The following is a 57,671-nucleotide window of genomic DNA, read 5'->3' on the forward strand; positions in this document are numbered from 1 at the left end:
ACCAACCGCGATACACTCATAGTCCGTACGGGATTCGAACCCGTGTTACCGCCGTGAAAAGGCGGTGTCTTAACCCCTTGACCAACGGACCTGAGCTTTTTCAACTCTTTCTATTATACCTACTTTTTCTGCCTTGTCAACTAGTTTTTTTAAAAATTAGTTGACAGGATTCTAGATTCACAAGTAGGTGAGTTACTGAGATTACAATTCAGCAATTTGATTCAAGTTTACTTCTGCTACTGTATCATTACCAAACATTGAAATAATCATTTTCACTTTGTTATTATCAATTTCAGTAATTTTTCCTGTGTAATCAGCAAAGGCACCATCAATGATTCGAACTGTTTGACCAACTTCAACATTGATATCGAATTCTTGAACCGTTTGTCCCATTGATACCAAGATATCTCTGATTTCTTGTTCCAAAAGTGGAGTTGGTTTGGATCTGTTCCCGTGTGAGCCTACAAATCCCGTAACGTTTGGTGTATTACGAACTACAAACCAAGCTTCATCGGTCATAACCATTTCTACAAGGACATATCCTGGGAAGCGATTTTCTTCAACTTCTTTTTTCTTCCCATTTTTTTCAACTTGCACAGTTTGAGTTGGAATTTCCACACGTAGGATATTATCCAACATATTGTATGTTTGTGCACGTTGCAAGAGATTTTCTTTTACTTTATTTTCATAACCAGAATATGTTTGTAGGACAAACCATCCTTTATCAAAACTATCCATCTTTTTTCCTTTCTTAATGGTAAACTTCTTTCAGCCTATTTATACTATCTTAAAAAATGTTAATGAATCGGATTAATCCGCTAACGATTAACTGGTCAAAAATATAAATGATGACAACAAAGAAGGCAGTATATTCCATGATAGATTTGAAATCTACCCAACTTTGTTTTCGAGTTGGCCAAGTTGTATCTTTAAGAAGTGTAAAGATATCCTTAATAAAACCCATTCTTATCTCCTATCTCGTTTCTCGATGTGTTGTGTATTTACCACAATGTTTACAAAATTTATTTACTTCTAAGCGAGTCGGTTTTTGATTCCCACTAATTTTAATTGAGTAGTTTCTTGAACCACAAACCGCACAGGCTAAACTTGCTTTTTTAAGTGCCATAGCGCCTCCATCCTATCTATTATAACAAGAATCCTTGTCTTTGACAAGTTAAATTACACTCTACATTTTCCTATTTTCAAAATAAAAAAGCCTAGGAATAATCCTAGACTCTATTTTACATTATTTACCAAGGTAGTATTCAGAAACTACGTTCAATTTTTCGTCAAATTCGAATACCAATGGTGGGAAGTTAGGGATTTCCACATCCATGATTTCGTCGTCTGACAATTGTTTGATGTGTTTTACTAGGGCACGGATTGAGTTACCATGTGCACCTACGAATACGTTTTTACCATCTTTAAGTGCTGGAGCGATTTTATCTTCCCAGAATGGAAGAGCACGTTCCAAAGTCACTTTCAAGTTTTCAGCATCTGGAATTACTGAGTCATCAAGTGAAGCGTAACGACGGTCAGTGTGTGCTGAGTGCTCATCATCACGATCCATTGCTGGAGGCAATACATCGTATGAACGACGCCAGATGTGAACTTGCTCATCACCAAATTGCTCAGCAGCTTCTGCTTTGTTTTTACCAGTCAAACCACCGTAGTGACGTTCGTTCAAGCGCCATGATTTTTCAACTGGAACCCAAAGTTGGTCAGATGCTTCAAGTGCAAGGTTAGTTGTTTTGATTGCACGTTTCAATACTGAAGTGTAAGCTTGGTCAAATTCAATACCAGCTTCTTTGATCAATTTACCAGCATCGATAGCTTGTTGAGTACCTTTTTCAGAAAGATCTACGTCAGCCCATCCTGTGAAAAGGTTAGCTTTGTTCCATTCAGACTCACCGTGGCGAGCGAAAACCAATTTTACCATTAGTTGGATTCTCCTTTTATTTTTCGAGGTTGCCCTCGTTTATCTATTCTATTTTACACAATTTTTCACAAAAAAGCTAGTTAAAATCAACGAAAAAGAGAAGAGCTCTTGGACTCTCCCCTAAAAAATAATTTATTCTTCAATTCTAAATTGTTTCAAGCTTGCTAGGTACAAAGCCCCACCAATGACAAGGACAATTCCACCAATCCACCCAAGGAAAGGAATCAAGGCGACTACAGATCCAACGATAAATAGAATCGATGGTGCTAGTGAAATACGATTGTCATCCTTATAGTAGACAAGTGAGAGGATTCCAAGAATGAGGGTTGCAATTTTCACTAAAGAGAATACAACGAAAATAATTCCCAAAATTAGCCCTGCAGCATCTTCGTCTTCAGAAATGGCTGCAAGAAATACCATAAAAATTGGTAAGAAAGCTAAAATTGCCCCTGCAATAATACCAATAAAGCCATCTACTTGTGCTAGTGTTTTTGTCTTCATAAATATCTCCTTTTATTTTAATAAGGTATATTATACCATATTTTTATTAAAGTTTTATTTTTTAAAAAAAATACAGGAATTTCTCCTGTATTTTTGTTAGACTATTTAGCTTCAAATCCTTCTGCTACTGCATCCGCAAAGTTTTCTTCGACGATGCTTGCACAGTGATCGCAGATAGTTGCATGGTAGCTACGTTCTGCTGTACTTGGATCGATACGACGGCAACGATCACAAACTTCACCAGCTGCACGCTCAACCGTGAAGGCTACATCTTCAAAGTTAACAGCATCTTCTGGAGCTGGACCTTCTGCAATGGTCAACTCAGAAACAATCAATAGTTGAGCGACATTGCTATCAACAGCTCCAAGAAGAGTTTTCACCACTTCATTTGGATAAACTGTCAAGTGAGCTTCAAGTGATTTACCAATCACTTTTTCATTACGAGCTTCTTCCAAGGCTTTTTGAGCTTGTCCACGGAAGTCCATGAAGGCTGCCCATGTATCCAAGATTTCCTCTTGATTAGCAAATGTTTGAGCTTCAGGTAATTCTGACAATTGAACAAAGTCTTCTGTTTCAAACTCGAGATATGACCAGATTTCTTCTGCAGTGTGAGGAAGAATTGGCGTCAAGAGTTTAGTGATTTTCACCAAAATATCATAGAAGACAGTTTGCATTTGACGGCGTTCAAGTGATTTAGCTCCTTCAATGTAGACAACATCTTTGGCAAAGTCAAGATAGAAAGCAGACAAATCAACATTGATAAAGTTCACTAGGGCTTTATAGATTGTCAAGAATTCAAAGTTTGCATAAGCGTCACGAATAGTCTTAACAAGTTGGTTAAAGCGGATGGTCATGTACTTATCAACAGAACGAAGCTCTTCGTAAGCTACCGCATCCTCAGCTGGATTAAAGTCAGATGTATTGGCAATCAAGAAACGAAGGGTGTTACGGATCTTACGGTACGTTTCAGAGACTTGGCTCAAGATATCCATAGAGATACGTACGTCGTTACTTGAGTCTACACTGGTTACCCAGAGACGCAAGATTTCTGCACCAAATTGTTTTTCAACATCGCTTGGAGCAATCGTATTTCCAAGAGATTTAGACATCTTCTCACCTTTACCATCAAGGGCAAAACCTTGTGACAAAATTTGTTTGTAAGGTGCTACGCCATGGTTAGCGACAGATGTGATAAGAGATGAGTTGAACCAACCACGGTACTGATCAGAACCTTCTAGGTAAAGGTCTGCTGGATATTTAAGTTCAGGGCGATTAACCACGACACCATTCCATGATGAACCTGAGTCAAACCAAACGTCCATGATGTCCGTTTCTTTCTTGAACTCACCATTTGGTGAACCTGGATGTGTAAATCCTTCTGGCAAGAGGTCTTTGGCATCACGTTGCCACCAAACGATTGATCCGTGCTCTTCAAAGAGTTGAGCTACATGCTCAATAGTTTCAGCTGTCATGATTGGTGTGCCATCTTCTGCGTAGAAGATTGGAAGTGGAACACCCCAAGCCCGTTGACGAGAGATAACCCAGTCACCACGATCACGGATCATGTTGTAAAGACGGACTTTACCCCATTCTGAATGGAACTTGACTTTTTCAATTTCGTCCAAAATTTCTTGCCGGAATTTAGATACAGAAGCAAACCATTGTGGCACGGCACGCCAGATGATTGGTTTTTTTGTACGCCAGTCAAATGGGTAGGAGTGGGAGATTTCTTCTTGAGCAAGAAGTAAATCACCAAGTTTTTCAATAACCGTTGGCACAACCTTGTCGTAGAATTGACCTTCGAACTCTGCACCAGCATTGGCCATCATGATCCCGCGTTCGTTAACGGTCACAGCAACTTCAAGCCCATTGACAACACCGACATTGTAGTCATCCTCACCAAAACCAGGTGCTGTATGGACGATACCAGTACCAGAATCAGTTGTAACATGGTCACCAAGTATAACGAGTTCATCTACTGCTGTATCCCATGGGTGCTCTGTCACAATTTGGTTCAATTCTGAACCACGGTAAGTAGCCAAAACTTGAACATCTGCCCAACCAAATTTCTCAGACAAACTGTTCAACAATTCTGAAGCAACCACAAACTTACGAGTTTCGCCAGCTGGTTGCACCAAGACGTAATCAATATCCGCACCAACAGTCAAACCACGAGAAGCCGTGATGGTGAATGGAGTTGTTGTCCAAACGACGATGAAAGTATCTGTATCAAGGACACCTTTACCATCTTTTACCTTGTTGGCATAGTAAAGGGATGTTGAAACCAAGTCGTGGTATTCAATTTCCGCCTCAGCAAGGGCTGACTCTGATGACCATGACCAGTAAACAGGCTTCGCTCCACGGTAGATATAGCCTTTATTAGCCATTTCACCGAAGACACGGATTTGCGCTGCTTCATAGTCCGGCGTCAAGGTTACATATGGATTTGCCCAGTCACCAGAAACACCCAAACGTTTAAAGTCTTCGCGTTGTTTATCTACTTGAGACAGAGCGTATTCACGGCAAAGTTTCAAGTACTCAACCAAGTCCATTTCTTTGCGTTTAACGCCTTGTTTTGCCAAAACTTGCTCGATTGGCAGACCATGAGTGTCCCAACCTGGAATATATGGTGCGTAAAATCCTGACATAGACTTAGAACGAACAATGATATCTTTAGAAATCTTGTTCATGGCATGTCCTACGTGGATGTTCCCGTTGGCATACGGAGGGCCATCATGAAGCGTGAAATGCGGTTTTCCTTCATTTAATTCTTGACGACGTTGATAAAGTTTAGCTTCATCCCATTCCTTTTGCCAAACTGGCTCTTTGGTCGGAAGACCGGCACGCATTGGAAATTCTGTTTTCCCAAGATTGAGGGTTTCTTTAAGTTTCATGTTTACTCCTTTAATGTAAATTGACAATATAAAAACCACGACTCGCAAAAAGGACGAAAATCGTGGTACCACCTTTGTTCGGAAAAAGACCTAGTCTCTTTCCCTCTTTTCCCGTAACGTGGGCAACGTCAAATCTTACTATTTTCAGATTTGATACTAAGAGAGGATAAACTTACCAACAGGGATTGTAGGACTTCCACCATCTCCTACTCGCTAGAAATTTGATTGATAAATTCTTGTTCTCTAATGAGATTCTTATAAAATTAGAACTGATTCTTGTTGAGTGTCAGCATCATCTTGAGGTCCTTCCTCATGTGCTGGCTCAACAGGAGTTTCAGCAACTGGCTGAACTTCAACTTCAGTTGACTCTTCAGTAGCTTGTTCAGCCTCTAACAATTCTTTGTTAGCAGCTTCAATACGCGCTTGAAGTTCTGCAACTTCTTCTGGAGAAAATTGACGAGTCATGTCAATTGGTTCTTCATCATGATATGAAGATACATCTTCACCTAGAACCTCTTGGACGACTTCCTTGAATGCTTCGTCGCTAGTTTGAAGATAAGTTGCAGTCGGACGCAAAATTTCTTCCCAATCTGATGAATCAACAATAGCCAACTGGCTTTCGATAGTTGATTTCAAACGTTGGTGGAAGACGCGACTCTTGTTCTTCAACTCTTCAGTTTCTACAGCAACTTTTTTAGCATTATCTGTTGCTTGTCGCAAAATTTCATTGGCTTTGTATTTTGCTTCATCAAGCAAGCGTTGAGCATCTTGCTCAGCCTGCTTAATGATGTTATTAGAACGGTCATTCGCAGCTTGTTTCACACGTTCAGCTGTGTCTTGAGCAATCAATACTGACTGACTCAATGAATCTTTGATTTCATCAAAATAAGATAGACGGTCTTCTAAATTTTTAATGTGCTGATCTTTTTCATGATTACTACGAACTAAGTCTTCATAGTCACGAACAACAATATCTAAAAATTCATCAACTTCTTCACGGTTAAAACCTCTAAACTGAACACCAAAGGTTTTATCCTTAATTTCTAACGATGTAATTGGCATATTTTTCCTCACTTATTTAATAAAAAATAGAATCATTAATTGCTTCTGGTTCTTGCTCATTTGTTACTGTTCTTTTAGGAATATCAGTCGTATAGTCGGAAAGACGTTCTTCTAGTTTTTTGATGTAGAGTTCAGTTTCCTCTTTGTTTCGGATTAATTCCTCTAATTCAAAATAAATCTTATCTAGAAATAGGTCAACTTCTTCCTGATTGTAGCCTCTGAATGATCTTGAGAAAGCTTTATCACTAATTTCTTGTGGTGTAATTGACATATTTTTCTCACTTGCTTAATAGTAGCTGGACTGTTAATTTTTTCTTATCCTTTTTGGTTTGACCGTTTTCTTTGAGTAAGATAATTCGACCAAAGCGTCTGACGCTGATTAAATCACCAATTTTTATCGGATAGTCCGATTTTTCAACTATATGATAGTTGACTTGAACCAACTTTTTTTCAACCAGAGCCGAAGTTTGGGAACGAGATAATTTCAATATGCTAGATAAGAAGGCATCCAGACGAAGACTTGAAACCAAGACTTCTTTTTCTTGATACTCGTCTTTAGATTCTATCATATCTGAAAAAGGACGTTCTACTAAACTTACAGGCAACTTGGAAATCTTTTGAATTCCATCTTGGAAAAGAGTGGTAAATCTTCGATCGACAATAATTTGGGCTTTCTCTTCTGTCACCAGAATGTCTCCGAATAACTTACGGTCAATACCTAGTCGATTGAGAACTGTACCCAATATCTTTGAATGGGTCAGTTGCTGAAACTTGCTGGGATACACGATCTCAAGCAAGGTCATTTCAAAATCTTCCAAACTTGGCGTGAAGTAATCGGGTGCTAAAATAACCCTAGCGTACTCCGAAGAGATATAACTCGTACTAGAGAAGACTTTTATCCCTCTATTATTTCCCAAAGTTTCCAAGATAAATACTTGGTGAGGATTTATAAAAGGAGATAAAATCGGTGCATAGTGCTCCTCGACTTGACTCAACCATTCCAACCCCTTATCGATGAATGGAATATCCTCCGTTGCGAAATGTTGGTAAAGTTCCTTGCTCATAATACGACCAGCAAATTGATGAGATAGCGGCTAATCATGCGTAAGAGAATTAGGGCAATCCAAACAGAGAAATCCAAACCTGCGATTTGAAGAGGTAGACGTTTTAGAGGTTCAAGAATTGGTTTACACAGAGTCTCTAAAAATTTCCCCAACTGTGTGTCATAGGCATTTGGAAACCATGATAATAGAGCAAAAGCTACAAGTATCAGTGAATAGATATCTGTAGCATTTTGGATAAAACGAATTATTAGAAACATTAACGTACTCTATTTCTCTTCATGTCAAAGTCGTATTCTTCGCTTTGAGCTTCTTCAGGTAAACGAATATCTTCAATGTTTACCACAACACCAACTGGTGTCAAAAGATACATTGTGTTCGCTACTTTTCTTAACTCACCAGCAAGGACATGACGTGCTCCATCCAAGTAATCCAAACAACGACGAGCTTGAACTTCTGTCATATATTGGAAGTCAATCAAGATACTTTCATTTCCAGCCAACAAATCAACAATATCTGTTGCATCTTCGTAACGGCGTGGGTAACGAACATCGATGGTTACTTTTTCAGTAGAGCGATGGCTTTCAATTGCTAGTTGTTGCTGACGGGCATGAAGTTTTGTAATATTTTTCTCTTTTGCTTCGGCTGAAGAAGATTCTTGAGCAGCAGCCTGCTGTGGCAATTCTCTTTTTTGAGGAACCGAAGCTAGTGAACGTTCAGGTTGTGCAGCTACAACTTCTGAAGCAACTTCATCTCCATCTTCTGTAAAGTAATCTATAAATTTATCAAATTTATCTTTTAATGACATGATTATTTCCTATTTAAAAAATGCTGTACCAATTCGAACAAAAGTTGATCCACATTGAATCGCTTCTTTGTAGTCACGACTCATTCCCATACTTAGTTCTGTCATTGGCATATTGGGGAATTGTTGTTCACGGATGTATTGTTGCAACTCTTGCGTTTCTTTAAAGATTTTTTGCAACTCTTCTGTTTGGGCCTCAAAGGGAGCCATGGTCATGAGACCAACATACTCGATTTGATCCAAGCTAGACAAGTCTGGCAAGACTGTCAATAGTTCCTCTTTTGAGAAACCATGCTTGCTTTCCTCTCCAGAAATATTGACCTGCAAAAAACATTTAACGGTTCGATCGGCACGTTTTTGAATCTCTTGGGCCAATTTCAAAGAATCTAAAGCGTGAAAATAATCAACATAAGGAATGATATCCTTGACTTTTCTACTTTGTAAGCTACCAATCAAGTGCCAAGTGACATCTTTATCACTTAAAGCATGATACTTTTCAAGAAATTTGTCGACACGGTTTTCACCAATGTGTTTGACTCCTTGGTCAATCAAATTTGCTGCAGTTGCAATATCAACATATTTTGTTACGGCAATTACAGAAACCGAACCGTCTTCACGGCCGGTTTCTTGAATTGCTTTTGTAACCTGTTGAAATACCTGATTTGTATTTTCTTTTAAATCCATCTCTATTAACGGTTTTTAAAGAATGGTGGTGTTTCCAACTCATCTTCGTCAGAAGCTGGTGCTTCGAAACGTTCAACTGGAGATACGACTGATTCACCTTGACGAACAATTGAATCACGTCTCAAGTCCCAGTCACCAAAAGCTGATGCTTTAGGCGCTTCAGTGTGACGTTGTGAAGGAGTTGGAAGTTCAGCTGTTTCTGCCAAATCAAAATGACGGTCATAAGTGTGTGTATGTCCAGATTTTACTGGTTCACGGAATGACGCTTGTCTTGGTTGTGGCGCTACAACTTTTTCGACTGCATCTTGACGAACTCCAGTTGCAACAACAGTTACACGGATTTCATCTTTCATTGATTCATCAATAGAAGTACCGAGCCAGATATTTACGCCATGTCCAGCAGCTTGATTGACGATTTCAGAAGCTTCTTCTGCTTCAATCAAAGTCATATCCAAACCACCAGTTACGTTAACGATAACATCTTCTGCTCCATCAATAGTTGTTTCAAGAAGTGGTGAGTAGATAGCTTTACGAGCCGCTTCGATAACACGCTCTTCTCCGCTACCGATACCGATACCCATAAGGGCATTTCCTTTGTTTGCCATTACTGTCTTCACGTCTGCGAAGTCCAAGTTGATTAAACCAGGATTTGTAATCAAATCTGTAATCCCTTGAACACCCTGACGAAGAACGTTATCTGCTTCAGACAAAGCTTCAAGAAGTGGAGTTTTCTTGTCAACAATTTCTAATAAGTTGTTGTTTGAGATAATCAAGAGAGTATCAACATGTTCACGAAGTTCGTTGATCCCTTGGACTGCGAATTGACCACGTTTGCTTCCTTCGAAACCGAATGGACGTGTCACAACACCGACAGTCAAAGCACCTAAACCTTTAGCGATACGAGCGATAACTGGTGCAGCACCTGTACCAGAACCACCACCCATACCAGCAGTGATGAAGACCATATCTGCACCACTGATAGCTTCAGTAATTGCTTCTTCGCTTTCTTCAGCAGCCTTACGACCAACTTCAGGCTGTCCTCCAGCACCAAGTCCGCGAGTTAATTTTGGACCAAGTTGGATAACTGTTTCAGCTTTTGTACTGCTCAAGGCTTGTACATCTGTGTTGGCTGCAATGAACTCAACACCTGAAACACCTTCGTCAACCATGCGGTTAATGGCGTTTCCACCGCCACCACCGACACCAATTACTTTAATTACTGCACCTTGTGCTGCTGCTGTATCAAATGAAAATGTCATATTTTATTCCTCTATCCTATTCATCAAACATGCTTCCGATTAAGCTACGGAATCGGTCAGTCAATTTTGGTTTTTCTTCTGATTGATTTGGAGTTGCTGATTCAGCAGTATAAGTTGGTTCTGCTGATTCAGTTGAAGTTGTACCAAACACTGAACGTTGAGAAGCTGCAGGTTTTTCCTGACTTGAAGTTCTGAAATCAATTGGTTGTTGACGTAGAACTTGATCTCCTCTGATAGCTCTTTGAGCCAAAACATTCACTTCTGTAAGACTTCCAGCAAATTCTGACAAACTAATCACATGAGCAAATGCAGGATTGCGGATACCTACTTGGTTTGGAACATAAAGTTTCACACGAACTCCAAGTACTTCTTGTGCAAGCTCAACGATACCTGGTAGAATAGCATTTCCACCGATCAGAGCAATACCTCCCGGCAAGTCCAACAAATGTCTTCTTTCCAAATCTTGTTTGATTTGTTCAAAGATGTGTTTCAATCTAGCTGAAATAATTTGAGCCAAGTATTCTTCTGTAACTTCAACAGGTTCTACTTCACCAATCACTTCAACTTGGAAAGTTTCTTTGCTTGCAAGTTGCGGATAAGCTTCACCGTAGTTAAGTTTCAAACCTTCTGCAATCTTTTTAGAAGTTTTAAGAACTTTTGAAATGTCTTTAGTGACGTAATCGCCACCTTCTTGGTAAACATTTGTGTATTGAAGTTCTTGATTACGGATAGTAGCAACACTTGTTTGGCCACCACCCATATCAATAACAGTCGCTCCAAACTCACGTTCACCTTCGTTAAGAACAGAGTTTACAATTGCAAGTGGTGAAATAATCACATTATCAACTTGAACTCCAACACGTTCTACAGTTTTACGAAGGTTGTGAAGAATGGTTCTTGGACCTGTATAGAGAAGCCCACGCATTTCCAAACGAACACCCATCATACCACGTGGGTCACGAATACCTTGGAAACCGTCTACTACAAATTCTTCTGGCACAAACGTAATCACTTCACGATCAGGTGTCATGCTCTTAGTCAAAGCGGATTTGACAACATTCTCAACATCTTGATCTGTAATTTCTTTTGTATCTGATGTTACAGGAATCATTCCTTGAGTTGGTTCCACTTGCAATAAGTTTGCTGGAAGTCCAACGTTTACTGATTTGATTGAAATTCCTGCTTTTTCTTCTGCTTGAGAAATAGCAGATTTAATAGCCGTTGCTGCTGCTTCGATGTCAACGATAATCCCATCTTTGACACCTTTACTTTTGGCGTTACTAACACCGATTACATTTACTTCACCATCTACAAGCTCAGCAACTAACACTTTAATTGAGCTTGTTCCAATATCTAAGCCTGTAAAGAAACCATTTCTAGTCATTACATTGCGTCCTCTCTATCTTCCAAGTTTCACACTTTGATTTTTTAATAGCTACAAGAAGGCATAGCTATTCACAGAATATTATATCACAAAAATCCGATTCGTGCCTAATTTTTTGTGATTTTATCGAAGGTTTTTCATTAAATTTATTTTAATATTCCATTACAAGTCCCTCTTTTTTATTTTTACTATGAAAAACAGTGTAAAAATGTCAGAAAAACTGAAAAATGCGGTGTAATTTATTGTATTTTTTCAAGTATTTTTATGCCAAGTTCATTTCAATTTTGCGTTAAGATTAGATACTTAATTTTCCCCTAAAAAATCGTTCTCTGCTGGTCTAATTTTTATACACAAATGATTAGTTGTAACAAAAAAAGAAGTCCAAATAGACTTCTTATTTTGTTAATTGTTTAAGAGCACTGGTTAGATAAAAACCATCTCGTATTTTTTTACCAATTCTTTTTGCATTTGCAACCAATTCTTGATAATCTGCATCTGATAGATTTTCGATCGTGTTTTTCAAATCATGAAGCGATTCTACTGCAATCCCACAGTCATTCTCAAGCACAAAACGTGACAAGGCAGACTGTTTCCACACTACAAGTGGGAACCCAGATGCCAAATAAAGGGATGCCTTGTGAGAATTGTTATAACGGAGGTACTCTCCGAACACACCACTACAGGTTTCAGCACTATCCCCATCCCATACGAGTCCAAATCCACCCTCAAGGGCTACAGGAAGCTCGTCAGGCAAGAAAGAACCAAAGTAAGTTTCATTCTCTAAAGCTCTACTCTCATCAAAACCTACACCATAGAGGTTATAGACTGGCGCTTCTGGAAGAGTATAAAGATAACCGGCTTTTTCCTGGGCCAAATTACCTGCCACAATCATCGGCTGGTCTTTTGTTTGACCGCTCTTCTCTTGGAAATCTGGAATCAGATAGTCGAAAATGCCAAGGCTGACAATCTTATCTGCCACAATTCCTTTATCCACCAAAACAGACTTCATAATTGGATTATGGGCGATAATACCATCAGCTGTTTTGAGAAAACTTGCTTCTTGAAGGTACATCCGAATTCTGTGTTTTAAAGGAAGTGAGGTCATGTTGGCATGGCGGAGGACTTCTAGGTCATGAATCAAAAGATAGACTTTAATCCCTCTTTTTTGCACTTTTTTGACCAAATGGGTGGAAAAAAAGCTATGGTGAAGCATTGGAAACTGGATCAACAACTCATCTCCTTGCTTTAGTTGATCCAAGGCTTGTCCAAAAGCCTTTGCCTTATGGCGTTGAGCCGCAAGGGTACTCATTTGATACCAATTGACGACGGACAAGACCAAAGGGTGATAGCCTTCTTCTTTCACAATACTTTCTACGTCATTGCGCGCTTTATTTCCCGCATTCTTTGCGTTGACATCATGCAGGAATTCTTCTTTTAAGTAGTATTTCATAGATTATTGTTTCTTTCAGTCAAACTCATTTGCTACGACTTCTAAGGCACGCTCAATGACCACATGCATGTCGTAGTATTTATAATCTGCTAGACGGCCACAGAAGATGACCTTATCATTTTTGGCTGCTTCTTCTTGATACTTAGCAAACATAGCGTTGTTCTTTTCATCGTTGATCGGATAATATGGTTCATCCCCACGTTTCCAATCAGCAGGGTACTCACGAGTGATAACCGTCTTCGGTTGAGTACCATACTCGAAGTGCTTATGCTCAATAATACGAGTATAAGGAATCTCACGCTCTGTGTAGTTGACCACGGCATTACCCTGATGATTTTCCTCATCCAAAACTTCGTGTTCGAACCGAAGGCTGCGGTATTCCAACTCCCCGTGCTTATAGTCAAAGTACTGGTCAATCATTCCTGTAAAGACAACTTTATCAGCTGATTTTTCCAACTCTTCACGATTGGCAAAAAAGTCAACCCCAAGTTCTACTTCTACATCGCCCAGCATGTTTTCGATGATGACGTTATAGCCACCGATCGGAATTCCTTGGTAACGGTCATTAAAGTAGTTATTATTAAAGGTCAAACGCACTGGAAGACGCTTGATAATGAAGGGCGGAAGGCCTGTCGCAGAACGTCCCCATTGTTTTTCAGTGTATCCCTTGATCAATTTTTCATAGATATCTGGACCAATCAACTTGATGGCTTGTTCTTCCAAGTTCTTTGGCTCAACATTCTTCATATCAGCCGTTTGCTCCGCAATCTTGTCCTTGACTTCTTGTGGAGTCTTGGTTCCCCACATAGCATAAAATGTATTCATGTTAAAAGGAAGGTTGTAAAGACTGCCCTTGTAGTTAGCTACTGGTGAATTGATATAGTTGTTAAATTCAGCGAACTGGTTGACATAGTCCCATACTTTTTTGTTTGAAGTATGGAAAATGTGGGCACCATACTTGTGAACATTGATACCTTCAACCTCTTCACAATAGATATTCCCACCAATGTGATCACGTTTGTCAATCACTTTTACTTTTTTGCCACGTTTTGTAGCTTCGTGTGCAAAGATTGCTCCAGACAAACCTGCACCTACAATTAAATAGTCATACATATTAAATTAAAACTCCGTTAATGAACTCTACAATGTCTTATTAATGCCGACTCTAGGCCAGCAAACGTTATTTTTTCTTTCCTAGAAAGGACTCCTATCATCTATTAGCTCCTCCTGAAATCTAGTACTATAGCTAGGCCGCATTTAATGCAATAATATTATTCGATTCTTTTTTGCTAAAAGTATTTGTTGTAAATAGTACAAACATGAATATATTATACGTAGGAACAAACCAGAAGGCTTCAATCATACAGTTAAAAGCAATCAATGATAAAATCACAACTAATAAATATTGACCATCCTTATACTGTTTCCTTGAGGCGATAACATAAATTATTATCAATAGAACTACAGGCACTATTCCATATGTAAATAACATCTGCACATAAGAGGAGTCTACATAGTTATACCCTATTACAGATTCTGTTTTTCCACCTGATCCTATAAATTGAACGTTTCTCGTCCCAAATAGATGGACTCCAAATGTATCAAATGCATTCCTACCTAGAGCTAGCCTTCCCGTGATTAATTTGTTTATCGATACCAAAAATGGATTAGACCAAGAAAACTTGTATGACAAATAGGTAACAGTTGATGCAAATACAACAGCCGAATAAGGCAACAAGGCAAATATTTTTAGTTTTTTCCCATTGCTGTAATAAAAATAAATGAAAATAACTGTCGCTAACAAAATTGACAAAGCATTTAAACGTGCATCGCAGTATTTTATAATAAAAGCTGATAGCAAGACACCAAACAGAGATCTGGTCCATATAAATTTATCTTTTAAAAGATAAGAAATTGCTAAAAATAGATAGAAGCAATGTGATGCAAAATCCGTAGGATAAATAAACCCAAACGAATTTCGAATAACTCCCGCACGATTATATTGCAGGTTAGGAACCATGCCAACCAGCGATAAAAGAAAAACACCAACTACGAGAATACCAGCTACAACTACATAGTTCCTCAAAACTACTTTCATATCTACATTAACCAAGAGGACTAGTAGCATCGAATAGACTAGAAAATTAAGTCTGTTCGTTTGAAAATACACTAAAACCCCCGAAAGCAACAATAGAATAGAAAGTATTAGATATTTGTATGAGACCCGCATTTTATACAAAAAACGAAGCCCTAAAAGCAATACAATCAAAAATAGGAAATTTACTTTGACTTGAAAAAAAGTCCTATCCAGCATCGTAGTTGATATGGTATTAAAAAATACCACTACAGATACAACAATGCTGACTAGTAGGTTTTCAAATTTAATTTTTATCATATTTTTTGAAAAAGAATCATACAGAGTGAATGATAAGAAAAAGAAATATGGAATTGAATGAGAAAAAATAATATTTCTTTAATCTTCTAGTTCACTTATACTCTTCTATCCTCCCTTTCCTAACTATTTTATCAACCAAAGCGAATTTAATCTATACAAGAGTTCATTTTACAATAAGACTATAAGCTACTGAAATTTCTATTTATTCCATTCAATTTCACTTATTCAATAACTGCTGTTTCAACTCTTTTGGACTAATTACTTTTAAGAATAGTATTTGAAAAATGTAAAGTATCGCTCCTATTGTAGCAAATACCATAACATTTATAACAGGCGTAAAATTCACTGTAGTTTTTACAACGAATAGTACACCGTACATAAGAGCTGATGCTCCTATAATTTTAACTGTCGAAGCTAGAAGAGGCACTTCCTTTAAATAGTTTCTTGTAAAATACAGTTGAATAGCCCATACTAAGGCTTCTGTTAATACAGAAACAATGGCTGCTCCGATATAACCTAATTTAGGTAGTAATAATAAATTTAAACCGACACTCAAAACAGCTGGAATAGTAGTCGAAATCATAAATTCTTTATTTTTATTATGTGGAATCAAGATTTGAATACCCATAATATTTGTCCAGCCAATAAAGAACATTCTAAAAATCATAATTGCTATCGCATATTTAGCATCTTGGAAATCCTGTCCTAAGAAAAATTGCACGAAATCATCATTAACAATTAACATTCCTGCTATTATAGGAAAAATGACTAAATTGTATATTAAGAAAGACATCTGATGCATTTTGTTTACAGCTTTGTGATCTCCAGTTGATAGGAGATTGGCAACATGAGGAAGCATTACGCTTCCTAACGAAGTCACTAGTGTAAGCAAAATATTGACCAATTTTAAGGCTTGGTCATAAATTCCGACGTCTTTAGTTGAGGCTAATGCCCCTAGCATAGTACGATCCAAAGTAACATATAGCGAAATAGCTATTTGCGGCAAAAACAAGAGAACAACTGGTTTCAAGTGTTGTTTAGCATAGGACCAATCAAAATGTGGTTTCCCGATAAATTCTCTAGCTGGCAACCACATACTAAACTGCCCCAATAATTCAAATATTGTTAGCAAAAACACATAAAGATATAAATCATTTGCTGATTTTACAAATAAGAAGATTGAAATGACACCGACCAGTTTAACAGTAATATTTCTAACTGTTATCTTGCGAAAATCCTCTAACCCTTGAAATAACCAGGAGATATCCATCCCTTTAGATACCAGACTCAAGCCCAAAATATATGCAACGGGATTTTGCATAAATGACAAGGACAGACATAAGAGAATGTATAAGCATATCGACAGAATGGTCGCACCAAACTGCAAGGTGTATATTCCCCAAAAGTTTTTTCTGATATCTTTACGATGGCCTGAAATTTCTTTTGTACCATAATTGGCCACGCCCAATGTCGCCAATAAAATAAAGTAGGTTACAATTGAATTGAAATAACCATAAGTACCTAAATCAGTTGAACTAAATACCCTAGTTACATAAGGTGTTGTTATAATAGGAAGAATTATCACTAAAAGCTGGTAAGAAAGATTATATGCATAATTTTTTAAAACCTTCATTCTTACCTAACCCATCTTCTCTCTGATTTTTTCATACATTTTTGGTGAAACCAAGAGCATCACGTACTTCAATTTATTTTTCCCTGTTATATTTGGATTAGGAATAATATCGTTGAAGTAACTAGTGTATTCTTTTCTGATTTTATTGACATCCGAATACATCTTTGAACTAAGCATAGCATGTACTACATGTAACCCCTTAAAGACATAACGTACAGTAAGTGCTTTCTTCATTTCCTTATCATTAGGATAATCTCTCTGAACAAATTCTCTATTCATCTCTATAGCCTTATAGAAGTCTAAAAATTTATCACTATAAGAAGAATTGACAATACTTCCAGGTCTTCTATAATATTTGTATAAATTGATGCATCCTACGGCAATTTCATTGCATGCTCCGATATGCTCAAAAGAGACAGCCAAATCTTCATAGATCATACCCTCTGGAAAAGGAAACTTCATCAAAATTTCTTTTTTGTATAGTTTTCCCCCTGGATGAGTTCCAACTATATTTCCATAAAACATCTCCTTCAAAGCTGTATAGCGATCTAATTTCAAAGAATCTATGTTAGTTAATGAACCTAAAAAATCCTCACTTTGGAAGTCCCTAACTTCGATGACGGAAGTTGCAACAAGATCAACATCATACTTCTTTTGAAGTTGCACTAAATACTCAACAGTTCTACGATCATAGTAATCATCAGAATCAATGAAAATTATCCACTCAGCAGAAGCAAACTTTACACCCGTATTTCGAGCATTAGAAAGGCCTCCATTCTCAATATGCAAGACTCTAATACGGTCATCTTCTTGGGCATACTTATCACATATTTTTCCAGAATCATCAGTAGAGCCATCATCTACCAAAATAATCTCAATATCCTTGTACGATTGATTAATTAAGCTATCAACACAATATTTCAAATAATCTTCAACGTTGTATACTGGAACAACAATCGAAACTTTCCCCATTATACTAATCCCTTCATGATAACTTCTACAATCTGTTGACAAGCTGTTCCATTCCCATAAGGATTGCTTGCCTTACTCATCTTGTTGTATTCCTCTTCATTTTCCAAAAGAAGCTTAAAATTCCTATAAATATTTTCTTCTTCTGTTCCTACCAATTTCAAAGTTCCTGCCGCAATCCCTTCGGGACGTTCTGTGGTATCACGCATGACTAAAACTGGTTTCCCTAAGGATGGAGCTTCTTCTTGAACTCCACCAGAATCTGTTAAAATCATGTAGCTTTGATTCATAAAATTATGGAAATCAATGACCTCTAAAGGTTCAATAATTTTCATACGTTCATTATCGCCAAATACTTTACTTGCCAACTCTCGAACCTTAGGGTTTTTATGAATTGGGTAAACAACCTTAACATCTTCAAATTCATTTAAAATACGGTTAACGGCATTAAACATATGCTCCATTGGTTGCCCAAGATTTTCACGTCTGTGAGCTGTCAGCATAATTAACTTACTGTCCTTAGCCCACTCTAAAATTGGGTGGTTGTAATCATCCTGAACAGTTGTCTTTAAGGCATCAATAACAGTATTCCCTGTTACAAAGATATTTTCTCTTCCCTCTTTTAGAAGATTCTCCTTTGCAACTTCTGTCGGGGCGAAATTATAATCTGCAATAATGGAAGTGGTTTGGCGGTTGAACTCTTCAGGAAACGGACTTTGAAGATTATAAGTTCGCAAACCTGCTTCTACATGCCCAACCTTGATACCCAAATAAAACGCAGCTAAAGCCGTAGCAAAAGTCGTAGTTGTATCACCGTGAACAAGAACGATATCTGGTTTTTCTTGCTCTAAAACTGTTTGAATCTTATCAAGAATACTAGTCGTGATTGTAAATAGAGTTTGGTTCGCTTTCATAATTCCTAAATCATAATCAGGAACTACTTCAAAAACATCCAAAACTTGTTCAAGCATTTCTTTGTGTTGGCCAGTTACACAGACAATAGTCTTAATTGAATCATTTTTCTTCAACTCATTTACTAATGGACACATTTTTATTGCTTCTGGACGTGTCCCAAAAACCAACATTACTTTTTTCATTTTGGTTCTCCCTGTATCTCTCTATACAACGCTCGATAATTTTCTAAAAACATAGGATAACTAAATTTTTCGTCATAGGTTTTTTTGGCTTGTAAAGCTAGACTATTTCTTAATGCTACATCTGTTGCTAATTTGTCTATTGCACCAGCTAGGGCAATCGGATCTTTTACTGGGACTAAGATTCCATTTTCATTTGTAACAACTTCGTTTAATCCCGGTATATCCGTGGCAACTAAGGTTTTGCTATTCATAAATGCCTCAATGGCAACTAAGCCAAATCCTTCAAATACTGAAGGCAAAACACAAAAATCAAAACTGTTGATACATTCCACGATATCCTTACGATATCCTAAAAATGTTACTGAATCTTGAAGATGTAGCTCTTTAACCTTATTCTCAAGTTCATTTCTAAGCTCACCATCACCAACGATAAACAATCGAATATCCTTTACCGTAAGTAAAGACATAGCTTCAATAAGATATATCAAGCCCTTCTGTTCAGATAATCTTGCAATACACCCTAGCTTTATTCCGTCGGAATTCACAATTTCATCAACCTTGTTATCTGTCTCTTTAAAGATAACTCCATTATAGATAACACTGCTGTCGGTAATTCCTACGTCTTCTTTTAGGTTTTTATTTACCGCCTCTCCTACTGCTACACTTTTAGCATTTTTTAAAGCAAATCTATATAGAGGTAATTTATCCTTAAAGACATTGTGAGCTGTATAAATGTGTTTTAATTTTGAATTAAAAAGCTTTAATAATCGGATATAAAAAGCAGCCATCCGGTGATGAGTGTGGACTATAGTAATCTCATTGTTTTTGATAATCTGGTGAATAGAATATAGAAGCTTTAATACTGTCAGTGGATTTTTACTATCAATATCTAAAATTTTATGATGTTGAATACCTTTAGCAGCAAGATTGCTCTCCCAAATTCCACCTGTAGATGCGACATGAACACTGTCAAACTCATCTTTCAAATCTGAGCTCAACTGGTAAACAATACGCTCTGCACCACCGATATCCATGGTACGTGAAATATGTAAAATATTATTTTTTCGACTTCCGTTTTTCATCTAAAACTCGCTTAATAAAAGTGACATTTCCTACGAAATACCGTTTAAAGAGGCGTTTAGGTTCATTTGCCACGCGGAACAACCACTCAAGATGTGCATTTTGCATCCATAGAGGAGCTCGTTTAATATGGCCAGATAAAACGTCAAAACTACCTCCAACTCCCATAAATACCGAATTTACACCATGATCCATGAACTTTTGGATAATGTATTCTTTCTTAGGAGAGGTAATCCCGACAAAAACAAAATCCGGATTTTTTGCTCGAATATCTTCTTGAATGCCATATTCATCTTCTTCAGAAAAATAACCATTACGATGCCCAAGGACTCGTAAATTTGGATAATCTTTCTTAAAGATTTCCAACATATCTATTAAAACTTCTTCCTTGGCACCAAAAAAATAAACCGAATAAGACTTTTCATTAGCTAAATGGAGTAATTTTTGCATCAAATCAATCCCAGCAACTCTCTCAGGAACTTGATAACCCAAAAAGCGAGAAGCTAGAACAACTGAAGCTCCATCTGCATTAATGATCTCAGAATCGTTCACTATCTTTTTAATCGATTCATCTGTCTGACATTGATTAATTTTGTCTGCGTTCACCCCCATTAGATGGAGTGGGCGTTGCTCAAGAACAAATTTTTCAACAGCTTGGACAGTTTCGTCCATTGTTAAGGGGTCAATTCTGACCCCCATTAAATCAAAACTATTCAATTTAATCTCCCCACGTAGACTCAAAATGACCCTTCCGTTCAGCTTCTTTTGGTAGTTGCATGTAATCACCATATATTTTTGTCAAATATTCATCAGGATTTGCATGACAACTAATTTGTAAGTTTTCAAACTCTAGTAATTGCGGTTCCCCGAACACTTCTTTTCTTGCGAGTTCTCGCTCGCGGTAAGAACCTAAGACATTTCCAACCATGGTACTAGTCTCGTAATCATATTGTTTAATGATATTTTGTAATTTTTTATTAATTTTTGAAGTGTTTAAGAGCTTATTTAATTTTAAGGCTTTGGAAACTTTCACAATTGCATTTTCGAACGAGCCTCTATCTCTTTCATGCAAACGATCGATGACAGAAATTTTAGACAAGGCACGATACAATTTTATTTTATTCGTATGCAACCAGTAGTGAAAACCATCTTCTGGATAACCATCTAAGGGAAAGATATCAATAAAGGGACTACACCATTCATTACCAAATTGAATTTGGACTGAAGTATCCATAATCGAAGTATTACCTAGATTATCATCGTGAAGTCTTAAAATAACACTTTCAGGAAGTTCTTTCTCACAGATTGACAAGAATTTTTCATAATCTTTTCTAGGCATTCCTAAATCCATATCATCATCCCATGGGATAAATCCTTTATGACGAATGGCACCTAGTAATGTACCACCTAAGGCGTAATAACGCAAATTATGTCTTTTACAAAGATCAATATAACTTTCTAAAAGAGTTAACTCTCCTAATTGAATCTCTCTCACTTTATCCATAGAATCACTTTGCTCCATCTCTCATCAACACTACTTTTATTGTTTTTAATAAAATTTCGAAATCTTTCCAAATTGTCCAATCATCGATATAAGCTACATCTAGTTTGACAACATCGTCAAAATTGGTAATTCCACTTCGACCACTAATTTGCCATAGCCCAGTAATGCCTGGTTTAAAACTCAATCGACGTTTCTGCTCAGGAGTATACTTTTCATACTCATCCACTGTTGGAGGACGAGTTCCAACTAGGCTCATGTCCCCAATCAGTACATTCCAAAACTGGGGTAACTCGTCAATACTAGTTTTACGTATAAAGCGACCAATTTCTGTAACTCGAGGGTCATTGTCCATCTTAAACATCCCACCCTGCATGGTATTCTGATCCATCAATTGCTGCTTGATTTCTTCTGCATCTACCCTCATGGAACGGAATTTATAAAATGTGAAATAGCGACCATTTTTACCAACTCGGGTTTGAGAGAAGATTGCTGGTCCACCATCTTTTCGAATCATTGGCACAAGGACTATACTTACAAGACCAAATATAATTAGTCCTACAATAGCACCAAGAATATCAATGATTCTCTTAGCAATGATATGACTAGGTTTATATAAATTTGTAGAGAAAGTTACTACATTCAAACCAGCCATCTCATGGATTTGTTTGTTTCTACCTAAATTCTTATCAAAGGCATTTAGATTAACAGTAACATCAATTCCCATCGTTTCAAATTGAGAAATAATGCTACCAATGTCATAATCCTCACTTGGCAAATTCACGAAAACCTCATCCACTACTTCGTGAGTTGCATAATGAATGAGATGTTCATGTGGAACAATCGTAACTTTATCATGTTTAAAATTTGGATCATCTAAGACACTCACTGCTACAAGCTTTCCAAAAACATCATTAGCAGTCAAGAGACGATCAATTACTTTCTCAGTACGTGTTGCCGCAGTTATCAAAAGAATTTTACGACTTCCTTTTAAATTATGGTTAAATTGTACCCAATATTTTTTTATAACAAAGCTGAGAATGTAGTTGGAAATCCCATATAATGAAAGGAAGTAAATCATTCCTCTTCTCGAAATCACAAATTGGTCTTTTAAAAAGAAACTAGAGAAACTAATTAACAAAGCAAAAAAGATAATGTATTTTATTGTCTCTATCAATTCGACCGATTGGCTTCGTTTGAAAAAATCCTTCCCATAACTACTGATGTAGAAGGCAGCAAAGTGAAGAAAATAAAGGACAAAAACAGTTTTTGCAACAATCTTTGTTTCTGTTACAGAAATTAGTATATAAGCTAATACACTAACCAGTATACTCTGCAAAAACGCTAGAGTTACGTTATAGAAACCCCTTCCTTCCATATATTTACTCCCTAAACTTATTTTTGACCGTAAGCACCATAGCTCCCGTAACCACCATATGTGCCATACTTTTCAAGATGAATATCGAACTTATTCAGAATAACACCAAGGAATGGTGTCCCAGTTTGTTCTAATTGGGTCTTAGCTTTTTGAACTTCTCTCCGTTTTGTTGCGGAAGCTTCAGTCACCAGGATAGAGGCGTCGCATTTTTGTACAATAATCGCTGCATCAATGACAACTCCGATAGGGGCCGTATCCACAATGATATAGTCAAAGTATTTGCGTAAAGTCTCAATCATTGCTTCAAATTTGTCACTTTGAAGCAGGGCAGTCGGGTTTGGTGAAACAGCCCCTGATTGAATGACAAACAAGTTTTCTACGCTTGTTTCACACAACCCATGAGATAGATCTTTGGTTCCTGATAAGTAGTCTGTCAAACCTGTAATTCTTTCTCGAGACTTAAAGACACCTGACATTACCGAATTTCGAATATCGGCATCAATAAGGAGCGTCTTATAGCCTGCACGCGCGAAAGCCCAAGCTATATTGGTTGAAGTGGTTGATTTCCCTTCTCCAGGTCGAACTGAAGAAATAGCAATCACTTTGAGACCATCTCCACTCAACTGGATATTGGTCCGTAATGCGTTATAATACTCCTCAGCTTTTTTTACAGAGTTTAATCGTTGTTCTGATAATTCTAACTTTGCCATGTTTACTCCCTTACTTTAATTTCTCTAGATTTGGAATAACTCCCAAAAGTGAGAGATGCATTACTTCTTCAATATCCTCTGGACGTTTTACACGGTCATCCAATAGTTCAACCAATAGAGCTAATAGAATGACAATACTTGCTCCTATACCAACACCAAAGATTGTATTGCGACGAATGTTTGGAGAGGATGGTGATAGAGCAGGGCGAGCTTCTTCTAAAGTAGTTACGTCAGATACTTTCGTAACAGAGATAATTTTTTGAGCGGCCACTTCTCTAAGAGCATTTGCTATTCGACTAGCTTCTTCAGGATTCCCATCTCTTACTGAAATTGACACTATACGAGTATCTGCTGGAACCGTTACTTGAACTTTTTTAGCGAGGGATTTTGCATCAAAACTCAACCCTTGATCAGCTACTACTTTTTCTAAAACATCTTGAGAAAGAATAATTTCACGGTAGTCTTTTACCAAGTAAGAACCAGCTTGCAAATCTTGATTAGTCAGACCAGGTTTATCTCCTTGGTTACGATTGACCACATAGATACGTGTGGTACTTGTAAATTGAGGTTTAACTACAAATGAACTATATCCAAAAGCAAGCGCACCTGTGACAATTGCTGCCAACGCTATTATCAATTTGCGTTTCCATAAAACTTTTAGCATTTGCACTACATCAATTTCGATTTTGTCTTGTTCTTTCATCGTTTCTCCTATATAATTTCATCTTTTATAATTTTTGAAGGATTTGTTTCAAAAAGCTCTTGAGCTTTTTCTTTGCCATATTTTCTACTTATCAAATCATAAGCTTCTCTCATATGAGGTCGTCTATCATCCAAATTATGCATATCACTCGCAACAACATGAACTAAATCTCTATCTAAAAAATAGCGAGCACGTTTCTTCATAAACTTATAAGTATCCCCAAATAGTTTCGGTTTTAGAACACTTGAACTGTTTATTTGCGTATAGCATCCCATATTGATGAGCTCTCTCACTCTTTTTTCATCATTTTCCAAAGCATGATAACGTTCAATATGAGCAATCACAGGTGTTACACCTAACATGAGAACTTTTGACAAGGCACTATGAATCTCTCGATAAGGTGTATTCATACTAAATTCAATTAAAGCATAGCGTGTGTCATTTAGTTTCGGGATAATATGATTTTCTAATTTATCTAGAATGTCGCTAGTAAAATATATCTCAGCACCATATAAAACTGTTAAGTCAGGAGCTATCTCCTTGGCTAGTTCCTGAACGATCTTAAAATTAGTAGCAATTTTATCTTCTGGTGTCTCAAACATTCCCTTTCGTCGATGAGAAGTTGAAACGATAGTCCGAGCACCTTGTGCGTAAGCTTCCTCAAGGAGGGCCTTGCTCTCAGCTTTATTTTTAGGTCCATCGTCAACATCGAAAACAATATGTGAATGAATATCAATCATCTTAGTTTCCTTCCATGGTATCTTTAATGGCCGCCTTAACAGTCTCCAAGTTTGTTGGATCGATTTCCAACATGTAAAGATTGCTATCTGGCATAGCGTAAGATGGAAGATCCATACGTCCAGTCCCTTTCAAATCTTGATTGGTAACGGTATATTTCCCACCACTTGCCAACTGAGTATTGACAAGACTAACCATTGTTTCTGGCGGCATATTGGTTTGAATCGAATCCTGCAAACTTTGAATAATACTGTCATAGTTTTTCAAAGATTCTGCCGAGGTTAATTTCTGGATAATCGCCGCAATAACTTTTTGTTGGTTACGACCACGATCCCCGTCACCATTAGCAAGCGAATAGCGTTCACGAACAAATCCCAAAGCTTGCTCAGAATCCAAATGAACATTTCCGACTGGAAAATGGTATTGTCCATGACGCGATGTAAATTCTTGGTCGTTATAAACATCAACACCGCCGAGAAGATCAATCAACTTCAAGAAAGAGGTGAAATTGAGACGAGCATAGTAGTTTAAGTCGATACCATAAAGATTTTCTAAGGTATGGATAGAAGCATCTACACCATAGATACCCGCATGTGTCAACTTATCGTTTTGGTTATTCCCGCCATCTGCGATAGGAACGTAGGCATCTCGAGGAGTTGTCGTCAAAAGAATCTTCTTAGTATCTTGATTCACTGTCATGATGATATTGACATCTGAGCGTGAAACAGAACTGATAGGACCATAGGTATCAATCCCGCTGATGTAGACATTGAAAGAATTTCCTGTAGCTACCTTAGGCGCTTCCACTTTCTTGGTCAAGTCCTTGGTATAGATTTTCTTAATCTTTTTAGCATGGTCAGGATATTCCTGTTCAATTAGATTTTCAAAAACACTATTCAAGACAATCGCTTTGGTTTCTCCATTTATCAAACTCTTATAGGATGCTAGATAAGAAGAAGCTTCCTCAACTGTCAATTCCTTGCTTTGAGTTGTTTTAATGTCATCTATCAATTTTTGAATATTCTCAGCATCTGTTCCTGTTGGAGCAGTTACACTAGAAAGTTGAGAAACGTTATTAATCTCACTGTCTGCTAGCACTGCCACACTCATAGAGTAGCTTGAATAATTTGAAGTTGCATTAAATTGATTGGCGAGCCCTACAAATCGATTGACAGCTACTAATGCTACCGAACTAAATAAGACTGAGACTAGCAGTATTATCAAGGTAAAAATTTTAGCTTTTCGATTTACTATCAGCAACAGAGACAATAACGCGATAAGAACTAAAACCACTGCCAAGATAATATTAAAATAGCTGACCGCTAAAATCTGATATTTAAAAATCAAAAACAATAAAAAAGAAGCTAGAACAGCATAGATTAGCAACAAACCTATGTTTAAGCTCTGCTGAAATTTACTAGATTTACTTTTTTTTATGCGTCTATTTTTCATGGAATACCTCTTCAAAACATTTTAGTTTAATTATATCATAAATCGCCTCTCAAGACCATCAACACCAATCAAGAAAGCGCTCGCTTTTGGGAAGTGTTTTCGTTTTTTATATTTACTATAGTTTTTATTGCTTTTTGTGTTTCCAAAATACAAATATAATAAAAAATAGAGCTATTTAAAAGCTCTATTTTTTTATTATTTAACGTGACTTTCGAATTCTTTTTGACTCTTTTCGACTGAGTTTTTACGTTCTTGTTCCCATTTGGCTTTAGCTTCGTCAAATTGAGCAGTTGTTACCACTTCTGTTTGCAATTTCATGTACTTATAGTTACTTCCAGTACCTTTGATTCCGACAAGTGAGTAAGCTCGTGTAAATGGTGTCACACGTGTTACTGAAGCTCCACCACCGTTTGAATTTACAGGGAGCAACAGCGAACTATCAATCAGCCAAGCTTGTGCATCTGCATAATTTTCATAACGTTTGGCTACGTTTGTATTTTCTGCATCTGCCGCTTTCAATTTTTTAGTATATTGGTCCAATCCGATATTTGTAATCTTAGCTGTGTCCTTACTTGGATCAAGTCCTAAAATCTTGAGATAGAATCCATCCTCAGCATTGAAAGGATTGAGGTAAGTTGAAGGATCTTGGTAGTCAGCTGACCATCCATCCAAGTTCAAATCATAGTCATGATCTGCAGGAGTTGGTGCTTGAACTGTTGCATTTGTATAATCATCTGTTGACAATTGGATAACATCAACCACTACATTTTCAGAACCGAGCGTTGATTCGATTGATTGTTTGATTGAGTTTGTTCCAGAAAGCAAGGTCTTGTTAACCTGGTCTACAGGCAAGTCCAAATGAATTGGGAAGCTCACACCTTGTGCTTCCAATTCTTTTTTAGCTTCTGCAAACTTCGCTTGTGCTTTTTCTTTATTGAAATAACCGTCTTGAGCATCTTCAAGATTCATATTTGACCATTGTGTACCATAGTTTACCAACTTAGATGAAACTGTCTCACCAAAAGTCTTGTCACCTACTTGCACGAAAGTTGGTGGTACAAGCGAGTTACGAAGAGTGTTTTTAGCTGCTTCTTCTCCATTAGACTGAGCCGAATAAGCTGTACGGTCAATGGCAAAGTTGATCGCTTGACGGAAATTTTTATTCAAAACTGCAGCTTGAGTTGCTTGTTTTTGCTCATCACTTGTTTTTGCAGTATGGTTATAAGCACCGCGGTTGACGTTAAAGTTATAGTACCAAGATGTCGCATCCTGCAGGCTATAGACGATGTTGTCCTTGTACTTTTCCTTTGTCTTAGCAAAGTTTGAACTATTTGGGTAGACACCGGCAGATGAGTAGGCTCCGCTTTCGAAATTGCGGATAGTCATATCTTGGTCAGAACCATCAACATAAGCCAATTTAACTTTTTCAATCGTTACTTTTTCTTGGTCGTAGTAATGTGGGTTCTTCATGTACTCAAGAGATGATTTTGATGTAAATTCTTTTAACAGATATGGACCGCTATAAAGAATACCATCTGGTTTTAATTCCCCAAATTCTTTACCTTTAGAAGTTAAGAACTCTTCATTGACTGGGAACAAGATACTATTGGTAGTCTTAGAGTTCCAGAATGGTTCTGGACGTGTCAAAGTATATTGGACAGTGTAATCATCTAGAGCCTTAACTCCAACATTTGAAAAGTCAGTATTTGCGCCTGTCACATAATCATCTAATCCCTTGATTGAGTTCTGAATCAAATCGAGAGCTTGACTCTTGTTATCAGCTGCATACTTGATACCTGTAACGAAATCTTGTGCTTTAATTTGGGCATACTCTTCCCCGTCAGCAGTGAACCATTTTGCATCTTGACGAAGTTTATAAGTGTAAGTCAAGTCATCCTTTGAAACACTCCAATCTTCTGCAAGAGCAGGAATGAGATTTCCATAATTGTCATTTTCAAGCAAACCATCTACCAAGTTGGTTACAACAGCGGTATTATCACCAGAGTAGTCCAACAGGTAGTTGAAGGTTGTCGGGTCGGCACCAAATGTTGACGAGTAGGTTTTAACATCTGATGCTGACTTCCCACACGCTGTCAATAAGACCGCCGCGGCAAGCGTCAACCCCGCTCCAATCAGTCGTTTTTTGAGTTTCATGATTCATTTTCTCCTTAAATGTTAGGTTTTATGACATATGTCTATTTTATCAAATTTCACCCCAAAAGTAAAGTTATTTAATTTTTTGCACCTCGTCACTAAGACGAAAAAAAGAAAGAAATCCCGCATAAAATCAAGATTTCTTTCATCATTGTTTAAGATTATTTAACGTGGTTCGCTAACTCTTTTTGATATTTAGCGTTTGTTTCAAGTTTCTCTTTTTGCCATTTCTTAAGAGCTTCTTCGTATTCTTTAGTGGTTACAATATCATTTTGCAACTCTAAACCTTTAAATACAAACGGATCTCCCTTGATACCAACTTGAGAGTAGGCTTTCGAAAATGGTACTGTACGACTAACTGTAGGAGAACCTCCTGAAGATGCTACAGGGATGAGGAGTGAGCTATCAGATACCCAAGCCTGTGCTTTAGCATATTTTTCATAGCGTTTGTTAAGGTCGGTTGTTTCTGATGCTGCGTCATCCAAGAGTTTCTTGTACTCATCAAGTCCAACTTGAGCCATGACTTCTGGATCTTTACCTTTTGTGATACCCAAGTGTTTAAGGGCAGAACCCTTCTTAGCATCCAAGATATTTAGATAGGTAGCTGGATCTTGATAGTCTGGTCCCCAACCAGTTCCATTCAAGTCATAGTCTTTTTGAGAAGGAACCTTAGCTTGAGAAGTAATACTCATTTTCTCATTATCTGTCATTTGAAGCACATCGATGACAACATTTTCAGTCCCAAGCGCTGCTTCGACAGATTGTTTGAGGGAGTTGGTTTGTTGAACAGCAATGACATCTGTCTGTTCAACTGGAATATCCAAATGGATTGGGAAGGTTACACCTTTAGCTTGCAATTCTGATTTTGCTTTTTCAAAGGCAGCTTTTGCTTTTGTTGGATTGTAAATAGTGTCTTTACCATCTGTCAAAGCTACATCTTTCCACTGGTCTCCGTATGTTACCAGTTGCTCTTGAGCCAATTCACCAAAGGTCTTTTCACCGACCTGAACATAGTCATAAGGTACAAGACTGGTACGGATAATCTTGTCCGCTCCTTCTTCACCATTCATCTGAGCAGAGTAAGAATGACGGTCAAGAGCAAAGTTGATTGCCTGGCGGAAGTTTTTATTGAGAAGAGCTTCTTTTGTAGAAGTCTTTTGTGCTTCATCTGTCTTTGCTGTTTTATTGTAAGACTGACGATTCACGTTGAAAGTAAAGTAATAGCTGGTCGCTTCTTGTGGACTATAGACAATCTTATCCCCGTATTCTTGCTTAGTTGAATCAAAGTTTGAACTTGTTGGGAAGAGACGAGCTGTTGTATAAGCTCCTGATGAGAAACTACGAATCAATGATTCTTGGTCAGATCCATCGTAGAAAGTAAGTTTGACGTGGTCAATCTTAACATTGTCTTTATCCCAATAATTTGGATTTTTTTCGTACTCGATTACTGATTTTGAAGTGAAGTTCTTCAAAATATATGGTCCATTATAGAGAATCCCTGAAGGTGTTGCTGCACCATAATCTTTACCTTGAGAATTCAGGAATTCTTCATTAACTGGAAGCATAGTCGCTGTTGTTACCTTAGAATTCCAGAAGCTTTCTGGCTGGTTCAAGGTGTATTGAACAGTGTAGTCGTCAATTGCTTTAACTCCAACTGTTGAAAAGTCATTGCTTTCCCCACTGACATATTCTGCTAAACCTTTGATAGAATCTTGGATCAGACTTAAGCCATCTGACTTACCATCAGCAGCATGCTTCAAACCAGTCACAAAGTCTTGAGCCTTGACCTCGGCGTACTCCTCACCTTCAGAAGTATACCATTTGACACCTTTACGTAGTTTGTAGGTATAGGTCAAACCGTCTTTTGAAACCGACCAGTCTTCAGCAAGAGATGGAATCAAGTTTCCGTATTTGTCATTTTCCAAGAGTCCGTCGACCAAGTTAGCAATGACGTCCGATGTTGAACTTTTACTAGTAACGCTATAGTCCAATGTTGATGGATCGATGGCATATACGTATGAAAATGTTGTAGGAGCATCTGCTTTTTTCTCTGTCTTTCCACAAGCCGCTAAAAGAAGAGCTGCACTCATCGTTATCCCTGCTACTGCGAGCAACTTTTTCGATTTCATCGGTATTCTCCTTTAAAATACTATTTTTCACCATTATACCCTATTTTTTTATAAAAGCAAGGGTTTTAAGGGTATTTTTTAGAAAATTCAAAATTATATTTTTTTAAGAAATTTATACACTTATTTTAGAAAAAACTCAAGCATCTTGGATACTTGAGTTTTTTAGGTTTAATTGGCCAATTCGACACAGAATGCATCCCAAGGAGCTAGTGTTAGTTGCTTGAGATTTTCTTGAACCTCGGTGTTAGCAACCAAGATTGATTTGAGAACCCCATTAAAGTGAAATTCTTGTTCTTGATTTGAGAGGTTAGCTACTACTAGGAAACGGCGTTCCCCATCCTTGCGAATATAGGCAAAGACTTTCTCAGCCGTTTCTAATAATTCAAAGTCAGCTTGAACTAGCCAGCTGTTTTCTTTGCGAATCTGAACTAATTTTTGATAAGTATAGAAGATAGAATTTGGATTTGCTAAAGCCTCTTCTACATTAATCTTCGCATAGTTTGGATTGACTCCTAACCATGGTTTCGAGCTTGAAAAGCCAGCGTAGTCTGTAGTATCCCACTGCATTGGGGTACGCGCATTGTCACGCCCAATCACACGAATGCTATCCATGATTTGCTCTAGCGGTACACCTTGTTCTAGCGCTTCTTTGGCATAGTTGATAGATTCAATATCTTCTACTTGGTCCAAGCTTTCAAATGGGAAATTGGTCATGCCAATTTCTTCGCCTTGATAAATGTAAGGTGTTCCTCTCATGAGATGAAGCAAGATTGCATACGCTTTAGCAGATTTTTCGCGGTATTCTCGGTCATTTCCCCAGATAGAGACGATTCGTGGAAGGTCATGGTTATTCCAGAAAAGGGAATTCCAGCCATCCTCAACTCCTAACTCTGTCTGCCACTTGTTGAAAATCTCTTTTAATTTCCCTACATTTAGCTCTTTTTGGTAGTGCCACTTAGGTTGTCCTTCCTGATACTGAAGACAGATATGTTCAAATTGGAAGACCATAGACAACTCTTGACCTTCTGGATTCGAATATTTCTTGGCCTCTTCTGGATTTGCTCCCCAAGTTTCCCCTACTGTCAAAAGGTCTTTGCCACCGAAAGTAGCCTGATTCATTTCCTTGAGGTAGGGATGAAGCATGGGACCATTGTTGACAACCTTCTGGTCAGGTATCTTCCCAATCATGTCAATAACGTCCATACGGAATCCACCAATCCCTTTATCAATCCAGAAATTCATCATCTCATAGATTTTATGGCGGAGCTCTTCGTTTTCCCAATTGAGGTCTGGTTGTTTCTTACTGAAAAAGTGTAGATAGTATTGACCAGATTTTTCATCATGTTCCCATGCAGAACCACTAAAAGTAGAGGTTAAATCATTGGGTTTATCTCGCCAAATATAGTAGTCACGTTCGGGACTTTGAGGATTTTCACGCGCTTCAATAAACCAAGCATGCTCATCGGATGTATGATTGACAACCAAGTCCATGATGATTCGAATATCTCGTTTTTTGGCTTCAGCAATCAACTGGTCCATGTCTTCCATAGTTCCAAAGATAGAAGCGATGTCTTGATAATTGGCAATATCATAACCATTGTCATCCATAGGGCTATCATAAACTGGAGAAAGCCAAATTGCCGTAATTCCTAGCTTAGCTAGGTAGTCTAACTTGCTAGTAATTCCTGGTAAATCACCAATCCCATCTCCATTACTATCCTTGAAGCTTTTAGGGTAGACTTGATAGACAACTGCATTATGCCACCATTTTTCTTGCATATTTTCACCTCTTTTAAATTCACTTTACTCCATCATAGACTTTTTTCCTCGTTTATGCAAGCGTTTGCTTTATCTTTTTTTCTTACTTTTGTGACTCTCTAGTTTCTTATCTTCTATTTTTTTTATATAATAGAAGTCAGAGGTAAAAAAATGAAAAAACAAGCTTTTAGTTCTGAACAATATTTGAATCTGCAACGCGACCATATCTTGGAACGCATCAACCAATTTGACGGCAAACTCTACTTGGAGTTTGGTGGCAAAATGCTAGAAGATTTCCACGCTGCCCGTGTACTTCCTGGATATGAACCAGATAATAAAATCAAACTCTTACAAGAATTGAAGGAGCAAGTTGAGGTTGTTATCGCTATTAACGCTAGCAATATCGAGCACTCAAAAGCTCGTGGAGACTTGGGCATTTCTTATGACCAAGAAGTGCTTCGTTTGATCGATAAATTCAATGAACTCGGTATCTTTGTTGGTTCAGTTGTCATTACTCAATATGCTGGTCAACCCGCTGCTGATGCCTTCCGTAATCAATTAGCTAAAAATGGGATTGACTCTTATCTCCACTACCCAATCAAGGGATATCCGACAGATATGGATCACATCATCTCTCCTGAAGGTATGGGGAAAAACGACTATATCAAAACTAGTCGTAACTTGATTGTTGTGACTGCTCCTGGGCCTGGTTCAGGTAAGTTGGCAACTTGTATGTCTAACATGTACCACGACCAAATCAACGGTATCAAGTCTGGCTATGCCAAATTTGAAACCTTCCCAGTTTGGAATCTTCCACTTCATCATCCTGTCAACTTGGCTTATGAAGCTGCTACAGCAGACCTTGACGATGTCAATATGATTGACCCATTCCATCTCCAAACTTACGGAGAAACTACCGTCAACTATAATCGTGATATCGAGATTTTCCCTGTCCTCAAGCGTATGCTCGAACGTATCTTGGGCGAATCTCCTTATGCATCTCCAACTGACATGGGTGTAAATATGGTTGGTTTTGCAATCACTGATAACGATGCTGCAATTGAAGCATCGAAACAAGAGATTATCCGTCGCTACTACCAAACAGTTCTCGACTTCAAGGCTGAAAAAGTTGCTGAGTCTGCTGTCAAGAAAATCGAACTTCTTATGAATGATCTCGGCATCACGCCAGCCGACCGTAAGGTTGCTGTTGCCGCTCGACAAAAAGCTGAAGAAACAGACGGGCCTGCTCTAGCACTTGAGTTACCTTCTGGTGAAATTGTCACTGGTAAGAACTCGGAACTCTTCGGTCCAACAGCAGCTGCCGTGATCAATGCTATCAAGAAGTCAGCGAACATCGATACCGAAACAAAATTAATTGAACCAGAAGTGGTGAAACCAATCCAAGGTTTGAAAATCAATCACTTAGGTAGTCGCAATCCACGTCTTCATTCTAACGAGATTCTTATCGCTCTTGCAATCACAGCTATGCAGAATCCTGATGCAGACCGCGCTATGAAAGAACTCGGAAACCTCAAGGGAAGCGAAGCTCATTCTACGATTATCTTAACAGATGAAGACAAGAATGTTCTCCGTAAATTGGGAATTAACGTAACCTTTGATCCCTACTACCAATACGACCGTTTATATCGTAAGTAGATTGAAGACTAGTAAGAACTTCTTATCAAGTATCACCCCTCTTCGATAGACTTCGAATCTCTCTTAAGGGGTGACTTTCTTTTATGCTAGAATTCTGACAATCTCCAATTATCTTCTTTTCTAATTATTCTAACATTACTTCGGGAGTTTATTAAAAATGAGAGAATTACTCAGTCAAAAAGGGCAAAGGCAATTAAAGATTTTAGAATATTTGTTTGAAAATCCTGATTGGATTTACCTAGATGATTTATCTAAAACCATTGGACACAATGCTCGCATCATTAAAAGTGATATCAAAGAATTACGTGAAATCTTTCCTGATTTTGATATTCGACACTCAACTGCGGGGATTATGATGGTGAATACGAAAAATAATGGCATCGAGCGAATTTACCAATATTTTTTACAGACGTCTGAATATTTTCAAATTTTAAAAGCATTTTTCCTTTTGGACAGCCCCTTTACCTATGAGCATCTTGCCGAATCTCTGGATATTTCCCTTCCTTCTTTGAGAAAGAAAATTGCGGATATCAATAAGACACTTGATGGAACTTACCGCTTTAAGCTCAAGGTAACCCCAATCTCTATTATTGGAAATGAAAAAGATATTCGATTTTTCTTCTCCCAATTTTTCCACGAAGCTTATAATTTTCTGGACTGGCCCTTTGAGGAGGTTAAGGAAGAAAATATAAATGATTTTGTCTCTTTCTTCATCAATTTGGCGAAATTCCCTGCAAAATATCAAAATCTTTACCAAATCAGAACGCAGGCTACAGTCGATTTGCACCGAATGAAGAGAGGATATTTCGTTCAGTTATCAAAACAAAACATTTCCTGGTTAAATCCTATTTTCGACCAACTACCCGATTTTCAGCATCAGTTACAAGAATTGGCCCAAGGACTTAACATTGATATCAATCCGGAAAATCTCTATCAAATCTTCAGTCCATTTGCTGAACCTAGCCTCTTCTTCACAGTCGAAGACTTTCTAGCTGCTCGTCAATCTGACGAAAAAGTTAATTTGTCCTATCATGCTGCACGAGATATTCTGGACAACTTAACTCGAAGATTTAGTGTTCAATTTTCAAATACGGATACTTTAATTTGGAACTTGCACAATACTGCCTTACTCGAGCGAAGAGAAATCAACTCCGAATCGATCATTTCACAAAATAAAGACTATACACTTGGAAAGATTAAAAAATTCTTCCCTAATTTTTATGAAGCAACAGTCTTTGAAATGATGCGCTATAAGAATATTATGGGACAAAAGGAGAAGATACCTGCTCTTTCTCACCTGATCTACACCCTGTTTACTCACGCAGAGGGGCTTACAGATCAATTATTTGAACATAAAAAGAAAGTCAAAGTCTTAGTTCTTAGTGAGTATGACTTTGCTCATCCAGAATTCTTGATATCTCTCTACGAATTCCATACTTCAAATAACATCCAGTATGAAACTTGGGATAAAGAAACCCTAAATATCGAAGAAATTAGGCAAAGTGACTATGACGCTATTATCACTAATTTTGATATTAAAGAAATCGATAATAAGCGAATCATGAACATTAGTCGACTATCTATCCTGCAAGTTGTTAACGAACTCAATAAGATTTCCATGCAAGATTTATAATTTTAAAAACCTCCTAGAAAAATCTAGGAGGTTTTTATGAATCTCTGTTTTTCTAAAAAATCATGAGCCAATCACATCATTCAAAATCAAGTGTTTGATTCTTAACCACAAGCTTGGTATGGGCTGTTATATATTGTCGGTCAAGGGTTTTCGTAATTTCCCCTTCTTCGTTTATAATATGCCAAGCTCCATCTTTATGAACAACCATAGCAACTTCTTGTTTGTTTTTATCTTCATTCTTAACAGACAAGGCATAGGCATCGTCGACCCCCTCTAGCAAGACTTCTTTGTTGCTACTGAGTGTCAGTAGATAATAAGCTCCGTCTCGAACACCAATATCGTATTGTTGATTCACAAATATGGTTTTGTCATAGCTAGGTCCTGGTTCAGAAGTTCCTGATCCATTTCTAAGGATATCCGTATAAAAACCTTTTTGTTTTTCTGATTCTGCCTGTTCTTGAGATTTGATAAATTTCTGAACTGCAGCAATCTTTTCACTCTCTTGTTTCTTTGAAGCTCTCATTTGATGAATCACTACAGTCCGAATCAAAAACGAGCTTGCAAACAAGAGTCCTATGATAGATGAAATTTTCCCCTTTTTCATTTCCGCTCCAATCTCCTTATACTTCACTATTAACTACTTTTCTATAGTATAACAAGATTTTTATAGGTTGACAAGAAATGTTGGAATTCAGTAACAGGACTTCCTTATTCTACCGTTACAGACTTAGCAAGGTTCCGTGGTTTGTCCACATCGAATCCACGGTGAAGGGTTGCAAAGTAAGCGACTAGTTGCGTTGGTACGACCATTGAGATTGGTGAGAGGTAAGGGTGGACCGTTGTAAGGACGATATCGTCTGTATCTTTAGCAACATTTTCTTCTGCAATGGTAAGGACCTTAGCGCCACGCGCTGCCACTTCCTGGATATTTCCACGAGTGTGGTTGGCAAGAACTGGGTCTGACAAGAGAGCTAAAACTGGTGTTCCTTCTTCAATCAAGGCGATCGTTCCGTGCTTGAGTTCTCCAGCCGCAAAACCTTCACACTGGATATAAGAAATCTCTTTGAGTTTGAGACTGGCTTCCATGGCTACATAGTAATCTTGCCCACGCCCGATGTAAAAGGCATTGCGTGTTGTTTCAAGAAGGTCACGAACCTTGGCATCAATCAATTCTTTTTCTGAAAGGGTTGACTCGATAGACTGAGCCACGATAGACAACTCATGAACCAAATCGAAAGCTTGGGCTTTTTCATTGCCATTTGCTTCACCAACCGCTTTTGCAAGGAAGGCAAGGGCTGCGATTTGCGCAGTATATGCCTTGGTTGAAGCTACAGCAATTTCAGGACCTGCATGAAGTAACATAGTATGGTTGGCTTCACGTGACAGAGTTGATCCTGGAACATTTGTCACTGTCAAGCTTGGGATTCCCATTTCATTAGCCTTAACCAAAACCTGACGGCTATCAGCTGTTTCACCAGACTGACTGATAAAGATGAAAAGCGGTTTCTTGCTGAGAAGTGGCATCCCATAGCCCCACTCAGAAGAGATTCCAAGTTCAACTGGCGTATCTGTCAATTCTTCTAGCATCTTTTTAGAAGCAAATCCTGCGTGGTAAGAAGTTCCAGCTGCAAGGATGTAGATACGGTCTGCATCTTGAACAGCCTTGATGATAGCTGGGTCTACCACTACTTGACCAGCCTCATCTGTATAAGCTTGGATCAACTTACGCATCACCGTTGGTTGCTCATCGATTTCCTTAAGCATGTAGTAAGGGTAAGTTCCCTTACCGATATCAGACAAATCAAGTTCAGCAGTGTAGCTAGCACGCTCACGGCGATTTCCATCATAGTCTTGTACTTCGACGCTATCAGCTTTCACGATGACCAACTCTTGGTCATGGATTTCCATGTATTGGTTAGTCTCACGAATCATGGCCATGGCGTCTGAGCAGACCATGTTATAGCCTTCTCCAAGACCAATCAAGAGTGGTGATTTGTTTTTCGCTACATAGATGACATCTGGATTTTCAGAGTCAATCAAGGCAAAAGCATAAGAACCACGGATGATGTGAAGAGCTTTTTTGAAGGCTTCAAGTACTGACAAGCCGTCTTCTTCTGCAAATTTCCCAATCAAGTGAACAGCGATTTCTGTATCTGTTTGTCCCTTGAAATGATGTCCTGCAAGGTATTCTTCCTTAATTTCAAGATAGTTTTCGATCACCCCATTGTGGACCAAGACAAAACGTCCTGTCTCAGAGCGATGTGGGTGAGCGTTATCTTCTGTTGGTTTTCCGTGAGTGGCCCAACGAGTATGTCCGATACCAGTTGTCCCCTCAACCCCAGCTGTCTTAGCAGACAATTCTGCGATACGACCAACAGCCTTAACCAAATGGCTTTCAGCACCACCTAGAACAAAAATTCCAGCCGAATCGTAACCACGGTATTCGAGTTTTTCAAGTCCTTGAATCAAAATATCAGTTGCATTTGTGTTTCCAACAACACCAACAATTCCACACATAGTATATACGACACAGGCAAGCTGCGCTTTCTCCTTATCGAAATTGGTATAGTCTGATTTTCTGTTTTTAGAATCAGTGAAAACAGTATATACTTGTTTCTTTTACTTGTCAAGAATAAAAATTGGTATAGCTCAATTGTTTTTAAACTCCAAACAAAAAACCATTCAAGAAATAGCTCTTGAACGGCTGGAAATTATAATTATTTGCAGTGTTATTATTGCAACAAATATATCTAAGATAAGAATTTTTACTAATGATTTCGCCCCAGCCCAAGATAGGCATAGGTTCGAGTGTGTGGACAATCTTTTTCCATCTTCACCCTAAAATAAAACCGATGCTCCCTACCATCCTTGGCATTTTCCTTGTTTAAGACAAAGTAGTCCTTTTGGTTAATAGCCATGGTTCGTAGGATGTCGTCAACCAAAAAAGTCAAGGGTACATTCATGGCAGAGTATTTTTGAAAATCTTCCTCAAAGCGGATATAGTCATCCGAGAAATAGTCCATCTGCAATTTATTTTCATACAACTCTTTTCTAGTCATCAACTTCCTCCTGACAAAGTTGGATTGCGAGAATATCATCTACCCTTATCAATCTATAACCCTCATCCGTTTTAACAGAGATTTCTTGAGGAGATAATTCTCTTACTTCACCCAATATCGTGCTTTTATGATTTTTCTCCTTGACCATAAAAGAGCCTTTTAGTCGCCCAACGTAGAGCTGGGAAAGTAGCAACAACTTCTCGACTGGATTCAAATCTGTCGATAAATCGACACGATTTTTTTCTGCACTGAGTGAACTGGTATGCTCCGATAGAAAAAAGCCCATCCACTTCTGCATGCCTGGATCCTGATAATCCCTCGCGGATTGGAAGGGCAAATAAGAGCGATCAATCATTTTAGTCCATCTAATCCTCCAGCAGAGTGCCCTCCGATCAGCTTACTTCTGGCAATACTTCTCGATGCATCCTCTAAGGCAGTCGCCTTCAAAAGGGAAGTAAAGCCGAATTGCTCTCGAATCGAATCAATGGCAGTCTGGAGCCTTTCTTCTTTTTCTACATTATCAACATCATCAAAAAGGGAAATCATCGCAAAGGATTCATCCACAAATCCTGAATAACTAACGGCAACACTTCTGACGGCTCCAGAAGTATATTTGCTATGGAATAATCTCAGTACATAACTGACTAAAAGACCGGTATTATTGGTCGGCTCCACCTTCATCTGGGTATGGATGGAGCGTTTTTGTTCCTGCTTAGAAAAACCAAGATGAATAGACACAACTGTCGTCTTCTTTCTGGCCCGTCGAAGCCTGATAGCCACCTGTTCAGCCATCTCTCGAAGGATAATTTCGATATCTCGCTGCTTAACGTAGTCTCTCGGTAAAATTTGTGAATTGCCCAAGCCATGAGATTTGGCTTTATAGGGTGTATGAACATTACTCTCATCAATTCCATTGGCATGGAACCACAAGCGAAGTCCAGCTTGGCCAAGCTCCTTCTTCAGGACATCAGGATTGCTATTGGCTAATTCCTTAATCGAATAGATTTCCAAACTATTCAAGCGCTTCTCCATCCGATGCCCAATCCCCCAAAAGTCGGTCATATTTGGAATGGACCATACCTTGTCTTCCACATCCTGGTAAGACCAATTGGCTCGCATAGTCGGTGTGTGCTTGGCTTCATTATCCAAGGACAACTTAGCAAGCAGAGGATTGGCATTCGACATACCGACTGTTGAGTAAATCCCGGTCTGCCGCCAGATATCTCTCTGGATACGAGCCGAAAGCATGTCCAGCTTATCTTTACGAGAAATCTGCTGGTCCGGGACAAAATAATTGAGCGAACTGGTTAGGTCAATAAAGCCTTCATCAATTGAATAAGGATAAATATCATCTGGACTGCCATAATTCTGGAAAATGCGCTGAATTTCCATGTTGACTGCGATATACTTATCCATCCGAGGAGGGACAATGACGGTCACCCGAGCCCAATCTTCGATAAATTTCACATAGTCCGGGTCTGTCCGTAAGCCTTGTTTCTTGGCATTGTAGTAGGAAAATTTACGTGTCTTGATATCAAAGGGGAGGTCATAGGCACGACCGACATTTGCTTTGCCAAAGACCTTTTTGAACATAGGTGAGGAGGCAAGAATAAGCCCAACAGAATTATCCGCACGACTCATGACACAAAGGGAGGTTTTAAGGGGATGGAGTCCTCTTTCTACACACTCAACACTGGCATAAAAGGACTTCATATCAACAAAGGCAATATCACTTTTGGGCTCTCTGGAATAATCAAAGTAGCCCATAGCCTATCCCTCCATGGGTACAAAATTGCCCACAATAATACCCACAATCCGCGGATCTTCCTCATAAGAAATGTGAATATCCTTATATTTAGGATTGATGGAGACCAAACGCAGACCATCTTCTTCTCGATAGACCCGTTTGATATAGGTCTGGTTATTGCAAACCACTGCATAGACAGCACCGTCATAATCAAATCCGGTCTCTCGAATCAGAGCTACTGAACCATTTTGATATTTGGGTTCCATGGAATCTCCAGACACCCATGAAGCAAAATCGTGAGCTAGTTCTTCATTGAAATAAACCGTATCAAAGTTTCGATCATCATAAACTGAAGCACCGATACCAGCCGACATGCGTTCATAGACATGATACTCGAGAAGTTTTTCTGAAATAGCTGTAACTTTCTTGGCTTGTTCTTCTTGAGCCAAGTTGCGAGCATAGACTACCACCTGTTCTTTTCCTTTATTGGAAAGGCTATTATAGAGACGGACAATTTCGATTTGAGTAAAATAGCCTTTTGGTACTTTTAAAATCTCTTCTAGCTGTTTAACTTTTTCTTTAGAAGGCTCCTTGACTCCACGCTCCCAAGCTGAATAAGCCTGAAAACTAATTCCAAGTCGCTCTGCAATCTCTTTCTGTGTTAGCTTTAACTCTTTTCTCCGAGCTTTGAGTTTTTCTGGTTGGTACATGTTTTACCTCCTAGCGTGATGTTTTAATCGTAAGTTGACTTTATTTTAAAAATTCAACCATTTTGGTTTAGTTTTATTATATAAAAAAAGTAGACGAATGTCTAGTAGGAAAATCTAACTTTAAAGTACGCTTGCTTCATCATCATAAAATGAGCATGACTCACAAATAAATAAGAAAACCATCTCAAATTTGATGAGATGGTTCATCATTTAGTCTACTTTATAAAAAACTTGTTCTGAACTAGTTGGAGCTGCTTGACCAGCAATAAGCCTATTTTTAGTTAAATCAGTATCTAACCCATCCATAATAAGTCCAGCAGGATAAATACTCATTCCATAGCCTGAGATACCATCTCTAATGCTGAATTCAATCGTTCCATGGCTACCCATTCTCTTTTTTTCAATGTTTCCACTGTTTACTAGTCCATTTTTATCGAATGTAAACTCTTGCCCAAGTCCATTTCTCCATGTTCCAACTAGAGTCGAGAAATCTCCATTTAGAATGGCTTGCTCATCTATTTTTTGTGATTTAGCATTCGTTTGCTCTTCTTGTGTCGAGAGTTTTTCCTCAGTAGTCGTAACACTATCTTGGGTAGTCGTTAAACTAGTGGTTGTTGTACTAGTCGCTGTCGTACTAGTAGTAGAAACCTGTTCCGTTGTGGGAGCATTTACTGCTTCTGCATCTTGCTTCTTATGATTAAAGAAGAACATAAAACTTATCAGTACTATAGCAATTAAGCAACTTAACAGAATCAAAAGCCAATTTATGCCTTTTCCTATTTTCATTTATAACTCCTTTATACTATTCTCATTTAATTATATCATACTACACTCATACAAGTAACAAAATATTGGACTTAAATATATTATTTGGGTGAATTTTGTACTTTTGAAACAAAAAGACATCCAAAAGAAAATTCTTGAACGTCTGTAAATGTTGATAGTATCGTATTGATTAACGTTTTGAGGCAACTGACTTTGTCAGGTTGCAGCCACATTTGTAAGCGACTAAAGTCGCAACAACTGTGTCAATTGCACCAATTTAGTAAGAAAGTATAAAAAAGAACACCCCGAAAGGTGCTCTTTGTAAGTATCGTAATTCTTTCGAATTAACGTTTACTAAATTGTGATGCTTTACGAGCTTTCTTAAGACCTGGTTTGGAAAGTATGGATTTCAGTTGGACTAAAAACAGCGTAATATAACGGCTTTTCAGAACTATATCTACTAATTAATTTCATAAAATATGAATCATTATTTTTTAAATAGGGGAATAGTTTAGGTCTGTAAGAATTAACTTATACACTTACAAGGTTTATTCTGATCGACTTTATAACTGTCTACGAAAAAAAGACAGAAATGAGAGATTGAGTGTGGGGAAAAAACTATTAGGTGTAGTTTCAATACTTCTACTAATGCTTTTGCTTATATTTAATGCAAGTAAATAGTCAATTCGTCCGAGCATTTCCTTCTCCATCTCCGTAGCAGAAAGTTGAGTTTATTTAACAAACTGATAAAATAATAGAGAAACTAGTTATTTCGAGGCCAAATCATGAACCTATCAAACGTATTTCAAAAATTATCCCCAAATACTCCCATCTTACAAGCTACCTTTGGTCTGGAGCGCGAATCTCTACGAATCAATACTGAAGGCCGTGTCGCTCAAACGCCACACCCTGAAAAATTGGGTTCTCGCAGTTTCCATCCCTATATCCAGACAGATTATAGCGAACCTCAACTAGAGCTCATTACACCGGTAGCACAGTCGACCACGGAAGCTCGTCGCTTCCTCGGGGCCATCACCGATGTGGCTATTCGCTCAATGGATAAGTCAGAATATCTTTGGCCTTTATCCATGCCACCTGTGATTGTAGAAGAAGAGATTCAGATTGCCCAGTTGGAAAGTGACTACGAGTATCAATACCGAGTTGGTTTGGCAGAACGCTACGGCAAATTGCTCCAGTCCATATCTGGAATTCACTATAATTTTGAACTCGGCAAAGATCTGACCCAGCAGCTCTTTGAAGTCAGTGACTATGACGATTTACTGACCTTCAAGAATGCCCTCTATCTCAAGTTAGCTCAGAACTTCTTGTGTTATCGCTGGCTCTTGACCTACCTTTACGGAGCAAGCCCGCTAGCAGAAAAAGGGTTTTTGACAGATGAAATTGGTTGCGTGCGGTCGATTCGTAACTCCAACTACGGCTATGTCAATGCCCCCGATGTTCACATTTCCTTCTCTTCACTGGAGCAATACGTGACCGACATCGAAAACGCTGTTGGATCTGGGCAACTGTCCGCCGAAAAAGAATTTTACTCTGCTATCCGTTTACGCGGTGCTAAGACTAGCCGGGACTTTTTGACTAAGGGCATCTCCTATCTAGAGTTCCGCAACTTTGACCTCAACCCCTTTGAGCCACTGGCAATCAGCCAAGAAACACTAGACACCACCCACCTCTTTGCACTCGCACTCTTGTGGCTAGACGACATGGAGCAAGTCGACGAAGAATTGGCAGTAGCTGCTACTCTCAACAACCAAATCGCTCTCAGCCATCCCCACACACCACTTCCTAAAGAGGCTGACCCTAAACCTATCGTGACAGCCATGAAGGACATCGTCGCTCACTTTGGACTGGATGACTATTATAGCCAGCTTATCACTAAGGTGGAGGCCTCTCTTCTTGATCCACGTTTGACCCTTTCTGGAAAAATAGCAGAGCAGGTTGAAGAAGGGTCCCTTGAAAAATTTGGCCAACAACAAGGACAAGCCTTTCATGACTACGCTTGGACAGCACCTTATGCCCTCAAAGGCTATGAAAACATGGAACTCTCCACCCAAATGATTCTCTTTGACGCCATTCAGCTGGGCTTGAACGTAGAAATTTTAGATGAGGAAGACCAATTTCTCAAACTCTGGCATGGTGACCATGTGGAGTACATTAAAAATGGCAACATGACATCCAAAGATAACTACGTAATTCCACTGGCCATGGCTAATAAGGTTGTGACCAAAAAGATTTTGGACAAGGCTGGTTTTCCAGTACCTGCGGGAGCAGAATTTGCTAACAAGGACGATGCCTTGCGGTACTACGGACAAATAGCCAACTCTGCTATTGTTGTCAAACCCAAATCCACCAACTTCGGTCTGGGCATTTCCATCTTCCAAGAGCCAACAAGCATTTCTGGCTATGAAAAAGCCCTAGACATCGCCTTTTCGGAAGATAGCCATGTGCTAGTCGAGGAGTTTGTGGCAGGGACCGAGTACCGTTTCTTTATCTTGGATGGAAAATGCGAGGCTGTCCTGCTCCGCGTCGCGGCCAATGTCGTAGGCGACGGAAGCTCAAGCATCCGAGAATTAGTCGAAAAGAAAAACCAAGACCCTCTGCGTGGTCGCGACCATCGCTCACCTCTTGAAATCATCAATCTGGGTGATATTGAATTACTCATGTTGGAACAGCAGGGTTACACACCTGATACAGTCTTGCCTAAAGGTAGCCAAACCTTTCTGCGTGGTAATTCTAATATCTCAACTGGAGGCGACTCCATTGACATGACTGACCAGATGGGCGAGAGTTACAAACAACTAGCTGCCGATATGGCGACTGCTATGGGGGCTTGGGCCTGTGGAGTCGATTTGATTATCCCAGACTACACCAAGCCTGCTAGTAAGGAGCTACCAAATTGCACCTGTATCGAACTCAACTTCAATCCTGCCATGTACCTGCACGCCTATACTTACGTAGGGCCAGGACAACGTATCACACCGAAAATTTTACGGAAGTTGTTTGGAGAGATATGAGAATAAGCTCAGAGATTTTCTGAGCTTACTTTTTTATATTTGATAAATGGTAAAATATAGTGCAACAAAAAACTCATAGAGCCCAATCTCGTGTAAACTGTAAGTAACCACACTAAACAGAACACGGGAGAAATCTATAAGCTACCATCATATTACCATAATTGAGCGAATTAAGATAGAGACTTACCTAGAATTAGGTCTCAAACCCTGCCAAATAGCTAGAAAATTAGGCGTTCACAAATCAACCTTCTCAAGAGAATTAAGTGTGGTAATGACACTTACTCTGCACAAGCAGCACAAACACACAATGAACAATTGGCGAAGCAGAAGGGAAGAAAATCGAGTTAGACTCCTGTGAATTGAAGTAGGAAATTAAAGAGCGATTACAATCTTCATGGTCTCCAGAACAAATTTGTAGTCGTTATCAACTTGAAAATAGGTCCATGGTGTCCTTCAAAATCCAATTTGTAAAATTAAGCTAGAAAAAAGCATCTCGTATTTTTGATACGAAATGCTTTTAATAAATGTAAATAAGTTTTAACGTTTACTAAATTGTGACGCTTTACGGGCCTTTTTCAAGCCTGGTTTCTTACGCTCAACTTTACGTGAGTCACGTGTAAGAAGTCCTGCGCGTTTCAATGAATCGCGGAAGTCTGGGTCTACTTGAAGAAGGGCACGAGCGATACCGTGACGGATAGCTCCTGCTTGACCAGCGTAACCACCACCTACAACGTTAACGAAAACGTCGTATGAACCTACAGTTGAAGTAACTGCGAATGGTTGGTTGATGACAAGACGAAGGTCAGCGTGTGGGATGTACTCTTCAACATCTTTTTTGTTAACAGTGATTTTACCAGTTCCTGGAACAAGGCGAACGCGTGCAACAGCGTTTTTACGACGTCCAGTACCTGCATATTGTGCTTGTGACATACTTTATTGTTCCTTTCCTTAGATAAGTCCTGAAATATCAAGAACTTCTGGTTGTTGTGCAGCGTGAGTGTGCTCAGCTCCAACGAATACTTTCAATTTCATACCTTGAGCGCGGCCAAGAGTATTGTGTGGAAGCATACCTTTAACTGATTTCTCGATCAAACGAACTGCGTTTTTAGAACGAAGTTCACCAGCAGAGATTTGTTTCAATCCACCTGGGTGGTTTGAGTGAGTGTAGTAGATCTTATCAGTTGCTTTTTTACCAGTCAATTTAACTTTTTCAGCATTGATAACGATTACGAAGTCACCTGTATCAGTGTGTGGTGTAAATGTTGGTTTGTTTTTTCCACGAAGTACGCTAGCAACAACTGCTGAAAGGCGTCCAAGAGGTACATCAGTTGCGTCAACAACGTACCATTTGCGTTCTACTTGGCCTGGTTTAGCCATGAATGTAGTTTTGTTCATGATTTCTCCTATATGAATATCGTTTTTGTTTACAGGGCGGATGTTCCGGTCCGCGGGGTATTTGAAAGGTTCCGGGGCCTTACAAATGGGGTAAACAATACCGCCTACTATTGTATCAAAATTCTCAGATAAAAGTCAAGCGGTTGGGAAAATATTTTTTATTTCTGCCAGATTTTCAATCTTCTTTCTGCCTTCTCCTGAGTGAGGACTTGAAAACCTTTAGAGAAGAGGAAAATAGCACAAGTCAAAAATAGAGTGACAATGATATAATTAACCACAAGACCATGGTCTCCCACCAATGGTGGTTTTGTCATAAAACCGTAATCTCCACCCGTCAATAAATTGACTATAAAAATCAAACCATTAAGTAAAGAGGTCAGTATAAGAATACCTTTGAAATCCAACAGACGAGCATCGTAGTTGTTTAAAAGATAAATCAAGGAATTTCCAAGAAGGGCTAGATGTCCGAAAATAAAGGACAAAATAACGATGTGTGGGAAAGAGTAAGCGTCTGGGATTGGATAAACAAAGGCTGCAATCGTCCCGAAGGTTCCAAGCAAAGCAAAATACTGTTTGGTTTTTGAAACACCTGGTAGTAGTAGAACTACAAACATGGCTAATCGGCAATGATAAAAAGGCAAGCTTTCTGACAGCGGGAACTGGTTGATCCAATACCAGCTGTAAAGCGCGATTAACTGTATTGCCTGTATTATCTGGAAAAATCGTTGACAAACCTTATTATCACGATAGCGGTAAGCAAGATAAATTGTCAAAGCCAATAAGGCAAATGTGCTTGCGTACCAAGCAAATCCAAATTGGGGTGGCTCCGTAGCCTGGGTGGTAAATAAAGCATCCCAAACATTCATATAATTTTCCTCATTTTCATATAAGCCATTCTCTTACTTATCTCTATAGATCATAGCTTACATTTATTTCTAATATTTTTGTGTTCCAAAGAAGCTAGTGGCCTTAAGATAAAACAAAGCTTCTAATCAACATATTGTTTCCGCTCACCCTGATAAACCTGCCATAGAATATCCATTTGTTCCTTAGTTATTCTTTTTTCAGATAAGGGAGGGAGAGCCGAAATGTCGAAAAATCCTAATTCAGCAACTTCTTGATTTTCTTGAAAGTCCCCATTCAATAGTCGACAATCAAATACAAACTTGGCATACTGCTTACTCTGCATTTGAAAGCGATTGGTATCAAAAATAGCCAATAAAGAGCCTACTTCTGCAAAAAAGCCTGTTTCTTCCTGAACTTCTTTTCGAATATTTTCCTTAGGGGAATAGCCTACTTCACCAAAGCCACCAGGTAATGCCCAAGTATCCTCTCCTTGTCCTCTAACCAAACAAATCTTCTGGTCTTGAATAATCCAAGCCCTTACATCCATCAAGGGAGTTGCATAGCTAGCTGTTGGTTTTAAGATCGCAGTCAATTCCTCTTGATTAAGATCCGTAGTCTCCTGCAATACGTTCGATAAAATCTGACGTAAATTCTCATAACGTTCACGGTCAAAAGTGTCCTTTGTATAGGTCAAACCAGTATCAGTGATGGCCAACATTCTCTGTATAGCCTTAGCAAAATCAGTTGCGCTCATTTTCTAAACTTTCTACTAGCTTAGCTAGATTCATAGAGTTCGAACCTTTAAGCAGAATCTGGTCTTTAGCTCCAAGACTCTCCTTAACTTGCTTGACCATGGCTTCAAACTGGTCTTCATCAGCTGTTTTCTTAAAGTAATAAACATGACCAATTGGGAACATTTGACTGGCTAATTGAGCCAAGTCAGCGATATCTTCACCATAGAAAATAACGGTATCAAGGACATCTGGTGAAAGACTCAAAATCATTTGATTATGGAGTTGAACAGACTGGTCTCCAAGTTCCTTCATATCCGCCAGAACTGCGACTTTCTTGCCACCTTCATTAGCGGGAATAGCAGAGAAAGTTTCTAAAATCAACTTCATGGCTGTTGGGTTGGCATTGTAGACATCTGATAAGATGTCTGCTCCATTGGCAGCTTTTTTCCACTCGGTACGATTGCGGGTCAATTCTAGATCCTGGAAGGCCTGACCAATCTGCTCCTCAGTCACTCCTTCTTGCAGGGCAACATAAGAAGCAATCATAGCATTGGTCGCATTGTACTTACCAGTTACTGGTAAATCAAGGGATTTTCCCAAAAAATTAGCCTTGAAGGTTAAGCTATCCTTACGCTCAATTAAGTCTGTAATTTCGAGTTCTGCACCCGGACCAAAACGAACTACTTTTTGGTCAGCAGGCAGATAATCCTCTACAATTGGATCAGATGGCGCCAAGAGCAAGCTACCTTTCTCCATACCATCAGCAATCTGTAATTTACCTTTGGCAATCTCAGAACGATCCTTGAAGAAGGCCAAATGAGCCTCTCCGACAAGAGTCACAATAGCTATCTTTGGACGAGCTAATTCAGACAAAAGATGAATATCTCCCAAGTGATCCTGTCCCATCTCCAAGACCAACTTTTCAGTACCATCCGGCATATGGAGAACTGTATAAGGTAATCCAATCTCGTTATTGTAATTTCCTTGAGTTTTATACGTTTTAAAAGTCGTAGCAAGTAAATGCGCCAGCATGTCCTTAGTCGTTGTCTTACCGTTCGAACCTGTAACAGCTAAGACATCTACACCTGTTTTTTGGAGATAGCTAGCTGCTAGAGCTTGAAAAGCTGTTAAGACATCATCTACTAGAATATAGGGACGTCCTTCTACTTCCTTCTCTGACAAGGTTACAGTAGCACCGTTTTCAAAAGCCGTTTCGATAAAGTCATGACCATCACGCGCTCCCTTGAGAGGAATAAACAAATCCCCCTCAGCAATCAATCGACTATCAAATTCTGCCTTAACTAGCGAACTATCCGGATAGACTGATACATCATTCTTAGCACCAACAATACGCGCAGCTTCGTGAATCGTAAGTTTCATATTTACTCCTTTAAAAAGGGGCAAGGAGTCCTTCCCCGCCCTTATGTCTGTCTTTACAATAGGTGCGCTTCACGCTTGTCAAAACTTTCCTTAGCAAGATCAACCAAACGTTCAATTAATTCTGGATAAGAAATTCCCATATTGTCCCAAAGCAAGGGATACATAGACCATTGAGTGAATCCTGGCATCGTATTTAGCTCATTTAGGAAAATCTCACCTTTATCTGTATAGAAGAAGTCACAACGAGACAATCCAAGTCCACCGATAGCACGGAAGGCAGTTTCGGCATTCTTGCGCATAACCGATACTACATCATCGCTAATCTTGGCTGGAATATCCATAGTAATCTTGTTATCGATATATTTGGCATCATAGTCATAGAAGGCTACGTCTTTGACAACTTCACCAGGTAGCGTGCTCTTAACATCATAGTTTCCTAAAAGCCCAACTTCGATTTCACGCGCATTGACGCCTTGCTCAACCAAGACACGGCTATCATATTTAAAGGCGAGTTCGAGAGCTTGATGGAGTTCCTCTTTATTTTCAGACTTAGAAATACCAACACTAGAACCCATATTAGATGGTTTGGTAAAGACTGGATACCTTAATTTTTCTTCAACTTCTGCGATTTTAGAAGCTAAGTCATCTCCTTCAACAATGGCTACGTAAGGGACTTGGGCAATCCCAGCAGATTCCAAGACACGTTTAGTCGTAATTTTGTCCATAGCAAGGCTTGAAGACAAGATGTTGCAACCGACATAAGGCATTTTCAAGACTTCTAGGAAACCTTGAACGGAACCGTCTTCTCCCATAGGTCCATGAAGAACTGGAAAAACAACTGCGCCTTCTTCGTAGATGGCACTTGGAGCAATTTTCTTGTCCCAATCAATCGTTTCATTGGTCATGAGACGTTCATCTTGGCCAGGAGTTTGGGTAAATTCTTGGGTTTTGATAAAATCACCAGACTGGCTGATAAAGAAAGTTTTGACTTCAAAACGGTCATAGTTAACCGCACGCATGACACTCTCAGCTGACAATACAGACACTTCACGCTCTGCGCTGCGTCCACCATATAATAGAATAATTGTTTGTTTCATATGATTGTCCTATTTCTACTAGAATACTCGCTTTTTAGTATATCACATTTGTCTATTTTTTTAAACTTGAACAACAAAAAAGAGACTGGATTAAAAATAAATCCAGTCTCTTGATTTTTTGAAATCTTATCTGCTAGCTAATTGCCTGTTCTATATCCTTACAGACTAAAGTTCTGTACGATTTTCAATAGCTCTTAGGAGCGTTACTTCATCTGCATATTCGATATCAGCTCCTACTGCTAGACCTCTTGCTAGACGAGTAACCTTAATCCCTGCAGGTTTGAGAAGCCGAGAGATATACATGGAGGTCGCCTCACCATCTGCTGTTGCATTGGTGGCCACGATGACCTCTGAAACTTCGCTATCCATGAGGCGGGTCATGAGACTTTTCAGATTGATATCATCAGGACTAATCCCATTCATAGGGGAAATCAAACCGTGTAAAACATGGTAAAGTCCGTGGTATTCCTGGATGTTTTCCATAGCAGCAACATCTCGGCTATCCTCCAGAACCAGAATCATAGACTGGTCACGGCTAGGATCGGTACAGATAGAGCACGGGTCTTCATCTGTTAATCGTCCACAAATAGAGCAATAGGTCAATTCTCGCTTGGCTGCAAGGAGATTTTTTGCAAATTCATTGACGTCGTCATCCGACATCCCAATAGTATAAAAGGCCAGTCGGGTCGCTGTCTTAATCCCGATACCTGGAAGTTTAGAATAACTATCAATCAGCTTAGCTATAGGTGTTGGGTAAAGCATGGCTTCCTTTCTAGTTCATTGGATGGTGTTGGTTGTAGAGATTGATAATGTCGCGAGCAATCGAAGGTCCGACACCATTAGTTAGATTCGTATTATGTGGGAAAACAACTGCGACTGCAATCTGCGGATTATCGGTTGGCGCATAGGCTACGGCGTTGGTATTGTTGGTTTCTTGGCCACCGTTCACGTAACTTTCGGCTGTACCGGTTTTCCCACTGATAGAGACTGCTGCCCCATTTGAAAAGGCGCGACCTGTCGTGAGAGCACTTGTCCCGTGCGATACTTGATAAAAGCCTTGTTGCAAGATAGACATGTCAGACTCAGAAATATTAATCTTGTTCATTTCTGTGCTGTCCGTTTGCTTAATGAGTTCTCCCAAACCACCTTGTTCATTGTTGTCGTAGACTCCTTCCACGATATGAGGAGCTAAGCGGACACCATTATTAGCAATCGTTGCTACATACTGAGCTAACTGCATCGGTGTGTAGTTATCAAACTGCCCAAAGGCATTATTTAGATAGTTGGCCAAATCGTAGTCTTTAGGAATAAAGCCTGTTGACTCATCCGGTAGGTCGATTCCTGTAGAAACTCCTAAACCATACTCACCGAAGGTTGAACGAAGTTTTCCCATGGCAGACTCAAGTTGGTTGGTTTTGACTGTCATATTTGGTTGATAGGTCTGACCCATCATTCCTAGCGCAGTTTGAACCATGTAGGCATTTGATGAATATTCTAGAGCCTCAACGGCTGTAACCGGGAAGGAAGCGTAATAAGGGGTATACCACGAATTGATAGGAGCAGAACCTTGGAAGACGATTGGTTGGTCTGTCAAGGTTTGGTTGCCTGACAAGACCCCATTTTCCCAACCAGAACTGATGGTTGCCGCCTTAACGACAGACCCTGGTACAAAAACATTGGTCACTGTTCCTAGTGAGTCTGGTGTCAAGTCTCCTTTTTCTAGATTGTGTTTAATTCCTGACATTGCCAATACAGCACCTGTCTTAGGATTAAGGGCTACTGCATAAACACCTTCTGAGTATTTAGCACCACCATTTGTAAGTTCAGAATTAAAATAACTCTTCAAAAGGCTGTCTACGCTATCTTGGAAGGACAAATCAATGGTTAATTTGATGTTTTTCCCCTTGCTACCTTCTTCGATATTTTCTACGCTCTCCATGTCTCCGTGCTTATCCAAATGGATTTCCTTGACGGTCCGTTTCCCTTGCAAGACCTCTTCGTATTGTTTTTCAAGATAGGAAGTCCCGACGCGATCATTGAGCGAATAACCTTTTTTCAAATAAGCGTCTACTTCTTCTGCTGGAAGACCTGATTTTTCACTAGAAACAGTTCCGACAATAGATGAAAGAGAAGTTTCTAAGACCTTTCGATCCCATGAGGTAGAGATAGAAATACCTGGCAATTCCTTTGAAGCAGAAGCAATTACAGCTACCTGTGTATCACTCAAAGGATCTGTTTGAATATTTCCTGTAGCAAAATTCCCAACTGAATTGAGCTGGCTAAAGAGATAGATGGCCTTCTTTTCATCCTCGGAATAGTCCATCTGATTAGCTGCAATACTATTAGCAGCGTTGTTATAGAGTTCAGATTCAGAAAGTTGATTGCCATCTGAATCATACCGTTTATCTTTTGGAAGAGCTTCAACTGTTTTCTTATAAGCTTCGGCATCCGCCAAGTAGTAGTCTGCCATTTGTCGGTCCGTCAACTCTGGAGAAGTGACTGTGACATAAGTCAACAATTTTTTAGAAATATCCTTCAAATCAGCCGCAGTCATCTTGTTACTTCGTGTGAATGAAACAACTTGTTTAACGGTGTTTTGGACTAAGGGTTTACCAGTCGCATCATAGATCTCTCCGCGAGCGGAACCCATGGTTACTCGAGTTTGGCTAGCAGAAGCTAGTTTATTTTCATAAAAATCCTTATGAAGAACTTGCATATAAAGCAAACGGCCAATAATTGTTAAAAAAAGCAAAATGACGATTGCAAATAACAAATTAAGCCGTATCGGTATCGAGTGGCTATTGAATTTTCTCATACACATCAATCTCATTTCTAATCAAAATCACACTCTTCATTGTACCATAATTTAGGTAGAAAATTATGGAAAAAGAAAAGACTTTCCCTTTTTGGTCCAAAAATTATTTTCTATGATATAATGGAGGTGAGCGCTATTTTATTTGTTAGATTTATCAAATAAATTCTGGCAAATAGCTATCAAAGGAGTCCCATGAATAAGCAAGATATTTCTACAATCATTGAGCTTCACTTTGAAGAAATGACCGATTTAGAGCAAGAAATTGCTCGCTATTTTCTGCAGGCAGATACCATAAACGATGACTTATCCTCTCAGCAAGTTACTCAAAAACTTCATATTTCCCAGGCAGCGCTCACTCGTTTTGCCAAGAAATGTGGTTTTAAGGGCTATCGAGAGTTCATCTTCAAATACCAACAACAAAAAGACACTCTTTCTACCCCTCAACAGGATATGAATCCTTTGACTCAGAGAGTCCTTAGAAGTTATGCAAACCTGCGAGAAATTTCTCAAGGATTGATTGACGATGAGCAACTGGAACGCGTGGCTCAGATGATTGACCAATCCGAACGCGTGTATTTTTTCGGAACTGGGAGTTCTGGTCTAGTCGCACGTGAGATGAAGCTACGTTTTATGAGATTGGGTGTCGTCTGTGAAGCCTTAACAGATCCAGACGGTTTTGCCTGGACGACTAGCATTATTGATGAAAAATGTTTGGTGTTTGGTTTTTCTCTCTCAGGAACAACACCATCTATCATCGATAGCCTATTAGATGCCCAGGATATGGGAGCTAAGACAGTTCTATTTACAAGTTCACCGAATAAGGATACTCAAGCATTTACAGAAACTGTTTTGGTTGCAAGCCAAAACCAAGCATCTTATATTCAACGAATTTCTGCTCAGATTCCAATGCTAATTATCATTGATTTACTCTACGCTTATTTCCTAGAGATCGATCGCGAAAGTAAAGAAAAAATCTTTAATAGCTATTGGGAGAATAATAGACTGAATGGTTATCGTAGAAATCACAGAAAGGGAAAATCCTAAATTGATTTTAACAATTTAGGATTTTTTATCATTCAAAATTTTTTGCATAAAATCTCGATAGACATTTATCTATACTCGCTAATTTTTCTAAAATAATTCAGCTTTCATCACTCGAATCGTCGCTTCTGAAGCGAATCCAAGAAGAGCATTGTCAGAAACGCTGGTCATTTTCACTTTGAAGTCAAAGATTGAATCAGCTTGCTCTGTAAAGTCAATCGTTGGAATCGTGATTGTTTTCTCAGTTTCACCATCTTGGAAGGTCAAGTCAGCTGTTGTGTCCTTGTACACTTTACCATGAACCCCTGTTCCTGGTTCTGTTACAACATGGACTGTTGCTGTTCCTTTGCTACCACCAACACGTTTAATGGTTACAGTAACCGGTTGACCTTTTTGAATTTCGTAGGTCGTTTCTTTCATCTCAAACATACCTTTACCAGCATTGTTGAGCGTGTAGATACCTTCCGTTGCAATAGCTTTACCAGTTTTGTTGACGAGTTTGATGGTATGTTCACCTGGAGCCAAGTCATCTGTTTCATAAACCATCTGGCTACGTTTACGAGCTGCATTATTCGTTTGTACGTCTGCAACCTTTTGACCATCCACGTAAACGGACATTTCACCGTGGTTTGGATCAACTGTAGACACTACATATGCTTTTGTTCCAATGAAACGGTAGGTTACACTAGCATCTTTTTGGTTAGTCCACATAGATGTTCCGCGGACGCCTTCAGATTCATCATACCAAGTTGTATTCTCTTTATCAGCAGTTGTATTTGAATGGTAATCTAGTCCTAGAGGGTAACCATCTGTCTTCTCGATACTGCTTGGTGTCTTATAAACAGAGAAGTTTGTCAAAATTGGAGTCGCTTGTGCACCAGTAATGGTTACACGAATCTTTTGTGCCTCTACTGGTTGACCTTGGATAAGACGACGATAACCAACAGTTGACCCTTCACCATATGGAACCCAACGACCATTGAGTTCAACTTCAACCTTGAAGCCAGAGATACGTTGACCCTTGGCGATATCTTCTTTGAGTTCGACTACGTCAAAACGTCTCTTTTGTCCAAGATCGACAGTAAATTCACCTGTCTTAGCATCATTTGCTAGCGCCCAGCTGGTATCATCCTTACCATCTGTTAGGTGGCTTGCTTGATACAAGTGATTCTTACGAGTAGAGTTTGCAGTAACAGTTGCGCCCTTAGCGAAGTCAGTCGCATACATTTGGTCCAAGGTTGCTCGGAATTCTTGCAAACGAGCCACATCTGCATCTGCGAATTTACCTTCTTTGTTTGGTGGAATATTGAGAAGCAGTGGCGTTCCACGACCAACAGATTTGAAGTAAATATCCATCAAATCTTTGATTGATTTTGGTTGTTGATTGTCATGGTAGAACCAACCTGAACGGATAGAAACGTCTGCTTCACCAACTGAATACATATCTCCTTCTGGATCTCCATGGTTGAGATATTCATTCTTCACATCGTCAGTGATTTTAGCTTTCTTGACCTTATGCCAAACTGGATCTCCAGCAATACCACGTTCATTACCAATCCAACGTACACTTGTTGGTTGAGCAGAGAAAATAGCGATATCTCCTTCAGCTTTCTTGATGTACTCGAACCACTTATCAAAGGTGTAGGTTACTTTTTGAGCCCCGCTACCACGCGCACCATCCATCCATACCTCGATGAACTTACCGTTATTTCCGTATTTAGGATTGCCAAGGATTTCCTTGAGTTGGTTGAGGTAGTATTCGTTGTACTCTTTTTCAGTATTCACGTGATAGTTTGGATTGTTTGCATCCCAAGGTGATAGGTACACACCTATATTCATGTCATACTTAGTTGCTGATTTTGAGATTTCTTCGAGAAGGTCACCTTTACCATTTTTCCATGGACTAGCAGCTACGGTATGTTTTGTATATTGAGAAGGATAGATGACAAATCCGTCATGGTGTTTGACAACCATGATAGTTCGTTTGAATCCGGCATCCTTCAATGTTTTAATCCACTGATCTGTATCAAGGTTAGTTGGATTGAAGTTTTGAGGATTTTCTTGACCATCCCCCCACTCAGAGTTGGTATATGTATTCATACCATAGTGGATGAAGGCAGCCAATTCTTCTTTATGGTAGTCCAATTGGGCCTTACTTGGCAGTGGACCGTAAGCTGCGATCTCTGTTTCTTGATCCTCAGGGGAGCTTACTTTATTTTTATATTTTTCTTGTTGATTATAGGTCAATGATTGCTTTCCTTTAGTTCATATCTGTTAGTGTTACTAGCATATATTTGAATTAACTTAAATATACTATATCGAAGTCAAAAATGCAAGATACCTTGCCAGCAGTAAGCAAGTTAGTATTTGCCTTTATTTAAAAATCCTAAATTGGCAAGGCCAATTTAGGATTGTTTTGTTTTGAAATGATAATAAGCACCGAGCATGCCAGCAGTATTCTGATGGTGGGCAAATTCAAGTCGAGTCTTGTCTGCTAAGCTTGGAACAAGCGAATCTTTCAAAGCCTTACGGATTTTTGGTTTCAAAATTGCTTCTTGCCCCATGATCCCACCACCAAGGATGACAACTTCTGGATTGGCAACATAACAAATATTTGCGAGACCCTTACCAAGGTAATCCACCATACGGTCAATCCCCTCCATACAGAGTTTATTGCCTTCGGTAGCTTCTTTGAAAATTCTGCGACCGTTCCACTGTTCCACTTCATCTCCATGTGCATCAGCCACATACTTAACAAGAGCTGTCGTAGACGCTAAGTCCTGGAAGGCTCCATCCTGCATGTGCAGATAACCAACTTCACAGGCAGAATTACTAAAGCCATGGAAAACTTGCCCATCAATGATTAAGCAACCACCGATACCAGTCCCAATCGTCAAGCAAAGGGTAATACTTGCACCCTTTCCTGAACCAGAGACAGCTTCAGCAAGCCCTGCACAGTTAACATCATTTTCAATTTCACAAGGAATGTTAAAGCTTTCTTCAATTTCCTTTTTAAATTGGGTTC

The 57,671-nt window shown here is 38.9% G+C and carries 51 protein-coding genes, 1 tRNA gene, 2 pseudogenes and 1 other annotated feature (1 of these 55 running past the window's edge); of the genes and pseudogenes, 5 read left to right on the plus strand and 49 right to left on the minus strand.

All coding sequences use genetic code 11. The features are described from left to right. Nucleotides 1–19: 19 nt before the first annotated feature. From QM859_RS06235 to QM859_RS06390, 32 genes are all read right to left on the minus strand, one after another. A tRNA-Glu gene (locus QM859_RS06235) sits at nucleotides 20–91 on the minus strand. 110 nt (nucleotides 92–201) lie between these two features. Continuing rightward, entirely contained in the window at nucleotides 202–738 is a 537-nt protein-coding gene (nusG, locus tag QM859_RS06240) for a transcription termination/antitermination protein NusG (protein WP_004254102.1), read from the minus strand. A 49-nt stretch (nucleotides 739–787) separates the two neighbouring features. Next, nucleotides 788–964 carry a preprotein translocase subunit SecE gene (secE, locus tag QM859_RS06245; protein WP_004254104.1) on the minus strand — a complete coding sequence of 59 codons (177 nt, stop codon included), beginning with the start codon at nucleotides 962–964 and terminating at the stop codon, nucleotides 788–790. 9 nt (nucleotides 965–973) lie between these two features. After that, complete coding sequence (gene rpmG, locus QM859_RS06250; protein ID WP_414262470.1) at nucleotides 974–1,126, minus strand: 50S ribosomal protein L33; 153 nt, start codon at nucleotides 1,124–1,126, stop codon at nucleotides 974–976. A 120-nt stretch (nucleotides 1,127–1,246) separates the two neighbouring features. Beyond that, nucleotides 1,247–1,939: a phosphoglycerate mutase gene (locus tag QM859_RS06255; protein ID WP_000240128.1), complete on the minus strand. Its 693-nt coding sequence runs from the start codon at nucleotides 1,937–1,939 to the stop codon at nucleotides 1,247–1,249. Between the two features lie 132 nt (nucleotides 1,940–2,071). Beyond that, nucleotides 2,072–2,440 carry a hypothetical protein gene (locus tag QM859_RS06260; RefSeq protein ID WP_303407598.1) on the minus strand — a complete coding sequence of 123 codons (369 nt, stop codon included), beginning with the start codon at nucleotides 2,438–2,440 and terminating at the stop codon, nucleotides 2,072–2,074. 101 nt (nucleotides 2,441–2,541) lie between these two features. Beyond that, the gene (ileS, locus tag QM859_RS06265) at nucleotides 2,542–5,334 is read right to left on the minus strand and encodes an isoleucine--tRNA ligase (protein ID WP_414262471.1); all 2,793 of its coding nucleotides are present in this window, start codon (nucleotides 5,332–5,334) and stop codon (nucleotides 2,542–2,544) included. 46 nt (nucleotides 5,335–5,380) lie between these two features. Next, nucleotides 5,381–5,592, minus strand: a binding site (T-box leader). Further along, on the minus strand, nucleotides 5,590–6,396 hold the full coding sequence (locus tag QM859_RS06270) for a DivIVA domain-containing protein (RefSeq protein ID WP_414262473.1): 807 nt from the start codon (nucleotides 6,394–6,396) through the stop codon (nucleotides 5,590–5,592). It overlaps the preceding feature by 3 nt. A 16-nt stretch (nucleotides 6,397–6,412) precedes the next feature. Next, nucleotides 6,413–6,667, minus strand: a complete 255-nt coding sequence (locus tag QM859_RS06275; RefSeq protein ID WP_006152946.1) for a DivIVA domain-containing protein — start codon at nucleotides 6,665–6,667, stop codon at nucleotides 6,413–6,415. 7 nt (nucleotides 6,668–6,674) lie between these two features. Further along, a complete protein-coding gene (locus tag QM859_RS06280; RefSeq protein ID WP_414262474.1) occupies nucleotides 6,675–7,460 on the minus strand; it encodes a YlmH family RNA-binding protein in 786 nt (261 codons plus the stop codon). After that, on the minus strand, nucleotides 7,457–7,717 hold the full coding sequence (locus tag QM859_RS06285; RefSeq protein ID WP_314944723.1) for a YggT family protein: 261 nt from the start codon (nucleotides 7,715–7,717) through the stop codon (nucleotides 7,457–7,459). Before QM859_RS06285 ends, QM859_RS06280 begins: the two co-directional genes overlap by 4 nt. Continuing rightward, entirely contained in the window at nucleotides 7,717–8,265 is a 549-nt protein-coding gene (locus tag QM859_RS06290; protein WP_006155243.1) for a cell division protein SepF, read from the minus strand. The genes QM859_RS06285 and QM859_RS06290 overlap by 1 nt, the downstream gene beginning before the upstream one ends. 9 nt (nucleotides 8,266–8,274) lie before the next feature. Continuing rightward, nucleotides 8,275–8,946, minus strand: coding sequence for a YggS family pyridoxal phosphate-dependent enzyme (locus QM859_RS06295; RefSeq protein ID WP_414262475.1), 672 nt, complete (start codon nucleotides 8,944–8,946; stop codon nucleotides 8,275–8,277). A 5-nt stretch (nucleotides 8,947–8,951) separates the two neighbouring features. Continuing rightward, entirely contained in the window at nucleotides 8,952–10,205 is a 1,254-nt protein-coding gene (ftsZ, locus tag QM859_RS06300; protein WP_006149538.1) for a cell division protein FtsZ, read from the minus strand. 16 nt (nucleotides 10,206–10,221) lie between these two features. Beyond that, entirely contained in the window at nucleotides 10,222–11,589 is a 1,368-nt protein-coding gene (ftsA, locus tag QM859_RS06305; RefSeq protein WP_070679027.1) for a cell division protein FtsA, read from the minus strand. 394 nt (nucleotides 11,590–11,983) lie between these two features. Then, nucleotides 11,984–13,039, minus strand: coding sequence for a galactofuranosyltransferase (locus tag QM859_RS06310; protein ID WP_414262476.1), 1,056 nt, complete (start codon nucleotides 13,037–13,039; stop codon nucleotides 11,984–11,986). Between the two features lie 15 nt (nucleotides 13,040–13,054). Further along, nucleotides 13,055–14,152, minus strand: coding sequence for a UDP-galactopyranose mutase (gene glf, locus QM859_RS06315; protein ID WP_414262477.1), 1,098 nt, complete (start codon nucleotides 14,150–14,152; stop codon nucleotides 13,055–13,057). 133 nt (nucleotides 14,153–14,285) lie between these two features. Next, nucleotides 14,286–15,434: a polysaccharide polymerase gene (locus tag QM859_RS06320; RefSeq protein ID WP_414262478.1), complete on the minus strand. Its 1,149-nt coding sequence runs from the start codon at nucleotides 15,432–15,434 to the stop codon at nucleotides 14,286–14,288. A 217-nt stretch (nucleotides 15,435–15,651) separates the two neighbouring features. Continuing rightward, nucleotides 15,652–17,067, minus strand: a complete 1,416-nt coding sequence (locus QM859_RS06325) for a flippase (protein ID WP_414262479.1) — start codon at nucleotides 17,065–17,067, stop codon at nucleotides 15,652–15,654. Between the two features lie 6 nt (nucleotides 17,068–17,073). Continuing rightward, complete coding sequence (locus QM859_RS06330; protein ID WP_074324975.1) at nucleotides 17,074–18,039, minus strand: glycosyltransferase family 2 protein; 966 nt, start codon at nucleotides 18,037–18,039, stop codon at nucleotides 17,074–17,076. Continuing rightward, nucleotides 18,039–19,133 (minus strand): non-hydrolyzing UDP-N-acetylglucosamine 2-epimerase, encoded by a 1,095-nt coding sequence (gene wecB, locus QM859_RS06335; protein WP_414262480.1) that lies wholly within the window; start codon nucleotides 19,131–19,133, stop codon nucleotides 18,039–18,041. The genes QM859_RS06330 and wecB overlap by 1 nt, the downstream gene beginning before the upstream one ends. Continuing rightward, entirely contained in the window at nucleotides 19,130–20,215 is a 1,086-nt protein-coding gene (locus QM859_RS06340; RefSeq protein WP_414262481.1) for a glycosyltransferase family 4 protein, read from the minus strand. The genes wecB and QM859_RS06340 overlap by 4 nt, the downstream gene beginning before the upstream one ends. Continuing rightward, nucleotides 20,190–20,912: a WecB/TagA/CpsF family glycosyltransferase gene (locus tag QM859_RS06345; protein WP_414262717.1), complete on the minus strand. Its 723-nt coding sequence runs from the start codon at nucleotides 20,910–20,912 to the stop codon at nucleotides 20,190–20,192. The genes QM859_RS06340 and QM859_RS06345 overlap by 26 nt, the downstream gene beginning before the upstream one ends. A 19-nt stretch (nucleotides 20,913–20,931) precedes the next feature. Beyond that, nucleotides 20,932–21,717: a LicD family protein gene (locus tag QM859_RS06350; protein ID WP_414262718.1), complete on the minus strand. Its 786-nt coding sequence runs from the start codon at nucleotides 21,715–21,717 to the stop codon at nucleotides 20,932–20,934. A 4-nt stretch (nucleotides 21,718–21,721) separates the two neighbouring features. Next, entirely contained in the window at nucleotides 21,722–23,092 is a 1,371-nt protein-coding gene (locus QM859_RS06355) for a sugar transferase (RefSeq protein WP_414262482.1), read from the minus strand. A gap of 17 nt (nucleotides 23,093–23,109) precedes the next feature. Beyond that, nucleotides 23,110–23,802, minus strand: a complete 693-nt coding sequence (locus QM859_RS06360; protein WP_414262484.1) for a tyrosine-protein kinase — start codon at nucleotides 23,800–23,802, stop codon at nucleotides 23,110–23,112. A gap of 10 nt (nucleotides 23,803–23,812) precedes the next feature. Continuing rightward, on the minus strand, nucleotides 23,813–24,505 hold the full coding sequence (locus tag QM859_RS06365) for a CspC family polysaccharide chain length determinant protein (RefSeq protein ID WP_414262485.1): 693 nt from the start codon (nucleotides 24,503–24,505) through the stop codon (nucleotides 23,813–23,815). Between the two features lie 8 nt (nucleotides 24,506–24,513). Continuing rightward, nucleotides 24,514–25,245 carry a capsular polysaccharide biosynthesis protein Cps4B gene (gene cps4B / locus QM859_RS06370; protein ID WP_414262486.1) on the minus strand — a complete coding sequence of 244 codons (732 nt, stop codon included), beginning with the start codon at nucleotides 25,243–25,245 and terminating at the stop codon, nucleotides 24,514–24,516. Nucleotide 25,246: 1 nt separating this feature from the next. Further along, entirely contained in the window at nucleotides 25,247–26,695 is a 1,449-nt protein-coding gene (gene cpsA / locus QM859_RS06375) for an LCP family glycopolymer transferase CpsA (RefSeq protein WP_414262487.1), read from the minus strand. A 195-nt stretch (nucleotides 26,696–26,890) separates the two neighbouring features. After that, nucleotides 26,891–28,849: a peptide ABC transporter substrate-binding protein gene (locus QM859_RS06380; RefSeq protein WP_414262488.1), complete on the minus strand. Its 1,959-nt coding sequence runs from the start codon at nucleotides 28,847–28,849 to the stop codon at nucleotides 26,891–26,893. 161 nt (nucleotides 28,850–29,010) lie between these two features. Next, a complete protein-coding gene (locus QM859_RS06385; protein WP_414262489.1) occupies nucleotides 29,011–30,978 on the minus strand; it encodes a peptide ABC transporter substrate-binding protein in 1,968 nt (655 codons plus the stop codon). 168 nt (nucleotides 30,979–31,146) lie between these two features. Further along, nucleotides 31,147–32,757, minus strand: coding sequence for a glycoside hydrolase family 13 protein (locus QM859_RS06390; protein ID WP_414262490.1), 1,611 nt, complete (start codon nucleotides 32,755–32,757; stop codon nucleotides 31,147–31,149). A 150-nt stretch (nucleotides 32,758–32,907) separates the two neighbouring features. Here QM859_RS06390 and QM859_RS06395 point away from each other — a divergent pair, with 150 nt between their 5' ends. Both QM859_RS06395 and QM859_RS06400 read left to right on the plus strand, forming a co-directional pair. Further along, nucleotides 32,908–34,392: a DUF1846 domain-containing protein gene (locus QM859_RS06395; protein ID WP_414262491.1), complete on the plus strand. Its 1,485-nt coding sequence runs from the start codon at nucleotides 32,908–32,910 to the stop codon at nucleotides 34,390–34,392. Nucleotides 34,393–34,549: 157 nt separating this feature from the next. Beyond that, the gene (locus QM859_RS06400; protein WP_414262492.1) at nucleotides 34,550–36,025 is read left to right on the plus strand and encodes a M protein trans-acting positive regulator PRD domain-containing protein; all 1,476 of its coding nucleotides are present in this window, start codon (nucleotides 34,550–34,552) and stop codon (nucleotides 36,023–36,025) included. A 76-nt stretch (nucleotides 36,026–36,101) separates the two neighbouring features. Here QM859_RS06400 and QM859_RS06405 read toward each other — a convergent pair whose 3' ends face one another. The 7 genes from QM859_RS06405 to QM859_RS06435 form a co-directional block, all read right to left on the minus strand. After that, complete coding sequence (locus QM859_RS06405) at nucleotides 36,102–36,629, minus strand: hypothetical protein (RefSeq protein WP_414262493.1); 528 nt, start codon at nucleotides 36,627–36,629, stop codon at nucleotides 36,102–36,104. A 104-nt stretch (nucleotides 36,630–36,733) separates the two neighbouring features. After that, nucleotides 36,734–38,542, minus strand: coding sequence for a glutamine--fructose-6-phosphate transaminase (isomerizing) (gene glmS, locus QM859_RS06410; protein WP_414262494.1), 1,809 nt, complete (start codon nucleotides 38,540–38,542; stop codon nucleotides 36,734–36,736). Between the two features lie 251 nt (nucleotides 38,543–38,793). Further along, nucleotides 38,794–39,084 carry a DUF5960 family protein gene (locus QM859_RS06415; protein WP_414262495.1) on the minus strand — a complete coding sequence of 97 codons (291 nt, stop codon included), beginning with the start codon at nucleotides 39,082–39,084 and terminating at the stop codon, nucleotides 38,794–38,796. Continuing rightward, complete coding sequence (locus QM859_RS06420; RefSeq protein WP_414262496.1) at nucleotides 39,077–39,439, minus strand: hypothetical protein; 363 nt, start codon at nucleotides 39,437–39,439, stop codon at nucleotides 39,077–39,079. The genes QM859_RS06415 and QM859_RS06420 overlap by 8 nt, the downstream gene beginning before the upstream one ends. Further along, a complete protein-coding gene (locus QM859_RS06425; RefSeq protein ID WP_414262498.1) occupies nucleotides 39,436–40,851 on the minus strand; it encodes a Y-family DNA polymerase in 1,416 nt (471 codons plus the stop codon). Before QM859_RS06425 ends, QM859_RS06420 begins: the two co-directional genes overlap by 4 nt. Before the next feature lie 3 nt (nucleotides 40,852–40,854). Next, entirely contained in the window at nucleotides 40,855–41,541 is a 687-nt protein-coding gene (locus QM859_RS06430) for an XRE family transcriptional regulator (protein ID WP_414262500.1), read from the minus strand. 210 nt (nucleotides 41,542–41,751) lie between these two features. After that, nucleotides 41,752–42,327: a DUF6287 domain-containing protein gene (locus QM859_RS06435; RefSeq protein WP_414262501.1), complete on the minus strand. Its 576-nt coding sequence runs from the start codon at nucleotides 42,325–42,327 to the stop codon at nucleotides 41,752–41,754. Between the two features lie 764 nt (nucleotides 42,328–43,091). Here QM859_RS06435 and gshAB point away from each other — a divergent pair. Both gshAB and QM859_RS06445 read left to right on the plus strand, forming a co-directional pair. Further along, complete coding sequence (gene gshAB / locus QM859_RS06440; RefSeq protein ID WP_414262502.1) at nucleotides 43,092–45,338, plus strand: bifunctional glutamate--cysteine ligase GshA/glutathione synthetase GshB; 2,247 nt, start codon at nucleotides 43,092–43,094, stop codon at nucleotides 45,336–45,338. 136 nt (nucleotides 45,339–45,474) lie between these two features. After that, nucleotides 45,475–45,796: pseudogene (locus QM859_RS06445) on the plus strand (transposase); the annotation flags it as partial. Between the two features lie 79 nt (nucleotides 45,797–45,875). Here the strand turns inward: QM859_RS06445 and rpsI are convergent. The 8 genes from rpsI to pbp2b all read right to left on the minus strand — a co-directional run bounded on the left by rpsI (nucleotide 45,876) and on the right by pbp2b (nucleotide 53,605). Beyond that, on the minus strand, nucleotides 45,876–46,268 hold the full coding sequence (gene rpsI / locus QM859_RS06450) for a 30S ribosomal protein S9 (protein ID WP_000075969.1): 393 nt from the start codon (nucleotides 46,266–46,268) through the stop codon (nucleotides 45,876–45,878). Between the two features lie 18 nt (nucleotides 46,269–46,286). After that, the gene (rplM, locus tag QM859_RS06455) at nucleotides 46,287–46,733 is read right to left on the minus strand and encodes a 50S ribosomal protein L13 (protein WP_001044624.1); all 447 of its coding nucleotides are present in this window, start codon (nucleotides 46,731–46,733) and stop codon (nucleotides 46,287–46,289) included. A gap of 158 nt (nucleotides 46,734–46,891) precedes the next feature. Next, nucleotides 46,892–47,599, minus strand: coding sequence for a YwaF family protein (locus tag QM859_RS06460; protein ID WP_414262503.1), 708 nt, complete (start codon nucleotides 47,597–47,599; stop codon nucleotides 46,892–46,894). A 122-nt stretch (nucleotides 47,600–47,721) separates the two neighbouring features. Then, nucleotides 47,722–48,333 carry an NUDIX hydrolase gene (locus tag QM859_RS06465; protein WP_414262504.1) on the minus strand — a complete coding sequence of 204 codons (612 nt, stop codon included), beginning with the start codon at nucleotides 48,331–48,333 and terminating at the stop codon, nucleotides 47,722–47,724. Then, nucleotides 48,320–49,693, minus strand: a complete 1,374-nt coding sequence (locus QM859_RS06470; RefSeq protein ID WP_414262505.1) for a UDP-N-acetylmuramoyl-tripeptide--D-alanyl-D-alanine ligase — start codon at nucleotides 49,691–49,693, stop codon at nucleotides 48,320–48,322. The genes QM859_RS06465 and QM859_RS06470 overlap by 14 nt, the downstream gene beginning before the upstream one ends. 53 nt (nucleotides 49,694–49,746) lie before the next feature. Beyond that, complete coding sequence (locus tag QM859_RS06475; RefSeq protein ID WP_414262506.1) at nucleotides 49,747–50,790, minus strand: D-alanine--D-alanine ligase; 1,044 nt, start codon at nucleotides 50,788–50,790, stop codon at nucleotides 49,747–49,749. A gap of 165 nt (nucleotides 50,791–50,955) precedes the next feature. After that, nucleotides 50,956–51,552 (minus strand): recombination mediator RecR, encoded by a 597-nt coding sequence (gene recR / locus QM859_RS06480; protein ID WP_414262507.1) that lies wholly within the window; start codon nucleotides 51,550–51,552, stop codon nucleotides 50,956–50,958. Nucleotides 51,553–51,562: 10 nt separating this feature from the next. Next, entirely contained in the window at nucleotides 51,563–53,605 is a 2,043-nt protein-coding gene (pbp2b, locus tag QM859_RS06485) for a penicillin-binding protein PBP2B (RefSeq protein ID WP_414262508.1), read from the minus strand. A gap of 192 nt (nucleotides 53,606–53,797) precedes the next feature. On the opposite strand from pbp2b, the gene QM859_RS06490 reads away from it, so the two are divergent. Then, nucleotides 53,798–54,649, plus strand: a complete 852-nt coding sequence (locus QM859_RS06490; RefSeq protein WP_414262509.1) for a MurR/RpiR family transcriptional regulator — start codon at nucleotides 53,798–53,800, stop codon at nucleotides 54,647–54,649. Nucleotides 54,650–54,736: 87 nt separating this feature from the next. Here QM859_RS06490 and QM859_RS06495 read toward each other — a convergent pair. Next, nucleotides 54,737–56,857 (minus strand): annotated as a pseudogene (locus tag QM859_RS06495) (alpha-L-fucosidase); the annotation flags it as partial. Nucleotides 56,858–57,051: 194 nt separating this feature from the next. After that, nucleotides 57,052–57,671: the 3' portion of an ROK family protein gene (locus QM859_RS06500; RefSeq protein ID WP_414262510.1), read on the minus strand. It continues 265 nt past the right edge of the window; the window shows 620 of its 885 coding nt (coding positions 266–885); its start codon lies off the right edge, out of view; its stop codon occupies nucleotides 57,052–57,054.

This window comes from Streptococcus infantis, assembly GCF_047463175.1.
Lineage (GTDB): Bacteria > Bacillota > Bacilli > Lactobacillales > Streptococcaceae > Streptococcus > Streptococcus infantis_AC.

Coding starts and splice junctions, on each gene's coding strand:
- nusG (WP_004254102.1), bottom strand. CDS start 738: ATGGATAGTTTTGATAAAGGATGGTTTGTCCTACAAACATATTCTGGT.
- secE (WP_004254104.1), bottom strand. CDS start 964: ATGGGTTTTATTAAGGATATCTTTACACTTCTTAAAGATACAACTTGG.
- rpmG (WP_414262470.1), bottom strand. CDS start 1,126: ATGGCACTTAAAAAAGCAAGTTTAGCCTGTGCGGTTTGTGGTTCAAGA.
- QM859_RS06255 (WP_000240128.1), bottom strand. CDS start 1,939: ATGGTAAAATTGGTTTTCGCTCGCCACGGTGAGTCTGAATGGAACAAA.
- QM859_RS06260 (WP_303407598.1), bottom strand. CDS start 2,440: ATGAAGACAAAAACACTAGCACAAGTAGATGGCTTTATTGGTATTATT.
- ileS (WP_414262471.1), bottom strand. CDS start 5,334: ATGAAACTTAAAGAAACCCTCAATCTTGGGAAAACAGAATTTCCAATG.
- QM859_RS06270 (WP_414262473.1), bottom strand. CDS start 6,396: ATGCCAATTACATCGTTAGAAATTAAGGATAAAACCTTTGGTGTTCAG.
- QM859_RS06275 (WP_006152946.1), bottom strand. CDS start 6,667: ATGTCAATTACACCACAAGAAATTAGTGATAAAGCTTTCTCAAGATCA.
- QM859_RS06280 (WP_414262474.1), bottom strand. CDS start 7,460: ATGAGCAAGGAACTTTACCAACATTTCGCAACGGAGGATATTCCATTC.
- QM859_RS06285 (WP_314944723.1), bottom strand. CDS start 7,717: ATGTTTCTAATAATTCGTTTTATCCAAAATGCTACAGATATCTATTCA.
- QM859_RS06290 (WP_006155243.1), bottom strand. CDS start 8,265: ATGTCATTAAAAGATAAATTTGATAAATTTATAGATTACTTTACAGAA.
- QM859_RS06295 (WP_414262475.1), bottom strand. CDS start 8,946: ATGGATTTAAAAGAAAATACAAATCAGGTATTTCAACAGGTTACAAAA.
- ftsZ (WP_006149538.1), bottom strand. CDS start 10,205: ATGACATTTTCATTTGATACAGCAGCAGCACAAGGTGCAGTAATTAAA.
- ftsA (WP_070679027.1), bottom strand. CDS start 11,589: ATGACTAGAAATGGTTTCTTTACAGGCTTAGATATTGGAACAAGCTCA.
- QM859_RS06310 (WP_414262476.1), bottom strand. CDS start 13,039: ATGAAATACTACTTAAAAGAAGAATTCCTGCATGATGTCAACGCAAAG.
- glf (WP_414262477.1), bottom strand. CDS start 14,152: ATGTATGACTATTTAATTGTAGGTGCAGGTTTGTCTGGAGCAATCTTT.
- QM859_RS06320 (WP_414262478.1), bottom strand. CDS start 15,434: ATGATAAAAATTAAATTTGAAAACCTACTAGTCAGCATTGTTGTATCT.
- QM859_RS06325 (WP_414262479.1), bottom strand. CDS start 17,067: ATGAAGGTTTTAAAAAATTATGCATATAATCTTTCTTACCAGCTTTTA.
- QM859_RS06330 (WP_074324975.1), bottom strand. CDS start 18,039: ATGGGGAAAGTTTCGATTGTTGTTCCAGTATACAACGTTGAAGATTAT.
- wecB (WP_414262480.1), bottom strand. CDS start 19,133: ATGAAAAAAGTAATGTTGGTTTTTGGGACACGTCCAGAAGCAATAAAA.
- QM859_RS06340 (WP_414262481.1), bottom strand. CDS start 20,215: ATGAAAAACGGAAGTCGAAAAAATAATATTTTACATATTTCACGTACC.
- QM859_RS06345 (WP_414262717.1), bottom strand. CDS start 20,912: ATGGGGGTCAGAATTGACCCCTTAACAATGGACGAAACTGTCCAAGCT.
- QM859_RS06350 (WP_414262718.1), bottom strand. CDS start 21,717: ATGGATAAAGTGAGAGAGATTCAATTAGGAGAGTTAACTCTTTTAGAA.
- QM859_RS06355 (WP_414262482.1), bottom strand. CDS start 23,092: ATGGAAGGAAGGGGTTTCTATAACGTAACTCTAGCGTTTTTGCAGAGT.
- QM859_RS06360 (WP_414262484.1), bottom strand. CDS start 23,802: ATGGCAAAGTTAGAATTATCAGAACAACGATTAAACTCTGTAAAAAAA.
- QM859_RS06365 (WP_414262485.1), bottom strand. CDS start 24,505: ATGAAAGAACAAGACAAAATCGAAATTGATGTAGTGCAAATGCTAAAA.
- cps4B (WP_414262486.1), bottom strand. CDS start 25,245: ATGATTGATATTCATTCACATATTGTTTTCGATGTTGACGATGGACCT.
- cpsA (WP_414262487.1), bottom strand. CDS start 26,695: ATGAAAAATAGACGCATAAAAAAAAGTAAATCTAGTAAATTTCAGCAG.
- QM859_RS06380 (WP_414262488.1), bottom strand. CDS start 28,849: ATGAAACTCAAAAAACGACTGATTGGAGCGGGGTTGACGCTTGCCGCG.
- QM859_RS06385 (WP_414262489.1), bottom strand. CDS start 30,978: ATGAAATCGAAAAAGTTGCTCGCAGTAGCAGGGATAACGATGAGTGCA.
- QM859_RS06390 (WP_414262490.1), bottom strand. CDS start 32,757: ATGCAAGAAAAATGGTGGCATAATGCAGTTGTCTATCAAGTCTACCCT.
- QM859_RS06395 (WP_414262491.1), top strand. CDS start 32,908: ATGAAAAAACAAGCTTTTAGTTCTGAACAATATTTGAATCTGCAACGC.
- QM859_RS06400 (WP_414262492.1), top strand. CDS start 34,550: ATGAGAGAATTACTCAGTCAAAAAGGGCAAAGGCAATTAAAGATTTTA.
- QM859_RS06405 (WP_414262493.1), bottom strand. CDS start 36,629: ATGAAAAAGGGGAAAATTTCATCTATCATAGGACTCTTGTTTGCAAGC.
- glmS (WP_414262494.1), bottom strand. CDS start 38,542: ATGTGTGGAATTGTTGGTGTTGTTGGAAACACAAATGCAACTGATATT.
- QM859_RS06415 (WP_414262495.1), bottom strand. CDS start 39,084: ATGACTAGAAAAGAGTTGTATGAAAATAAATTGCAGATGGACTATTTC.
- QM859_RS06420 (WP_414262496.1), bottom strand. CDS start 39,439: ATGATTGATCGCTCTTATTTGCCCTTCCAATCCGCGAGGGATTATCAG.
- QM859_RS06425 (WP_414262498.1), bottom strand. CDS start 40,851: ATGGGCTACTTTGATTATTCCAGAGAGCCCAAAAGTGATATTGCCTTT.
- QM859_RS06430 (WP_414262500.1), bottom strand. CDS start 41,541: ATGTACCAACCAGAAAAACTCAAAGCTCGGAGAAAAGAGTTAAAGCTA.
- QM859_RS06435 (WP_414262501.1), bottom strand. CDS start 42,327: ATGAAAATAGGAAAAGGCATAAATTGGCTTTTGATTCTGTTAAGTTGC.
- gshAB (WP_414262502.1), top strand. CDS start 43,092: ATGAACCTATCAAACGTATTTCAAAAATTATCCCCAAATACTCCCATC.
- rpsI (WP_000075969.1), bottom strand. CDS start 46,268: ATGTCACAAGCACAATATGCAGGTACTGGACGTCGTAAAAACGCTGTT.
- rplM (WP_001044624.1), bottom strand. CDS start 46,733: ATGAACAAAACTACATTCATGGCTAAACCAGGCCAAGTAGAACGCAAA.
- QM859_RS06460 (WP_414262503.1), bottom strand. CDS start 47,599: ATGAATGTTTGGGATGCTTTATTTACCACCCAGGCTACGGAGCCACCC.
- QM859_RS06465 (WP_414262504.1), bottom strand. CDS start 48,333: ATGAGCGCAACTGATTTTGCTAAGGCTATACAGAGAATGTTGGCCATC.
- QM859_RS06470 (WP_414262505.1), bottom strand. CDS start 49,693: ATGAAACTTACGATTCACGAAGCTGCGCGTATTGTTGGTGCTAAGAAT.
- QM859_RS06475 (WP_414262506.1), bottom strand. CDS start 50,790: ATGAAACAAACAATTATTCTATTATATGGTGGACGCAGCGCAGAGCGT.
- recR (WP_414262507.1), bottom strand. CDS start 51,552: ATGCTTTACCCAACACCTATAGCTAAGCTGATTGATAGTTATTCTAAA.
- pbp2b (WP_414262508.1), bottom strand. CDS start 53,605: ATGAGAAAATTCAATAGCCACTCGATACCGATACGGCTTAATTTGTTA.
- QM859_RS06490 (WP_414262509.1), top strand. CDS start 53,798: ATGAATAAGCAAGATATTTCTACAATCATTGAGCTTCACTTTGAAGAA.